The 56,515-nt window shown below is 29.5% G+C and carries 66 protein-coding genes and 1 tRNA gene (2 of these 67 cut by a window edge); 31 read left to right on the forward strand and 36 right to left on the reverse strand.

Translation table 11 applies throughout. The features are described 5' to 3' along the window. The 14 genes from FBF06_RS00550 to FBF06_RS00615 form a co-directional block, all read left to right on the forward strand. A protein-coding gene (locus FBF06_RS00550) for a MotA/TolQ/ExbB proton channel family protein (RefSeq protein ID WP_002892563.1) crosses the window boundary here: on the forward strand, positions 1-508 show its 3' portion. It extends 47 nt beyond the left edge of the window; only the last 508 of its 555 coding nucleotides appear in the window; the start codon falls outside the window, past its left edge; the stop codon is at positions 506-508. Positions 509-516: 8 nt separating this feature from the next. Then, positions 517-906, forward strand: coding sequence for an ExbD/TolR family protein (locus FBF06_RS00555; protein ID WP_002858790.1), 390 nt, complete (start codon positions 517-519; stop codon positions 904-906). A gap of 2 nt (positions 907-908) precedes the next feature. Further along, complete coding sequence (locus FBF06_RS00560) at positions 909-1,688, forward strand: TonB C-terminal domain-containing protein (protein ID WP_002859784.1); 780 nt, start codon at positions 909-911, stop codon at positions 1,686-1,688. 9 nt (positions 1,689-1,697) lie between these two features. Then, positions 1,698-2,906: a Tol-Pal system protein TolB gene (tolB, locus tag FBF06_RS00565; RefSeq protein ID WP_002858647.1), complete on the forward strand. Its 1,209-nt coding sequence runs from the start codon at positions 1,698-1,700 to the stop codon at positions 2,904-2,906. Positions 2,907-2,982: 76 nt separating this feature from the next. Further along, positions 2,983-3,480, forward strand: coding sequence for a peptidoglycan-associated lipoprotein Pal (pal, locus tag FBF06_RS00570; RefSeq protein WP_002851617.1), 498 nt, complete (start codon positions 2,983-2,985; stop codon positions 3,478-3,480). A gap of 3 nt (positions 3,481-3,483) precedes the next feature. Beyond that, positions 3,484-4,431, forward strand: a complete 948-nt coding sequence (locus FBF06_RS00575; protein ID WP_002901830.1) for a tetratricopeptide repeat protein — start codon at positions 3,484-3,486, stop codon at positions 4,429-4,431. A gap of 14 nt (positions 4,432-4,445) precedes the next feature. Continuing rightward, positions 4,446-5,015 carry a peptidylprolyl isomerase gene (locus tag FBF06_RS00580; protein WP_002851661.1) on the forward strand — a complete coding sequence of 190 codons (570 nt, stop codon included), beginning with the start codon at positions 4,446-4,448 and terminating at the stop codon, positions 5,013-5,015. A 47-nt stretch (positions 5,016-5,062) separates the two neighbouring features. Continuing rightward, positions 5,063-5,935 (forward strand): ACP S-malonyltransferase, encoded by an 873-nt coding sequence (locus FBF06_RS00585; RefSeq protein WP_248276709.1) that lies wholly within the window; start codon positions 5,063-5,065, stop codon positions 5,933-5,935. Next, a complete protein-coding gene (pfs, locus tag FBF06_RS00590) occupies positions 5,932-6,621 on the forward strand; it encodes an aminodeoxyfutalosine nucleosidase (RefSeq protein ID WP_002860591.1) in 690 nt (229 codons plus the stop codon). Before FBF06_RS00585 ends, pfs begins: the two co-directional genes overlap by 4 nt. After that, the gene (locus tag FBF06_RS00595) at positions 6,618-7,373 is read left to right on the forward strand and encodes a tRNA 2-thiocytidine(32) synthetase TtcA (RefSeq protein ID WP_002909192.1); all 756 of its coding nucleotides are present in this window, start codon (positions 6,618-6,620) and stop codon (positions 7,371-7,373) included. Before pfs ends, FBF06_RS00595 begins: the two co-directional genes overlap by 4 nt. 4 nt (positions 7,374-7,377) lie before the next feature. After that, the gene (locus FBF06_RS00600) at positions 7,378-7,899 is read left to right on the forward strand and encodes a cysteine hydrolase family protein (protein WP_002785057.1); all 522 of its coding nucleotides are present in this window, start codon (positions 7,378-7,380) and stop codon (positions 7,897-7,899) included. Further along, positions 7,899-8,513, forward strand: a complete 615-nt coding sequence (gene recO, locus FBF06_RS00605) for a recombination protein RecO (RefSeq protein ID WP_002854216.1) — start codon at positions 7,899-7,901, stop codon at positions 8,511-8,513. The genes FBF06_RS00600 and recO overlap by 1 nt, the downstream gene beginning before the upstream one ends. Continuing rightward, on the forward strand, positions 8,510-8,917 hold the full coding sequence (gene ybeY / locus FBF06_RS00610; RefSeq protein ID WP_002851664.1) for an rRNA maturation RNase YbeY: 408 nt from the start codon (positions 8,510-8,512) through the stop codon (positions 8,915-8,917). The genes recO and ybeY overlap by 4 nt, the downstream gene beginning before the upstream one ends. A gap of 123 nt (positions 8,918-9,040) precedes the next feature. Beyond that, entirely contained in the window at positions 9,041-9,730 is a 690-nt protein-coding gene (locus FBF06_RS00615) for a hypothetical protein (RefSeq protein ID WP_002851870.1), read from the forward strand. Between the two features lie 24 nt (positions 9,731-9,754). On the opposite strand, the gene FBF06_RS00620 is transcribed toward FBF06_RS00615, so the two are convergent. From FBF06_RS00620 to bamA, 7 genes are read right to left on the reverse strand one after another with little or no spacing between them, the layout of a single operon-like run. After that, entirely contained in the window at positions 9,755-10,681 is a 927-nt protein-coding gene (locus tag FBF06_RS00620) for a tRNA-dihydrouridine synthase (RefSeq protein ID WP_002860593.1), read from the reverse strand. Then, the gene (locus tag FBF06_RS00625; RefSeq protein WP_002860594.1) at positions 10,678-11,664 is read right to left on the reverse strand and encodes a hypothetical protein; all 987 of its coding nucleotides are present in this window, start codon (positions 11,662-11,664) and stop codon (positions 10,678-10,680) included. The genes FBF06_RS00620 and FBF06_RS00625 overlap by 4 nt, the downstream gene beginning before the upstream one ends. Then, on the reverse strand, positions 11,654-12,016 hold the full coding sequence (gene dksA, locus FBF06_RS00630) for a molecular chaperone DnaK suppressor DksA (protein ID WP_002860595.1): 363 nt from the start codon (positions 12,014-12,016) through the stop codon (positions 11,654-11,656). Before dksA ends, FBF06_RS00625 begins: the two co-directional genes overlap by 11 nt. An 11-nt stretch (positions 12,017-12,027) precedes the next feature. Beyond that, positions 12,028-12,477, reverse strand: coding sequence for a 23S rRNA (pseudouridine(1915)-N(3))-methyltransferase RlmH (locus tag FBF06_RS00635; RefSeq protein ID WP_002935260.1), 450 nt, complete (start codon positions 12,475-12,477; stop codon positions 12,028-12,030). Position 12,478: 1 nt separating this feature from the next. Beyond that, positions 12,479-13,321 (reverse strand): acetyl-CoA carboxylase, carboxyltransferase subunit beta, encoded by an 843-nt coding sequence (gene accD / locus FBF06_RS00640; RefSeq protein WP_002860597.1) that lies wholly within the window; start codon positions 13,319-13,321, stop codon positions 12,479-12,481. Between the two features lie 8 nt (positions 13,322-13,329). Further along, positions 13,330-14,052, reverse strand: a complete 723-nt coding sequence (locus FBF06_RS00645; RefSeq protein WP_002859348.1) for an inositol monophosphatase family protein — start codon at positions 14,050-14,052, stop codon at positions 13,330-13,332. After that, positions 14,052-16,271, reverse strand: coding sequence for an outer membrane protein assembly factor BamA (gene bamA / locus FBF06_RS00650; protein ID WP_032591613.1), 2,220 nt, complete (start codon positions 16,269-16,271; stop codon positions 14,052-14,054). Before bamA ends, FBF06_RS00645 begins: the two co-directional genes overlap by 1 nt. A gap of 76 nt (positions 16,272-16,347) precedes the next feature. On the opposite strand from bamA, the gene FBF06_RS00655 reads away from it, so the two are divergent. The 11 genes from FBF06_RS00655 (at position 16,348) to FBF06_RS00705 (ending at position 27,862) form a co-directional block, all read left to right on the forward strand. Beyond that, positions 16,348-17,175 (forward strand): prephenate dehydrogenase, encoded by an 828-nt coding sequence (locus tag FBF06_RS00655; RefSeq protein ID WP_002851653.1) that lies wholly within the window; start codon positions 16,348-16,350, stop codon positions 17,173-17,175. 79 nt (positions 17,176-17,254) lie between these two features. After that, positions 17,255-18,628, forward strand: coding sequence for a M23 family metallopeptidase (locus FBF06_RS00660; protein ID WP_002876253.1), 1,374 nt, complete (start codon positions 17,255-17,257; stop codon positions 18,626-18,628). Beyond that, a complete protein-coding gene (gene lpxC / locus FBF06_RS00665) occupies positions 18,628-19,512 on the forward strand; it encodes a UDP-3-O-acyl-N-acetylglucosamine deacetylase (RefSeq protein ID WP_002869857.1) in 885 nt (294 codons plus the stop codon). Before FBF06_RS00660 ends, lpxC begins: the two co-directional genes overlap by 1 nt. Positions 19,513-19,550: 38 nt before the next feature. Continuing rightward, complete coding sequence (locus FBF06_RS00670) at positions 19,551-19,952, forward strand: tRNA (adenosine(37)-N6)-threonylcarbamoyltransferase complex dimerization subunit type 1 TsaB (RefSeq protein ID WP_002851789.1); 402 nt, start codon at positions 19,551-19,553, stop codon at positions 19,950-19,952. 8 nt (positions 19,953-19,960) lie between these two features. Next, positions 19,961-20,839, forward strand: a complete 879-nt coding sequence (thrB, locus tag FBF06_RS00675) for a homoserine kinase (RefSeq protein ID WP_002851909.1) — start codon at positions 19,961-19,963, stop codon at positions 20,837-20,839. A gap of 24 nt (positions 20,840-20,863) precedes the next feature. Then, positions 20,864-21,121: a YlxR family protein gene (locus FBF06_RS00680; protein ID WP_002859353.1), complete on the forward strand. Its 258-nt coding sequence runs from the start codon at positions 20,864-20,866 to the stop codon at positions 21,119-21,121. After that, positions 21,108-23,723 carry a translation initiation factor IF-2 gene (gene infB, locus FBF06_RS00685; protein WP_002867809.1) on the forward strand — a complete coding sequence of 872 codons (2,616 nt, stop codon included), beginning with the start codon at positions 21,108-21,110 and terminating at the stop codon, positions 23,721-23,723. Before FBF06_RS00680 ends, infB begins: the two co-directional genes overlap by 14 nt. Then, positions 23,720-24,082: a 30S ribosome-binding factor RbfA gene (gene rbfA / locus FBF06_RS00690; protein WP_002778650.1), complete on the forward strand. Its 363-nt coding sequence runs from the start codon at positions 23,720-23,722 to the stop codon at positions 24,080-24,082. The genes infB and rbfA overlap by 4 nt, the downstream gene beginning before the upstream one ends. Continuing rightward, positions 24,072-24,494 carry a ribosome maturation factor RimP gene (gene rimP, locus FBF06_RS00695; RefSeq protein ID WP_168977490.1) on the forward strand — a complete coding sequence of 141 codons (423 nt, stop codon included), beginning with the start codon at positions 24,072-24,074 and terminating at the stop codon, positions 24,492-24,494. Before rbfA ends, rimP begins: the two co-directional genes overlap by 11 nt. 120 nt (positions 24,495-24,614) lie before the next feature. Beyond that, positions 24,615-26,534: an AAA family ATPase gene (locus tag FBF06_RS00700; RefSeq protein WP_168977491.1), complete on the forward strand. Its 1,920-nt coding sequence runs from the start codon at positions 24,615-24,617 to the stop codon at positions 26,532-26,534. Beyond that, positions 26,531-27,862 (forward strand): McrC family protein, encoded by a 1,332-nt coding sequence (locus FBF06_RS00705; protein ID WP_052781275.1) that lies wholly within the window; start codon positions 26,531-26,533, stop codon positions 27,860-27,862. The genes FBF06_RS00700 and FBF06_RS00705 overlap by 4 nt, the downstream gene beginning before the upstream one ends. Here the strand turns inward: FBF06_RS00705 and FBF06_RS00710 are convergent. The 3 genes from FBF06_RS00710 to FBF06_RS00720 are packed head-to-tail and all read right to left on the reverse strand — an operon-like array spanning position 27,851 to position 30,404. Beyond that, complete coding sequence (locus tag FBF06_RS00710; RefSeq protein WP_002867807.1) at positions 27,851-28,654, reverse strand: metal ABC transporter permease; 804 nt, start codon at positions 28,652-28,654, stop codon at positions 27,851-27,853. The two genes, FBF06_RS00705 and FBF06_RS00710, sit on opposite strands and share 12 nt — an antisense overlap. Next, positions 28,647-29,501, reverse strand: coding sequence for a metal ABC transporter ATP-binding protein (locus FBF06_RS00715; RefSeq protein WP_002867806.1), 855 nt, complete (start codon positions 29,499-29,501; stop codon positions 28,647-28,649). The genes FBF06_RS00710 and FBF06_RS00715 overlap by 8 nt, the downstream gene beginning before the upstream one ends. 12 nt (positions 29,502-29,513) lie before the next feature. Continuing rightward, positions 29,514-30,404 (reverse strand): zinc ABC transporter substrate-binding protein, encoded by an 891-nt coding sequence (locus FBF06_RS00720; RefSeq protein WP_002858739.1) that lies wholly within the window; start codon positions 30,402-30,404, stop codon positions 29,514-29,516. Between the two features lie 220 nt (positions 30,405-30,624). Here FBF06_RS00720 and FBF06_RS00725 point away from each other — a divergent pair, with 220 nt between their 5' ends. Both FBF06_RS00725 and FBF06_RS00730 read left to right on the forward strand, forming a co-directional pair. Beyond that, complete coding sequence (locus FBF06_RS00725) at positions 30,625-32,643, forward strand: methyl-accepting chemotaxis protein (RefSeq protein ID WP_079768733.1); 2,019 nt, start codon at positions 30,625-30,627, stop codon at positions 32,641-32,643. 135 nt (positions 32,644-32,778) lie between these two features. Then, positions 32,779-34,560 (forward strand): PhoX family phosphatase, encoded by a 1,782-nt coding sequence (locus tag FBF06_RS00730; RefSeq protein WP_057100299.1) that lies wholly within the window; start codon positions 32,779-32,781, stop codon positions 34,558-34,560. Between the two features lie 37 nt (positions 34,561-34,597). Here the strand turns inward: FBF06_RS00730 and trxB are convergent, their stop codons facing one another. From trxB to mqnP, 19 genes are all read right to left on the reverse strand, one after another. Further along, on the reverse strand, positions 34,598-35,536 hold the full coding sequence (gene trxB, locus FBF06_RS00735) for a thioredoxin-disulfide reductase (protein WP_002851648.1): 939 nt from the start codon (positions 35,534-35,536) through the stop codon (positions 34,598-34,600). Positions 35,537-35,669: 133 nt separating this feature from the next. Then, complete coding sequence (trxA, locus tag FBF06_RS00740; protein WP_052861994.1) at positions 35,670-35,984, reverse strand: thioredoxin; 315 nt, start codon at positions 35,982-35,984, stop codon at positions 35,670-35,672. A gap of 56 nt (positions 35,985-36,040) precedes the next feature. Continuing rightward, positions 36,041-36,379 carry a YraN family protein gene (locus FBF06_RS00745; protein WP_002851874.1) on the reverse strand — a complete coding sequence of 113 codons (339 nt, stop codon included), beginning with the start codon at positions 36,377-36,379 and terminating at the stop codon, positions 36,041-36,043. Next, complete coding sequence (locus FBF06_RS00750) at positions 36,379-37,626, reverse strand: homoserine dehydrogenase (protein ID WP_168977492.1); 1,248 nt, start codon at positions 37,624-37,626, stop codon at positions 36,379-36,381. Before FBF06_RS00750 ends, FBF06_RS00745 begins: the two co-directional genes overlap by 1 nt. 3 nt (positions 37,627-37,629) lie before the next feature. Further along, on the reverse strand, positions 37,630-38,832 hold the full coding sequence (locus FBF06_RS00755) for an LL-diaminopimelate aminotransferase (protein ID WP_002888244.1): 1,203 nt from the start codon (positions 38,830-38,832) through the stop codon (positions 37,630-37,632). A gap of 11 nt (positions 38,833-38,843) precedes the next feature. Next, positions 38,844-39,650, reverse strand: coding sequence for a hypothetical protein (locus tag FBF06_RS00760; RefSeq protein ID WP_002934851.1), 807 nt, complete (start codon positions 39,648-39,650; stop codon positions 38,844-38,846). After that, positions 39,644-40,582: a membrane protein gene (locus FBF06_RS00765; RefSeq protein ID WP_002888241.1), complete on the reverse strand. Its 939-nt coding sequence runs from the start codon at positions 40,580-40,582 to the stop codon at positions 39,644-39,646. The genes FBF06_RS00760 and FBF06_RS00765 overlap by 7 nt, the downstream gene beginning before the upstream one ends. Continuing rightward, positions 40,575-41,258, reverse strand: coding sequence for a 23S rRNA (guanosine(2251)-2'-O)-methyltransferase RlmB (rlmB, locus tag FBF06_RS00770; protein WP_002888239.1), 684 nt, complete (start codon positions 41,256-41,258; stop codon positions 40,575-40,577). Before rlmB ends, FBF06_RS00765 begins: the two co-directional genes overlap by 8 nt. A 13-nt stretch (positions 41,259-41,271) precedes the next feature. Further along, entirely contained in the window at positions 41,272-42,096 is an 825-nt protein-coding gene (gene rsmI / locus FBF06_RS00775) for a 16S rRNA (cytidine(1402)-2'-O)-methyltransferase (RefSeq protein WP_002869759.1), read from the reverse strand. 2 nt (positions 42,097-42,098) lie between these two features. Continuing rightward, entirely contained in the window at positions 42,099-42,299 is a 201-nt protein-coding gene (gene rpmE, locus FBF06_RS00780; RefSeq protein ID WP_002860655.1) for a 50S ribosomal protein L31, read from the reverse strand. 78 nt (positions 42,300-42,377) lie between these two features. Then, positions 42,378-43,034, reverse strand: coding sequence for a 16S rRNA (uracil(1498)-N(3))-methyltransferase (locus tag FBF06_RS00785; protein WP_168977493.1), 657 nt, complete (start codon positions 43,032-43,034; stop codon positions 42,378-42,380). Position 43,035: 1 nt separating this feature from the next. After that, positions 43,036-43,443 (reverse strand): membrane protein, encoded by a 408-nt coding sequence (locus FBF06_RS00790; RefSeq protein WP_002851635.1) that lies wholly within the window; start codon positions 43,441-43,443, stop codon positions 43,036-43,038. After that, positions 43,443-43,868 carry a cytochrome c gene (locus FBF06_RS00795; protein WP_002860979.1) on the reverse strand — a complete coding sequence of 142 codons (426 nt, stop codon included), beginning with the start codon at positions 43,866-43,868 and terminating at the stop codon, positions 43,443-43,445. The genes FBF06_RS00790 and FBF06_RS00795 overlap by 1 nt, the downstream gene beginning before the upstream one ends. After that, the gene (locus FBF06_RS00800; protein WP_002882151.1) at positions 43,868-44,449 is read right to left on the reverse strand and encodes a 6-carboxytetrahydropterin synthase; all 582 of its coding nucleotides are present in this window, start codon (positions 44,447-44,449) and stop codon (positions 43,868-43,870) included. The genes FBF06_RS00795 and FBF06_RS00800 overlap by 1 nt, the downstream gene beginning before the upstream one ends. Further along, a complete protein-coding gene (locus FBF06_RS00805; RefSeq protein WP_002857378.1) occupies positions 44,446-45,189 on the reverse strand; it encodes a 7-carboxy-7-deazaguanine synthase QueE in 744 nt (247 codons plus the stop codon). Before FBF06_RS00805 ends, FBF06_RS00800 begins: the two co-directional genes overlap by 4 nt. 2 nt (positions 45,190-45,191) lie before the next feature. Next, on the reverse strand, positions 45,192-46,154 hold the full coding sequence (gene moaA / locus FBF06_RS00810) for a GTP 3',8-cyclase MoaA (RefSeq protein ID WP_052796037.1): 963 nt from the start codon (positions 46,152-46,154) through the stop codon (positions 45,192-45,194). 12 nt (positions 46,155-46,166) lie between these two features. Continuing rightward, positions 46,167-46,682, reverse strand: a complete 516-nt coding sequence (locus tag FBF06_RS00815; RefSeq protein WP_002851715.1) for a hypothetical protein — start codon at positions 46,680-46,682, stop codon at positions 46,167-46,169. Then, a complete protein-coding gene (locus FBF06_RS00820; RefSeq protein ID WP_002851641.1) occupies positions 46,679-47,176 on the reverse strand; it encodes a hypothetical protein in 498 nt (165 codons plus the stop codon). The genes FBF06_RS00815 and FBF06_RS00820 overlap by 4 nt, the downstream gene beginning before the upstream one ends. After that, positions 47,167-48,051 carry a menaquinone biosynthesis prenyltransferase MqnP gene (mqnP, locus tag FBF06_RS00825; RefSeq protein ID WP_002859371.1) on the reverse strand — a complete coding sequence of 295 codons (885 nt, stop codon included), beginning with the start codon at positions 48,049-48,051 and terminating at the stop codon, positions 47,167-47,169. The genes FBF06_RS00820 and mqnP overlap by 10 nt, the downstream gene beginning before the upstream one ends. Positions 48,052-48,121: 70 nt before the next feature. Between mqnP and miaA the strand changes: the two genes are divergently transcribed. Continuing rightward, positions 48,122-48,991, forward strand: coding sequence for a tRNA (adenosine(37)-N6)-dimethylallyltransferase MiaA (gene miaA, locus FBF06_RS00830; RefSeq protein WP_002851982.1), 870 nt, complete (start codon positions 48,122-48,124; stop codon positions 48,989-48,991). Here the strand turns inward: miaA and FBF06_RS00835 are convergent. Then, positions 48,977-49,540, reverse strand: a complete 564-nt coding sequence (locus tag FBF06_RS00835) for a manganese efflux pump MntP family protein (RefSeq protein ID WP_002867928.1) — start codon at positions 49,538-49,540, stop codon at positions 48,977-48,979. The genes miaA and FBF06_RS00835 overlap by 15 nt on opposite strands. Before the next feature lie 141 nt (positions 49,541-49,681). On the opposite strand from FBF06_RS00835, the gene FBF06_RS00840 reads away from it, so the two are divergent. After that, a tRNA-Glu gene (locus FBF06_RS00840) sits at positions 49,682-49,756 on the forward strand. A gap of 135 nt (positions 49,757-49,891) precedes the next feature. Here the strand turns inward: FBF06_RS00840 and FBF06_RS00845 are convergent. Continuing rightward, positions 49,892-50,074 carry a hypothetical protein gene (locus tag FBF06_RS00845; protein WP_002888234.1) on the reverse strand — a complete coding sequence of 61 codons (183 nt, stop codon included), beginning with the start codon at positions 50,072-50,074 and terminating at the stop codon, positions 49,892-49,894. A gap of 267 nt (positions 50,075-50,341) precedes the next feature. Between FBF06_RS00845 and sodB the strand changes: the two genes are divergently transcribed. Then, positions 50,342-51,004 carry a superoxide dismutase [Fe] gene (gene sodB, locus FBF06_RS00850; protein WP_002909587.1) on the forward strand — a complete coding sequence of 221 codons (663 nt, stop codon included), beginning with the start codon at positions 50,342-50,344 and terminating at the stop codon, positions 51,002-51,004. A gap of 27 nt (positions 51,005-51,031) precedes the next feature. Here sodB and FBF06_RS00855 read toward each other — a convergent pair whose 3' ends face one another. Genes FBF06_RS00855 through FBF06_RS00875 form a run of 5 tightly spaced genes read right to left on the reverse strand, consistent with a single transcriptional unit; the run spans position 51,032 to position 55,912 of the window. Beyond that, entirely contained in the window at positions 51,032-52,237 is a 1,206-nt protein-coding gene (locus FBF06_RS00855) for a saccharopine dehydrogenase family protein (RefSeq protein WP_002859373.1), read from the reverse strand. 35 nt (positions 52,238-52,272) lie between these two features. Then, the gene (locus FBF06_RS00860; protein WP_079862481.1) at positions 52,273-53,181 is read right to left on the reverse strand and encodes an ABC transporter ATP-binding protein; all 909 of its coding nucleotides are present in this window, start codon (positions 53,179-53,181) and stop codon (positions 52,273-52,275) included. Then, positions 53,165-54,781 (reverse strand): iron ABC transporter permease, encoded by a 1,617-nt coding sequence (locus tag FBF06_RS00865; protein WP_070317231.1) that lies wholly within the window; start codon positions 54,779-54,781, stop codon positions 53,165-53,167. Before FBF06_RS00865 ends, FBF06_RS00860 begins: the two co-directional genes overlap by 17 nt. Continuing rightward, complete coding sequence (locus FBF06_RS00870; RefSeq protein WP_002873946.1) at positions 54,781-55,785, reverse strand: extracellular solute-binding protein; 1,005 nt, start codon at positions 55,783-55,785, stop codon at positions 54,781-54,783. Before FBF06_RS00870 ends, FBF06_RS00865 begins: the two co-directional genes overlap by 1 nt. A 10-nt stretch (positions 55,786-55,795) precedes the next feature. Next, positions 55,796-55,912: a hypothetical protein gene (locus FBF06_RS00875; protein ID WP_002860993.1), complete on the reverse strand. Its 117-nt coding sequence runs from the start codon at positions 55,910-55,912 to the stop codon at positions 55,796-55,798. 263 nt (positions 55,913-56,175) lie between these two features. On the opposite strand from FBF06_RS00875, the gene FBF06_RS00880 reads away from it, so the two are divergent. Then, positions 56,176-56,515 carry the 5' portion of a ChaN family lipoprotein gene (locus tag FBF06_RS00880; protein WP_168977494.1) on the forward strand. The gene runs 470 nt beyond the window's last position, so the window shows 340 of its 810 coding nt (coding positions 1-340); it begins with the start codon at positions 56,176-56,178; its stop codon lies off the right edge, out of view.

The following is a 56,515-nucleotide window of genomic DNA, read 5'->3' on the forward strand; positions in this document are numbered from 1 at the left end:
TACTTATATAGTTTTATTATGGCTTTCTTTATATTTTATTTTAGCATTTAGTATTTTGTTTGCTAGATTGACTTATTTGGCTACATGGAGAAATAAAGAAAAAGAAAGTTTAGAAACTTTGCTCTTGGGTGAGAAGGATTTAAGTCATACTGATTCGATTTTAAGAAAATGCAATGATACAACTTCAAATCATTTAGAAATCTATAAAAATTTAGCAAGTCGCCGCGCTTCTGCTGGACTTACTTGGCTTAGTATTATTGCTTCAACTTCACCTTTTATAGGTCTTTTTGGGACAGTTATTTCTATACTTGAAACTTTTGGTGGGCTTGGAACTCAAAATTCTTTAAGTATCATAGCTCCTAAAATCAGCGAGGCTTTAGTTGCTACAGGTTGTGGTATTTTAGTAGCAATTCCTGCTTATACATTTCATCTCATCATTAAAAGAAAAGCTTTTGAACTTTTAAGCATTATTGATAGCGAGATTAAAGTTATAAGTTCGAGTAAATAAGGTTAAAAATGCCATTTGATGATGAAAAACCTGAACTTAATATCACACCTTTAGTAGATATTATGCTTGTATTGCTTGCGATTTTAATGGTAACAGCTCCAAGCATTACTTATGAAGAAAAAATTAATCTTCCACAAGGTAGTCAAAAAAATACCAGCACTCCAACTGTTAAGAGTTTAATTATTAGTATTAATGCAAAAAAAGAAATTTTTTTAAATCAAGAAAAATACGATTTTATAAGTTTTGCTGACAATCTTGCTCAAAGAAAAGCACAATTTAATACCGAAGATCCGGTTTTTATACGCGCTGATAAAAGCTTAAAATATGACGATGTTATTTCAGTCTTAAGAAGTGTAAAAAATTTAGGATTTAATAAAGTTGCTTTACAGACTGAATAATCATGAAAAATTATGGTTTGAGTAATTTAAATTCGTTTTTACTTGCTTTAGCAATATATATTAGTATAGTAATTCTTGTTTTTTTTAGACTTGTAAGCGAGGTTGAACCTGCTATACAATATACTGATATAAAAGATAGTTTTGTAGATATTGAACTTGCTGAACCATCAAAACAAGTTATTACTCAAAGCAACACTCCTAAAGAAATACAAAAACCAACAGAGCAAATTGATATAGAAAAGCTTTTTGCTCAGACTACAAATAAAACAGTTAAAACTGAAGATATTGACCAAAAGGCAAGTAATTTTAATGAGCTTTTTGGAAATATTAAAGAAATACAAGAAGAAAAGACTACAAAAATTCAATCAAGTGCTAAATCAGGAATTTCTAGTGCCCCAAAACCTCAAGCTTCTGAACTTGTAAAACAACTTAATGATAGTTTACTTCAAGAAGAAAGTTCAACGCAAGGCGAAAGCACAAAGGCGCAAAAGATTGGAATTTATGATGAATTTTTAGGGAAAGTTGTGCGTATTATCACTCAAAGATGGACTCAGTATTATCCAAATAGTGAAAAAATTTCTGTTAAGGTAAAAATTTTTATTGATGAAAATGGAAAATTTGGCTATACTTCAGTTGAAAAAAGTGGGAATCCTTTATATGATGCTAAAGTGGCTGAATTTTTAGAAAGTCAAAAAGGTAAATTTATTACTTATCCTCCGCAAAATAAAAATATAAGCATTACCATGAATTTAAGAGATGAAGTAAAAGTTAAAAATGATTAGGAGAAAAAAATGAAAAAAATTGTAGCAATTTTTTTAGTCTTTTTAGGAAGTCTTTGGGCAGAAGATCCAGTGATTGATGTTGTTAATTCTGGTGTAGTTTTACCAAAGATTATTGTTAAAGACAATTCAAATTTAAGTGATGAGAATTTAAAGAAAAGCTTTTATAATATCATTGTGAACGATTTGAAAGTAAGTTCAAACTTTGAAGTTGTTGCTAATGCAACTGAGACAAGTAATTATATTTTTGAATACACTTTAAATAAAAATGGTAACACTTTGAGTTTAAATGTAAAAATAAAAGCTGGCGGTTCTGATAAGTCAGAGCAAACTTATACTTTAAATGGTTTAGAGCAATATCCATTTTTGGCACATAAAAGCGTCAAAGCTTCTGTAAATGCGTTAGGACTTGCACCTGTTGATTGGATGGATCATAAAATTTTGATCGCGAGAAATTCTAGCTCTAAAAAAAGTCAAATTATTATGGCTGATTATACTTTAACTTATCAAAAAGTTATTGTTGATGGTGGACTTAATTTATTTCCAAAATGGGGAAATAAAGAACAAACTCTATTTTATTATACAGCTTATGATCATGATAAGCCAACTTTATACCGTTATGATTTAAATACCAATAAAGCTAGTAAAATTTTATCAAGTGGCGGTATGGTTGTAGCAAGCGATGTGAATGTAGATGGAAGTAAACTACTTGTTACCATGGCTCCAAAAGATCAGCCTGATGTTTATTTATATGACTTAAATACCAAAAATCTAACACAATTAACTAATTATTCTGGTATTGATGTTAATGGAAATTTTATTGGCTCAGATGATAGTAAAGTGGTATTTGTAAGCGATCGTTTAGGATATCCTAATATTTTTATGCAAGATTTAAATAGCAATAGTGCTGAACAAGTTGTTTTTCATGGTAGAAACAATTCGGCTGTTTCGACTTATAAAGATTTTTTGGTTTATTCAAGTCGTGAACCAAATCAAGCAGGTGTTTTTAATATTTATTTGATGTCAATTAATAGTGATTATATTCGTCAACTTACAGCAAATGGAAAAAATTTATTTCCAAGATTTTCTAGTGATGGTGGAAGTATAGTATTTATCAAATATTTAGGTGCGCAAAGTGCTTTGGGTGTTATTCGTGTAAATGCAAATAAGACTTTTTATTTTCCTCTTAGGGTTGGAAAAATTCAATCAATTGATTGGTAAAAATTTCAATTTTAGGTTAAAATTAATTAAAAATTAGATATAATAATAAGAATTTATTAACTTTGAAAGGTCATAAATGAAAAAAATTCTTTTTACTTCAATCGCAGCTCTTGCAGTTGTTATTAGTGGTTGTAGCACAAAAAGCACTAGCGTAAGCGGTGATAGTAGTGTTGATTCAAATCGTGGTTCAGGTGGAAGTGATGGTTGGGATATTGATTCAAAAATTTCTCAACTTAATGATACTTTAAATAAAGTATATTTTGATTTTGATAAATTCAACATTCGTCCTGATATGCAAAATGTTGTAAGCACAAATGCTAATATTTTTAACACTGAAGTAAGCGGTGTAAGTATTACTGTTGAAGGAAACTGCGATGAGTGGGGAACCGATGAATATAACCAAGCTCTAGGTTTAAAAAGAGCAAAAGCTGTAAAAGAAGCTTTAATCGCTAAAGGTGTAAATGCTGATAGAATTGCTGTTAAAAGCTATGGAGAAACAAATCCTGTGTGTACTGAAAAAACTAAAGCTTGCGATGCGCAAAACAGACGTGCTGAATTTAAATTATCAAGATAATTAATGAAAAAAATATTCACAGTAGCTCTTCTTGGAGCTACTTTACTTTATGCAGAAAGCTCAGCTTTTGGTGCAGGAGATATAACAAGCAATTCTTCTTATGGTTTAACTTCAAATGAAAAATTATTTAAAGAAAAGTTAGATAATTTAAATAATGAAAATATACAAACAAATGCTAGAATTAATGAAATTAACGAAAGAATCGAGGGTTTACAAAGCACTTTAGAAGGTATAAATTCTCAATATGCTAAATCAAATTCTAGATTAAGTCAAGTTGAAGAGAATAATCGAAATATTGAAAATAATTTTACTAGTGAAATTCAAAAATTAAAGGCTTATGTTGAAGAAAGTAGAAAAATTCAAGAAGCTAATAATAAGCAAGTAAAAAAAGTTTTAGCCGAACTTAGTTCTTTAGTAGATGCTATTAATGCAAATTATGTTTCTAAAAACGAATTAAATGATGCAAATTTAAGCGTTAAAACTATTACACCTAGTGTTGTTGTTTCAACTACAGATTCAAATAGTACCATTGAAAACAATAATACTCAAAATACCCAAGATGATAAAGCAAAACAAATTGATGAATCTTGGAAAAAGAAAAAAAATAATGAAATTTTAGAATTAGCGATAAAAGATGTTGATAAAAATGCTTTTGAAGATTCCAAAGCAAAATTAAATTTTCTCATAACAAAGCAGTATAAACCTGCAAGAGCAAATTTTTGGTTAGGGGAGATCGAGTATAAACAAAAAAATTATAACAATGCTATTGTTTATTATAAAAAAAGTTCTTCTTTGAGTACAAAAGGAGATTATTTCCCAAAACTTTTATATCATACTGCCATTTCATTGGATAAAACAGGTGATACAAAAACAGCAAATGGTTTTTATAAAGCTTTAAAAACTAATTATCCAAATTCACCCGAAGCAAAAGCTTCACCTAATAGAAAATAAATTAAGGAGATAAAATGGCTATAGAAAAAAATAGTGTAGTTTCAATGTTTTATGAGTTAAAAGATGCAAATACAAATGAAGTTTTAGAATCAAATTTATATTCTCAACCTATTTCTTTTATTTTAGGCAAAGGTCAGATTTTAGAAAGCTTAGAAGAAGAAGTGATGAAGCTTGATTGCCCTAGCAATGCTGATGTGGTAATTAAAAAAGAAAAAGGTTTAGGCGAATACGATGAAAATGCGGTTCAAACTTTACCAAAAGAGCAATTTGCAGGTATTGATTTAAAAGTAGGTATGGAACTTTTTGGCGAAGGTGAAAATGGCGAAACCGTTCGTGTAACTGTAAAAGAAATTGGTGAAAATGATGTGACAATTGATTATAATCACCCTTATGCAGGTCGTGATTTGCTTTTTTCTTTAAATATCGTAGATGCTAGAGCTGCAAGTGAAGATGAAATTCTTACAGGTATTATCGCAGGAAGTCATAGTTGTGGTTGTGGAAGCGGACATGGGCACGATCATCATCACGGACACGGACACGGTGGCGGCGGTTGCTGTGGCGGCGGTGGTTGCGGTTGTCATTAATGAAGACTGCGTTTATATTTCCAGGTCAAGGCTCACAAAGTCTTGGCATGGGAAAAGATTTTTATGAAAACTCTATAAAAGCCAAAGAACTCCTTCAAAACGCAAGTGATTTTTGTAAGATTGATTTTAAACATTTGCTTTTTGAAGAAAACGAAAAACTCAATCAAAGTGAATTTACTCAACCCGCCATCGTTTTAAATTCCTTAATGGCTTATAGTGTTTTACTTGAAAAAAAACCTGATTTAAGTTCGAAATTTACTTTAGGGCATTCTTTGGGAGAATTTTCAGCCTTAGCTGTTAATAGTGCTTTTGATTTTTTAGAGGCTCTTTCTTTGGTCAATAAAAGAGGACTTTTTATGCAAGAAGATTGTGCAAAAGTTGAAGCAGGTATGATGGTGGTTTTGGGGCTTGATGATGAAAAGGTTGAAGAGCTTTGTCAAAAAGCACAAAAAGAAAACAAGCAAATTTTTGCTGCAAATTATAACTGCGATGGACAAATCGTTGTAGCAGGTTTAAAACCTGATTTAGCAAGTTATGAAAGTGTATTTAAAGAAGCAGGAGCTAAAAGAGCTATGCTTTTAAATATGAGCGTGGCAAGTCATTGTCCTCTTTTGGAAAATGCTTCAGCTAAGCTTTGTGTGGAGCTTGAAAAGGTATTAAAACCAAATTTTAAAGCCGTGCTTTCTAATGCAAATGCTAAAATTTATACATGTAAAGAAGAAGCCCTTGAACTTTTAAAAGCACAACTTATCTCACCTGTGCTTTATAAACAAAGCATTAAGGCATGTGAAAATGAAGTAGATTATTTCATAGAATTTGGTGCAAGCGTGCTTAAGGGTTTGAATAAAAAAATCACTTCAAAAGAAACTTATGCTTTAACAAATATGAATGATATTGATGAATTTTTAAAGGTTATATGATGAAAATAGCAATTTTAGGAGCCATGAGTGAAGAAATCACTCCTTTGCTTGAAACACTTAAAGATTATACAAAAATAGAACACGCTAATAATACTTATTATTTTGCAAAGTATAAAAATCATGAACTTGTTTTAGCGTATTCTAAAATCGGCAAGGTAAATTCTACTCTTAGTGCTAGTGTGATGATAGAAAAATTTGGCGCACAAGTGTTGCTTTTTACGGGTGTTGCAGGTGCTTTTAATCCAGAGCTTGAAATTGGTGATTTGCTTTATGCAACAAAATTAGCTCAATACGATCTTGATATTACCGCTTTTGGGCATCCTTTGGGTTTTGTTCCAGGTAATGAAATTTTTATCAAAACCGATGAGAAATTAAACAATCTTGCTTTAGAAGTTGCTAAGGAATTAAATATCAAACTGCGTGCAGGCATTATTGCAACGGGTGATGAGTTTATTTGCGATGAAGCAAAAAAAGCAAAAATCAGAGAAATTTTCAATGCTGATGCTTGTGAAATGGAAGGCGCAAGTGTGGCTTTGGTTTGTGATGCCTTAAAGGTGCCTTGTTTTATCTTAAGAGCTATGAGTGATAAAGCAGGGGAAAAGGCTGAATTTGATTTTGATGAATTTGTGATCAATTCAGCTAAAATTTCAGCCAATTTTGTGCTTAAAATGTGCGAGAAATTATGATAAATCTTAGCAAAAAACTTATACGCCAAGTTGCACAAGCTAATGCTAAATTTGGACTTATTAAAGATGGAGATAGGGTTCTTTTAGGGCTTAGTGGCGGGAAAGATTCTTTGGCTTTAGCCCATCTTTTAAATCGTATGCAAGCTCATGCTCCTTTTGAATTTGAACTTGAAGCGGTAACTTTGAGTTATGGCATGGGCGAGGATTATTCTCATCTTCATGCACATTGTGAAGAACACGGCATTAAACATAGCGTGCTTGATTCAAATATTTATGAAGTTTCAGGCGATACCATAAGAGAAAATTCAAGTTTTTGTAGTTATTTTTCGAGAATGCGTCGTGGAGCTTTATATACTTACGCTCTTGAAAAAGGTTTTAACAAGCTTGCTATAGCTCATCATTTAGATGATGCAGCAGAAAGCTTTTTTATGAATTTTATTCATAATGGAGCTTTAAGAACCTTAGCGCCTATTTATCAAAGCAAACGCGGTATAACTGTGATACGCCCTTTGATTTTTGTGCGAGAAAGACAGCTTAGGGATAATGCTACGCAAAATGAACTTAGCGTGATAGGAAATGAATTTTGTCCTGGTATGAAACTCAGCGAAAAAAATGTGAAATTTCCACACGCTAGAGAAGAAGCTAAACAGCTTTTAGCAAATTTAGAAAAAGATCATCCTAAGCTTTTTACAAGCTTAAAAACTGCTTTTACAAATTTACACACAGAAAGTTTTTGGCTTCAAAAGGCATAAAAGCATGAAAAAAGCTTTTGTTTTAGTGGATTATCAAAATGATTTTATTGATGGAAGTTTAGGTTTTGATAAGGCTTTAAAAATCAAAGAAAATATTCTTAAAGCCTTAAATCAAATCGATTTTAATAACACGCATTTGCTTTTAACCTATGATACGCATGATGAGCATTATCTACAAAGTAAAGAAGGTTTAAATTTACCTGTAAAACATTGCATTAAAGAGAGTTTGGGTTGGCAAATGCCAAAGGAATTTGAACCTTTTTTACAAAAAGCTCATAAAATTTTTTATAAAAATACTTTTGGTAGCTTAGAATTAGCTAATTTCATACAAAAAAGTGATTATGAAGAACTTCATTTTGCAGGGCTTGTTTCTCATATTTGTGTGTTTTGTAATATTATTTTAGCTTTTGGTGCTAAGCCTAATGCAAGGATAATTTTACACCAAAATTTAAGTGCAAGTTTTGATGAAAATTTAGAAAAATCCGCTTTTGATATACTTAGGGCTTATGGTATTGAAATTGTTTAATGCAAGGCTTTATACTTCATACTCAAAAAGTTAAAGATGAGGATTTGATTGTTTATATTTTAAGTCCTAAAATGCTTATTAAGGCTTATCGTTTTTATGGACTTAGACATTCTAGTATTTTAAGCGGCTATAAAATCGACTTTGCTTTAGAAGAAAATCCTAGTTTTTTACCAAGACTTAAAGATGTATTGCATTTGGGATTTTTATGGATTATGCAAAGGGATAAAATGCTTATTTGGCAAGAATTTATCCGTCTTTTATATAGGCACTTAAAAGATGTAGAAGAGCTTGATAGTTTTTATTTTGATTTACTTGATGAGTGTGTGAAAAGGTTTGAAAAACAAAATCCAAAGCGTGTTATTGTTGATGCTTATTTAAAAATTTTGGAATTTGAAGGAAGATTGCATAAAGATTTTTTTTGTTTTGCCTGTGATGAGAAAATTCAAAATTCCATTACATTGCTAAGGGCTTTTTTACCTTCGCATTCTCAATGTACTTTAGGATTTGAGTTTGAAGAGAAAAAACTAAAACAATTTTATAGTAGTAAAAATTGTGCGATTTTTGATGATGAAGAAATAGAAAATTTATATCATTTGATTAAGGAAGGTTTATGATATTAAGTGATGAAAAATGTGATTTTTTAGAATCTATAGCAAGTTTTTTAAGTCCTAAAGATGTGGAGCTTGTCTTTGTGGATAGTAAAGAAATGCAAGAAATTAACTTAGAGCAAAGAAAACAAGATAAAACCACTGATGTACTTTCTTTTCCACTTGAAAATATCGATGAGAGTTTGCCTTTGGGTTCTGTTGTGATCAATGTGGATTTGGCAAAAGAAAAGGCTAAAGAGTTAGGGCATAGCTATGAAGAAGAAATAAGCTTGCTTTTTATCCACGCTATGCTTCATTTGTTAGGTTTTGATCATGAAAATGATAATGGAGAAATGAGAGAAAAAGAGAAAGAACTTATAGAGCATTTTAATTTACCTAAAAGTTTGATTGTAAGGACTTTGGAAGATTAAGTAAGATTTTTTTCAAGGGCTAGAAGACTTGCGCTTTATATTTTAAATATATGAGTAAAAATATTAAAAAAAATCATTTTTGCCGATTTACTTTAGAATAAAATTTATTCCAAGGTGATAAAGATGATAGTATTTCCTCTAAGCTCTTTTAATAGATATTTTGGAAACAATCCTTTGCAAACACTTACCAAAATAAGAGATGAAAGTATTGAAAATGGAAATCCCGAGCTTACAAAAAAACAAAGAGAAGAATTAGGTAATGATTTGATAGATTTGTATAAGATTTCTAAAAAATTCAGCGATAAAATAGAATTAGTCGAGGGTTCAATAGAAGATAAGCTTAGAAACAATGAATTACCAGAATCAGAAGTTAAAAATTTATTTCAATGGATGGATGAAAATGCTAAACACCCTCGTTGGATGCATATTGATGGCGTGAGTTATGATGAAGCTTATGTTAAAATTTTTCACACAAGCAAAAGTATAGATGAATTTAAAGAAAAATATCTTGAGCTTCAAAAAAAATATTTTGTTGATTTTAACAATATTGATTCATCGCAGAAAAAACTGCAAGAAACTTCAGAAGAAGACAAAAAAGCTTTCAAACCTATACAAGTAGAAAGTAAAAGCGAAACCTACAAAGATGATAATAAAATGAATGAGCTTTTAAGAAAACTACTAGAAACTAAATTTGGCACAAGCGATGAGCTAGAAATTCTTTTTGGTATGAATTTTAGCAATGATAATGCAGGGGAATTTAATAAAATTCTTTCTCAAAACACTTCAGCAAAAATTATAGATATTAAGGCTTAAGATTTTTTAAATTATAAAAATCAATCAAGTTAAACTAAAAAATTCTTCTATTTTTTTTCGCATTTTTTCTGTATTGTCGATACGATTAACGGTATCTCTAAAGGCTGAAGCGTCTTTATGCCCTTTAGAATACTCGTGTAAATGCTTGCGAAATATACTTACGCCTTGATCTTTGTAGTGTTTTATCATTTCATCAAAATGAGTGAGTATGATTTCTTTTTTGAGTTTTTCATCTACACTTTTACCGCTTTTGATTTCATAAAATATCCAAGGATTTCCTACGCTTGCACGCCCTATCATGAGTCCATCACATTTTGTGATTTTATAAACTTCTTTAGCGTTTTGTGCGTTAATATCGCCATTTGCAATCACAGGAATTTTCACGCTCGCTTTAGCACTAGCAATGGATCCATAATCGGCTTTTCCGCTATAAAGCTGTTTTCTTGTACGTCCGTGGATACTTATAAAATCCACCCCCAAGCTTTCACAAATTTTAGCCATTTTTTCAGGATATTTTTCATTAAATCCTAGTCGAAATTTCACACTTGTAAGGCTTTTTTTATTGTTTTCTTTAATCACTCCTACAAGATTTTTAAAAAGCTCTAAATTTTCTAGCAAAGCACTGCCAGCACATTGTTTAACAACTTTATTTACAGGGCAACCGCAATTAAAATCGATCCCATCTACAAAATCCATTTCATTTAGCATTTGCACTGCTTTTTTTAGCACTTCTTTATCTCCACCTGCAATTTGGACTATATAGGGATTTTCTAATTCAGCTCTTTCTAGCATATGTAAAGTTTTAGAACTTTCATAAACTAAGGCATTAGAACTTATCATTTCACTTATGGTAATATCAGCACCAAATTTTTTTACTACATTACGAAAAGGCAGATCTGAAAAACCTGCCATAGGGGCTAAAAACAGGGGTTTTTTGCTAAAATCTATCATTGTATGAGTTGATTTAGATCGATTTTGATATTTTTTTCACGCAAGACTAAAAAGGCTTTAAAATCATTAAATTTTTTATCATCATTGTGAATTTGTTCTCTTAACTCATCTAAAAGTCCAAATTCAGCCAAAAGATATAAATATGCTCTTAAAGCTTCGCTTTTTTCATTTTTAATTTTGTTAAAAATTCCTAAAATAGCATCAGGATTTAAAAGTTTAGTACTTAGTTTTGCTGCGTTAAGATAGTCTTTTTCGCTTAATATGTTGTGTGAAAGTAAAACTTCATATTCTGCTACACTAAGTTCTAAATTTCCTTCTTTAAAACGCTTGATAAGTGTGAGAACTTCAGAAGGCTTTTTAGGGATTTTTACATTTTTAATTTGCTCATAACTAGCTTTTTCTATAAGAGTGTTAAAAGCAATTTCTTCAAATTCATCTTTGATTTCATTAAGGTTTTTAAGTTTGTTATAGGCATAATTTGCATCATTTTTGAGATGATTTTTTTCATTTTGCAAATATAAAACATTGTTATTTTCGAGTTTAAATTTGCTAAGGTTAAAAAATTCGTTTTTATTTAAACCATCAATAAGATCTAAAATTTCATTGATTTTATTTGAGTGTGGAATTTTTTCATGTGTTTTTATGGTTTTAAAAAGTTGTGCTACAGATCTAAATTCTTTTGTTTGAAAAGTGGTTTTAAGATCTTTTTCAAGGAGTAAATCTTGAGTATAAGCTTCAAATTTAGCTGCATCTTTAAAAAAATGCTTAAATTTTAAATAACGCAAAAATCCATGAAATGCTATGTGTAAAACGGCTAAAATCATATAAATAAATAAAGGAATAACAAGCCATATCATAATAGGTAGTTCAAAGGTATAAGTGCTGATATTTAGAGTATAGCTTCCTAATTCTAGATGCCAAGCAAAGGCAAAAATAAGTGCTATATAAATAAAACTTGCAAGTAAGAAGAGTTTAATTTTCATGTTTTTTTCCTTGTTCTGCAATTTGACGGCAAGCGATACAATATCTTGCGTGAGGTTTGACTTTTAGTCTTTGAGAGTCGATTTCATCATCGCAAGATTCGCAAATTCCATAAGTACCGTTTTTGATTTTATCTAAAGAATCTTCGATTTCTATAAGTTCTTCTTTGAGATTGGTGCTGATAGCAAAGTCAATTTGAGATCCTGTTTCTATGACAGAAAAATCCACACTATCGCTTGGGACGCTATTGTGAAGAGCTTCGATTTCATTTGAATTGCTTTGCAAATTTTCTAAGATGGCTTTTTTTCTTTCTTCTAAAATATTTTTGAAATTTTGTATTTCATTTTTTTTCATTTTAAAACTTTCTATTTGTGATAAGGGTGATTGTTGTTGATGCAAAATGCACGATAAATTTGTTCTAAAAGTAAGGTTTTAACAAATTGATGTGCTAAAGTAAGTTTGCTTAATGATAGTCTAAAATCCAAACTTTGATTAAATTCTTCTCTTAAACCATAAGCACCGCCTATAAAAAAACTTAATTCATTTTTATCTTGGATGAGTTTTGCAAATTCTATACTTGTAAGTTCTTTTCCTCTTTCATCAAGAGCGATACAATAGCCTTTTTTATAAGGCATAAAAGCTTCTTCATAGCTTTTTTTTGCTTCTATGGCATTTAAATTTTGAGCTAAGGCTATTTTTTTATTAAAAACATTTATTTCTTTTAAAGTGGCGTATTTGGAGATGAATTTAGAGTATTTCTCACTCCAAGTTTTAAATTCATCACTTTTTTGAATACAAAAGATATTAACTTGCAAATTATTTTCCACTAAAAAATTTTAGTACATCGCTAAGATATTGTTTTTGTTCTCCTCTTTCAACTATGGCATCTATAAGTCCATGTTCTAACAAGAACTCTGCTTTTTGAAAACCTTCAGGTAAATCTGCTCCTATGGTTTGTTTGATAACTCTTGCACCAGCAAAACCTACTAAAGCTTCAGGTTCAGCGATGATTAAATCTCCAAGCCAAGCAAAAGAAGCACTTACCCCACCCATAGTGGGATCAGTTAAAATGCTAATATAAGGAAGTTTTTCTTTGCTAAGAAGTTTAAGTGCGGCGCTAGTTTTGCTCATTTGCATCAAAGAATAAGTACTTTCTTGCATTCTAGCTCCACCGCTTGCACTTACGATGACAAGAGGGGTTTTGCTTGTGATGGCTCTTTGTATAGCTCTAACGATTTTTTCTCCTTCAACAGAACCTAAAGATCCGCCCATAAAAGAAAAATCAAATACAACAAGTTGGGTTTTTAAACCATTGACTTCACATTCTCCGCTGATGACAGAACTTTTTCTACCTGTTTTACTTTCACCTTCGCTAAGGCGTTTTTTATAGGATTTGCTATCAACAAATTTTAAAGGATCTATAGCTTCTAAATTTGCATCATACTCAATAAAACTGCCTTCATCGCTTAAAAGTTTAATACGTTCATCAGCTGAAATTCTCATGTGATAATTACATTTAGGACAAACATTAAAACAAGATTCTATTTCTTTATAATACATCAAAGCATGACAATTTTGGCATTTTACCCAGTGATTTGGAGCTTCTTTAATACTAGGTTGTTGTCTTCTTATTTTTGAAAAAATATCTGCAAAATTCATATATTCACCTAATTATTTTTTAAAAATTCTAAGATTATATCAAAAATTTTTTTGTCTTGGCTTAGGAGAAGGAAATTTTCATTTTTTTCTATATATAAATTTTGATGAATTGCTAAAGCAGCTGCTGTATCAAAAATTCGTGTTTTTCCAAGAATTAATACAAAACTAAAATACGAAGCATAAGCAAGACTTAAGGCTGTTGCACCCAAAGAGCGAAATTTTAATTGATTTTTTGTTAAAAAATCGAGAAGTTCTGGATAAAATGAAATTTTTTCAACTATACCTATTTTAGGAAATAGATTAGGTGTTAAGGGTGAGTATTTTGGATCGGAAAGATTAGATTTAAAAGCTTGATTGTTCTTAAAAGCAAAAATTTCTTGACTGACAAGATTGCAAACAAAAGCACTTTTTGCCTGATCTTTTTCCATAAGAGCTATAGAAGTTCCATAAAATGGTATTTTAGAAACAAAATTTGAACTTCCATCCAAAGGATCAAGAATCATTTGTTTTGGGCTAGCTTTTCCGATCAATCCGCTTTCTTCAGAAAAAATTTGTCCAAAACAACTAAGATATTTTATGAAAATTTGTTCACATTTTAAGTCAAGCTCATAGCCTTGATTTTTATCATAGCCTAATTTAGAGCAAAGTTTAAGATCATTTTGTGGGATATTGTTTAGATACTTGCGTATTTGCAAATTTGCATTCAAGCAAGCATCTAAAAATTCTTTCATTAAAAGCGTGTTCCAAGATTAAATTCAAAACTATTAGTATCATCACCTTTTTTATCATTAAGAGGTTTGGCAAATACAAGTTGTAAAGGTCCAATAGGTGTAATCCATTCAATGCCTATACCTGTACTCATTCTTTTTATTTCATCTAAATTTTTACGCCCTATCATACCATAATCAAAAAACACGCTACCACGAAGTTTGATTCTATCAATCAAAGGAAAACTAAGTTCTACGGAATTGGCAAAAGCTATGGTTCCGCCTATTTCATCTCCCCATTGATTTTTAGGACTTACTGTTCTGCTTTCAAAACCGCGTATCGATCTAATACCACCTAAATAAATTCTTTGGTTAATTGGTAAATAACCTTCATCCCATACTTTATAAAAACTCGCTTTATAGCGATAAATAAGATCATATCCTATATAGTCTTGCAAACCTTGATAAAAGTTAAATTTAGAGCTTGATGAAATAAATTCTTGATCTCCGCCAAGTCCAGCGTATTCTAAACTAGTTGAAGCAATAATACCTGATCGTGGCAGATAATAATCATCTGTATTGTTAAAGGTGATTGCTGGAGTTATAGAGCTTTTAATACTTTTGCCAAGTTCATATCCTGTTCTTAAAAGAGTTGGACTTAAGTGATATATATCGCTTTGTTCAAGATTATAAGTTAAGCTTACATTATAGTATCTTGCAAATTGGCGTCCAACTGTTATATCAAAGCCGTAATTTTTTTCTGAATAATTATCCCATTCATAGTCATTTGAATAAAGTGTTCCACCCAGACTATATTGACTATCAAGAACGCGTGGATTTACGAGACTAATCCTTCCCGATAAAGTATCATCGCTTTTATCTACGCTTACAGAGCTTTTTATTCCTGAACCAAAGATATTTGTATCCGATAAAGAAGCGTTAAGCAAAATACCATCGCTTGATCCATAGCCAATGCCTCCAGAAATAGCTCCTGTAGAAGCTTCTTTAACATCAACAATCAAATCAATATGTGTATCATCAACTTTTTCTTCTTTGATATTTACATCGTCAAAATAAGAAGTTCTTTTTAAAGCATTTTTTGACTCGCTTAAGTCTGTTCTATTGTATAAATTACCTTCTGTTATATATAATTCTCGGCGTATGACGCGATCTACGGTGCGTGAATTTCCTGAAATAATAACATTTCTTATATAAACTTTATCGTGAGGGATTACTTTAAATACAACGGTGGCTTCTTGAGTTTGATCATTTTTTTGAATATCAGGATAGACTTCTACAAACGCATAACCCAAATCAGCACTTTGTGTTTCTATGGTTTTAACATCTTTTCTAATGTCTTCGATATTGATAGTTTTGCCAGCGCTTGATCTTAAATCTTTTACGGTTTGTGCATTTTGCTTATCATCAAATAAAGGATTTTCTATGCTTATACTTTTAATTTTATAAGGCTTTCCTTCTTTGATAAAATAAGTCAAATTTGCTTGATAAGTATCTGTGTAGGTTTTAAGATAAGGGGAGGATACTTGAACATCTAAATATCCTTTTTTCATATATTCATCAGCAATTCTTGAACTATCGTTACTAAGTTCAAAAACTTTTAATTTTCCATCATTGCGTCCCCACATCCATCCCATAAATTCTTTTTCTTTGTTAACAACAGCAGGTTCTATATCAGAATATGAAAATTTCTTGGCTCCACTTAAATGAACATTATCAATAATGATATTTTCGCCACGATTTACTATAAATTCAAGCTCTAGTCCATCAGTATTTTCTAAAGTCTTTTTTTTGTATTCTACAATAGTATCAAAATAACTTTTTGCTTCATAATAAGCTTTAATGCGTTCAATAGCTTCTTTTATACTTCCTTCATCAAGTAGTGTACCTCTTTTAATCCCTAAAATACTTTCAACTTGTTTTCTATCATTGGAAGCTATACCTGTTATACTAACCTTTGCTATAGTTGGTTTTTCAGTAACTATAATTTCCAAAATTCCATTGTTGTTTTCTACTGCAATATTTTCGAAATAATTTTGTTTATAAAGATTAAGAATAGCAGTGTTGATTTTTGCAGGATTTATTTCCTCGCCTATTTTAAGCCCCGCGATATTTATAGCGCTTGTGTTCGATAAATGATTTAATCCGATAAATTTAATATTTTTAATGGTTGCTGCATTGGCCATAGCAACTAAAGCACAAATACTAATAAGATGTTTTTTCATTGATTTTTTACCTAAAGCTTTATTAAAAGCTGTATAATAGCAAAAAAAATTTAACAAAAAAACTAAGGTAGAAAGTATGAAAATAGCAATTATAGGGCTTGGGCTTATGGGTGGATCTTTAGGGCTTTGTTTGAAAGAAAATAAGCTTATTTCTTGTGTTTATGGTATGGATTTAAGCAAAGAAAATGAAAAAGATGCCCTGCAATTAGGTCTTATTCATGAGCTTATAGAATTTAAAGATTTAGCTTTATGTGATATGATTTTTGTCGCAACTCCTGTTGATGCTATTATAGAAATTTTACAAAAGTTAGTTGATTTGCCTTCTAATGTAACAATTATAGAGCTTGGAAGTACAAAAAGAAAAATTATAGAAAGTTTGCCTAAGAATTTAATCAAACAAACTCTTTTTGCTCATCCTATGACAGGAACTGAAAATTCAGGTCCAAAAGCAGCTTTTAAAGAGCTTTATAAAGATGCAGTTTGTGTTCTTTGTGATAGTGAAATAGCTGATGATTTACATCAAAAAAGAGCGGTAGAAATTTTTTCTCATTTAGGGATGAAAATTGTTTTTATGGATAGTAAAGCCCATGATCATCATGCTGCTATTATTTCTCATTTGCCTCATGTTATAAGTTTTTCTTTGGCAAATTTTGTAATGAAGGAAGAAGATAAAAGAAATATTGTTCATTTAGCCGGAGGATCTTTTAAAGGTATGAGCAGAATTGCCAAATCATCGCCACAAATGTGGGAAAGTATTTTTTTACAAAATAAAGATAACTTATTAAGTTCTATTGATTTTTTTCAACAAGAATTAGAGAGATGTAAACAAATGATACAATTAGACAAAAACGATGAATTAAGAGAATGGATGAAACAGGCTAATACCCTAAGAGAAATTTTATAAATTTGCTAGATATTTACTGAAAATATAATAGAATTTATATTAAAAGCAACAAAAACATTGAAAATTTTTAAGGAAGGTTATGGCAAAAAGAAAAGGCAAAACTTATTTATCTGTTTTAATTTTAGTTTTAATAGCAATTTTGATTTTTTTTATTTCAAGATTAAGTATTTTTGAAAAAAATCCTCCTCAAATTTTAATGCCAGATGTTGTATATACTGATCTTAAAAAACCTATTTTAGTGCATATTAAAGATGATGAAAGTTCTATCAAAAACGTACAAATTATATTGCATAAAGACGACAATACTAGTGCAATGGTTATAGCAGATGAAAAGATTTCTAATTTAAAAGATATTACCTTACAAGTTGCTTTGCCAAAATTTGGTTACAAAGAAAATGTAAAATCTTTTGTTTTGGAGGCGATAGCTAAAGATTCTAGTTTTTGGAATTTTTTTAGTGGCAATGAAGCAAGAAAACAAATTGCGGTATTAGTAGATAATACGGCTCCAAAAATCAATATCATAAGCAATTCTTACCAAATCGAGCAAGGTGGTGCTGGGGCAGTTGTTTTTAAGGCTGATGATGCTAATTTAGATAAGGTGTATATAGAAACAAATAAAGGTAAAATCTTTAAAGCCACACCTTATGTAAAAGAAGGATATTATGCGGCTTTGATTGCTTGGGATGCAAGAGATGAGGAATTTCGTGCATTTGTTATCGCTACGGATAAAGCGGGCAATATTTCAAAAGAACGTATAAGGTATTATTTTGTTAATCGTAAATATCGTGTTTCAAATATCAATCTAACGGATAAATTTTTAGATGGAAAGATTGAGAATTTAGCAAATCAGTACGCTCCAAAAGATAATAATCTCAATCGTTATGAAAAATTTAAGTTTGTCAATGAAACTTTAAGAAATAGCAATGAAAAACTTATCCATGAAATCACTTCAAAAGTACCTGAGGAAAAAATTGATAATTTTGATTTGAATTTATTTTTACCTCTTAAAAATGGTATGAAAGTAGCGGATTTTGCTGATCATAGGTATTATTCTTATAATGGGCAATTTGTGAGTGATTCTTATCATATGGGGCTTGATCTAGCAAGCGTAGCACAAGCTCCTATCATAAGTAATAACGCAGGCAAGGTTGTTTTTGCTGCTGAAAATGGAATTTATGGTTTAAATTTAATTGTTTATCATGGTTTTGGAGTATATAGTCTTTATGGGCACTGTTCTTCTAAAAATGTTGATTTAGATGAAATGATTAATAAACAAAGCATTATAGGCAAAACAGGAACAAGTGGTTTAGCCTTAGGCGATCATTTGCATTTTGGAGTTTTGGTTCAAGGGGTTGAAACGCGTCCTGAACAATGGCAAGATAAAAAATGGATAGAAAATAATATTTACAATGTTTTAAATGATGGTAAAAAGATAATTTTAGGAAAAAATTAATGAAACAATTAACTTTAGCAAAAACTGTCAAAGGCGTAGGTATAGGACTTCATAAGGGTGAACCCATAGAAATTACTTTAGAGCCTTTAGAAGCAAATAGTGGTATAGTATTTTTTAGAAGTGATCTTAATGCAAGCTATAAGGCAAGTCCTGAAAATGTGATCAATACTCAAATGGCAACTGTTTTAGGAGATGAAAGAGGGTTTATTTCTACAATAGAGCATTTAATGAGTGCGATTAATGCTTATGGAATCGATAATGTACGCATTGTTTTAAATGCAAATGAAGCTCCTGTTATGGATGGATCAAGTATTAGTTTTTGTATGATGCTTGATGAAGCAGGGGTAAAAGAACTTGATGTGCCTAAAAAAATTATGGTAATTAAAAAGCCTATAGAAGTAAGAGATGGTAATAAATTTGTGCGTTTAACTCCTACTAAAGAACCCCGTATTAATTACACAATTAAATTTGACAATGCTGTCATAGGTGAACAAAGTTACAATTTTGAATTCAGCAAAAAAAATTATATAGAAAACATAGCAAGGGCTAGAACTTTTGGTTTTTTAAAAGATGTTCAAGCTCTTAGGAGTATGAATTTAGCACTAGGTGGAAGTTTAGAAAATACTATAGTAGTAGATGAAAATCGTATTTTAAATCCTGAGGGTTTGCGTTTCAAAGATGAGTTTGTAAGACATAAAATTTTAGATGCAATTGGAGATTTAACCTTACTTGGATATCGTGTTTTTGGAGATTATACTTCATATGCTGGGAGTCATCATTTAAATCATTTACTTACTAAAGAAGTTTTAAAAGATAAAGATGCTTATGAAATTGTAAGCCTTGAAAAAACAACCCAAAAAGCTTATGAAAAGGTATTTGCATAAAAACTTCTCTTTTACTTAATACTTTATCTAAGCCTTTAATGATCGGAATTTATCAAGATGATAAACTTATAAAAACTTATAAAAGTGAAGAAAAAGCAAGCGAATTTTTACCAAAAATTTTAGATGAATTGCTTAAAGAATATGATTTTACAAGTTTAATCTATGCTAATGGTCCAGGTTCTTATATGGGGATTAAAATTTCTTATGTAAGTTTGAGTACTTTAAGTATAGTAAAAAATATTCCTTTATTTGCGGTGAGTGCTTTTGAATTAAATGGCTATAAACCCATAAGTGCAAATAAAAATTTTTGTTTTGTATATAAGGAAGGTGAAATTTGTTTAGAACAAAATATCCCAGCAGAGTTTTTTTTACCAAAAAATTTACAAGAGCTTAAACTAAATAATGATAATCTTCCCTTTTATTTTTTAGATGCAATTTAGGATGAAATTTGAAAATTTTAGTTCCAGCTACGAGTGCGAATTTAGGGCCAGGTTTTGATTGTTTAGGACTTAGTTTAAAGCTTTTTAATGAAACTCAAATCCAAAAATCAGGTGTTTTTAGCATTAGTATTGGAGGCGAGGGAAGTGATAATATTTTTCTTAAAAAAAACAATATATTTGTAAATATTTTTTATGAAATTTATGAAAAACTAAGCGGAAAAAAAGATAATTTTCGTTTTATTTTTCAAAATAACATTCCTCTTTCAAGAGGATTAGGAAGCTCTTCAGCTGTGATTGTTGGAGCTATTGCCAGTGCTTATTATATGAGTGGATTTAAGGTAGAAAAAGAACGTATTTTAGATGAAGCTTTAATTTATGAAAACCATCCAGATAATATCGCTCCAGCTACTCTTGGTGGTTTTGTGTGTTCTTTGGTTGAAAAAAATAAAGTTTATAGTATCAAAAAAGAGATTGATAAAGATTTAGCTGCTGTGGTTGTGATCCCAAATTTGGCAATGAGCACGGAACAATCACGCCAAGCTTTGGCCAAAAATTTAAGTTTTAATGATGCGGTTTTCAACCTTTCTCATGCTTCATTTTTAACCGCTTGTTTTTTGGAGAAAAAATATGAATTTTTAAAATTTGCAAGTCAAGATAAGCTCCATGAAATCAATCGTATGAAAAACTTACCCGAGCTTTTTGAAGTGCAAAAATTTGCCTTAGAAAATAAAGCTTTAATGAGCACACTTTCAGGTTCGGGATCGAGCTTTTTTTCTTTAGCTTTTAAAGATGACGCTTTAGCTTTGGCAAAGAAAATACAAACAAAATTTAAAGATTTTCGTGTGCAATATTTAGAATTTGATGATAATGGCTTTGAAATTTGCTAAAAAATATAAAAAAAAGATATAATTTTGAAAAAACATATACCAATTAGAATGTGCATAGTGTGTAAAAACCGCTTTGAGCAAAATATGTTATTTAGATTTAAAGTTGTTTTAGGAGATATTGTGCCTAAAGCAGAACATGGAAGAAGCGGATATTTATGTCAAAATTGTATTGAGAGAGAAGATAAAGTCTTACAAAAAGCATTTTCTAAAATATGTAAAAATTTAAATACTAAAATTACTCAGCAAGGACTTAAGGAGATATTTTTAAATGGCAAAGATTAGAATTCATGAAATCGCAAAAGAATTAGGTTATGATAGTAAGGAAATTATTGAAAAGGCAAATGAATTAGGACTTGGAATTAAAACAGCATCAAATGCTGTAGAACCTGAGATTGCGGCAGCTATTTATGAGTATATACAAACAAGAGAAATTCCAGAAGCTTTTAAGAAAAATATCAAAACTCCTACGGCAAAAAAGCCTAAAAAAGAAAATATAAAAGAACAAGAAAAGCTAAATGAATCTGAAAAAAAAGAACCTAAAAAAGAAGAAAAGCTTAAACAAGAAGTTAAAAAAGAAGAATTAAAAATTGAAAAAGAAAATGCAAAAGAGGAAGAAAAACAAGAAATTATTGATGCTCATAAGCCACAAAGCCTTGCTAGTGCAACTTTAGCCAAAAGACGCGGACTTGTTATTGTTAAAAAGAAAAAAGACGAAGAAGAAATTCAAGTTAAAAAAGAAGAAGTAAAAAATTCAAATGATATATCTATCAATAATGAAGAGCGCTTAAGTTTAAAAACTATGTTTTCAAATGCTGATGAGAGTTTAAAGAAAAAGAAAAAAGAAAAAAAATCTTTTGTTGCGAGTAAAAAAGAAAGTACCGAAAAAATGAATTTTTTAGATGAACATGATTTTGGTGATATTTCTTTAGATGATGAAGATGAGGTAGTATTACCTGATTTTAGTGTAAAAGAACAAGAAAAACCACAAAATATCAATAAAAAACAACCTAATTTTATAAGACAAGCTGTTGGAAATTCTGCGGGTTTTGGGCTTGAAGGTGGAATTCAAAGAAGAAGTCGTAAAAAACCATCTAAAAAGATTGAAAAAAAGGAAGTAGAAGAAGTAGGTAGCGTTGCTATTTCTAAAGAAATTCGTGTGTATGAATTCGCTGATAAGATAGGAAAAAGCACTAGTGAAGTGATTTCAAAACTTTTCATGCTTGGAATGATGACAACAAAAAATGATTTCTTAGATGAAGATGCGATTGAAATTTTGGCTGCTGAATTTGGTATAGAGATCAATATCATTAACGAGGCTGATGAGTTTGATTATGTAAAAGACTATGAAGAAGAGACTGATGAAAAAGATTTAGTGACTAGAGCACCTGTGATTACCATCATGGGGCATGTTGATCATGGTAAAACTTCTTTGTTAGATTATATTAGAAAATCACGCGTTGCAAGTGGTGAAGCAGGGGGTATTACTCAGCACGTGGGTGCTTATATGGTAGAAAAAAATGGACGTAAAATTACTTTTATTGATACTCCAGGTCACGAAGCTTTTACTGCTATGCGTGCAAGGGGTGCAAGTATCACTGATATTGTAATCATCGTTGTAGCCGCAGATGATGGGGTAAAACCACAAACTAAAGAAGCGATAAATCATGCTAAAGCAGCAGGTGTGCCTATTATTATTGCTATTAATAAAATGGATAAAGAAGCAGCAAATCCCGATATGGTAAAAACTCAACTCGCAGAAATGGAAATCATGCCAGTAGAATGGGGCGGATCTTATGAATTTGTAGGAGTTTCGGCTAAAACAGGAATGGGGATTGAAGATTTGCTTGAAATCGTGCTTTTACAAGCTGATATTTTAGAACTTAAAGCCAATCCAAAAAGTTTTGCTAAAGCAAGCATTATAGAAAGTTCTGTGCAAAAAGGGCGTGGTGCGGTAGCTACTATTATCGTGCAAAATGGAACACTTACTGTAGGAAGTACTGTGGTTGCAGGCGAGGCTTATGGAAAAGTGCGTGCGATGAGCGATGATCAAGGTAAAGCTTTAAAAGAAATCAAACCAGGTGAATGTGGGGTTATCGTAGGACTTAGTGAAGTAGCAGATGCAGGTGAAATTTTAATTGCAGTAAAAACCGATAAAGAAGCAAGAGAATACGCTAATAAACGCCACGAATACAATCGCCAAAAAGAACTTAGTAAATCTACTAAAGTTAGCATTGATGAGCTTGGAGCTAAGATTAAAGAAGGCAATCTAAAAGCCTTGCCTGTTATTTTAAAAGCTGATGTGCAAGGATCTTTAGAAGCCTTAAAGGCAAGTTTAGAAAAACTTAGAAATGATGAGATTAAAGTGAATATCATTCATAGTGGAGTAGGAGGAATCACGCAAAGTGATATAGAGCTTGCAAGTGCGAGTGAAAACTCTATAGTACTAGGTTTTAACATACGCCCAACAGGGGAAGTTAAAGAGCGTGCTAAGGATAAAGGCGTAGAAATTAAAACTTATAATGTAATTTATAATCTTTTAGACGATGTAAAAGCCTTACTTGGTGGTATGATGAGCCCGATTATTTCTGAAGAGCAATTAGGACAAGCAGAGATTAGACAAGTGATCAATGTACCAAAAATCGGACAAATTGCAGGTTGTATGGTAACTGAAGGGGTGATTAACCGTGGAGCTAAAATTCGTCTTATCCGTGATGGAGTTGTGGTTTATGAAGGCAATGTGAGTTCACTCAAACGCTTTAAAGATGATGCTAAAGAAGTGGCAAAAGGCTATGAATGTGGCGTAGGTATAGAAGGGTGTGATGATATGAGAGTGGGTGATTATATAGAAAGCTATAAAGAAGTAGAGGAACAAGCAAGTCTATGAACCCAAGTGAGATTAAAAAACTACGCACTGAAAGTATCTTAAAAGAGCTGATCCCTGAAGCTTTAGCAAATTTAGATGATGAAAATTTGAAAAATTTGTGTGTAGTGGATGTAGAGTGTAAAAAAGGCAGATACGATGCTTTTGTGTATCTTGATAAGATGTTTTTTAATGTTCATGAGCAAGAAAAAATTTTATCTTCTTTAAAAAAGGCAAGTAGAGCTTTGCAAAATTACTGCATGAGTGAGCAGGGTTGGTATAGGTGTCCGAATTTTCATTTTAAATTTGATGATAGACTTGAGTATCAAAACCATATGGATGCACTTTTTGAAAAAATAAAAAAGGATAAAAATGAATCTTGAAGCCCTTTGCAAAGAAGCAGGACTTAGTTTTTATGATGATGAGCTAGTAAGTGAAAATGGCAGAAAAATTTATAGAATTTATGTACAAAAAGAAGGCGGGGTAAATCTTGATGATTGTGCAAGGTTTAGTGAAATTTTATCGCCTATTTTTGATGTAGAGCCACCTGTAAATGGGGAGTATTTTTTAGAAGTATCTTCACCAGGACTTGAAAGAAAACTTAGCAAGATAGAACACTTTGCTAAAAGTATAGGTGAACTTGTGAAGATTGCAACCAATGAAAAAGAAAAATTCGAAGCAAAAATCATTGCTGTAGATGATGAAAATATCATCTTAGAAAATTTAGAAACTCAAGAAAAAACTACTATAAATTTTAATGATATAAAAAAAGCTAGAACTTTCATTATATGGTAAAATTTAGTTTTACTTATCTTTTTGAATTAAAGTCTAATATAAAGTAATATATATAATAGTCAGGTTTATTTTGTAATATTTGGATAATAATTTTAAATTATCAAAAATAAAGGATATATTATGATTGTATTGTCATCTGATGATAAAAAGAGGTTTAAAAAGTATTTAGTAGATTTTTTTCACAATGCTTACAATGGGAACAAATTGTCATCTAAAGATGAGGTAGTTAATTTTAATTTTTTTAAAAAATATGATTTTTACGTTGATTTGAGTTATGGAAAAGGAAATGTAGCTAAAATCCCATGGATTATATTTATAAGAATGGATACTCAAGAATATAAAGCTTCTTATGGTGTTTATGTGTATTGTGGTATAAAAAGAGAAAATAGAGAAATTGTTGTTTGTATTGGAGAAAGTGAAGATAAGACAGTCAATTATTTAGCAAGAAATAAAGTCGATGAGTATAATGCACAATTTAATCATCAAGTTTATAATTATTCAAATTTAAGCAATGATATTAATTTAATTATGGATAAAATTATTTTAAATATGCAATGGTTTAAAGAATTACCTCTAAATGAGATTCAAGATATAAATATTAATACGCTTGAAAGTAAAAGCTTAGAAGTGGAAAATAATGTGCAACAAATATCAAGTAAAATGGAAAATAAAAATATGCCTTTAAATCAAATTCTTTATGGGCCTCCAGGGACAGGAAAAACTTATCATACTATAGATAAAGCTTTAGAAATTTTAGGTGAAAATTTAGAAAACAGAGATGAGAAAAAAGCAAAATTTGATGAGTATGTAAAAAATGGACAAATAGTTTTTACCACTTTTCATCAAAGCTATGGATATGAAGAATTTGTAGAAGGCATAAAGCCTCGCATAGATAGCAAAGAAAATTCTAAGGAAGTAGAATACGAAATAAAAGACGGAATTTTTAAAGAACTTTGTAAAAAAGCTTTGGATAATTACAAAGTATCTTTATTAACACAAGAAGAATTTGTAAAGAGTGAAGATTTAGAAAACAAAATAGAAATTTTTTTAGATGAATTAGTAGATCAACAAAAATTTATAGAAAAAATTCAAAGTGGTGGATTTAAATTAGAAGAATATAATGAAAAATATAGAATTATCACAGATGATACTAATGCAAATTTGTATTTAAATTTAGAAATTTTTAAAACGCTTTTGGAAAATAAAGATAAGATTATAAACGGAAGAAGCATTAAGCAAATTTTAAATAATAAACATAGAAGACAAATCGATAGTTACTATTTTCAGCTAGTTAAATTGTTTAAAGAACGAGAACAAGATTATAAAGTAGATAATAATCCTAGTGAAAAGCCAGAATTAAAACCTTATATAATCATCATCGATGAAATCAATCGTGGTAATGTAAGTAAGATTTTTGGTGAGCTTATAACCTTGATAGAAGCTAGCAAAAGGATAGGTGAAAAAGAAGAGTTAAAAGTGACTTTGCCTTATAGTGGCAAAGAATTTGGAGTACCTAAAAATGTTTATATCATAGGTACTATGAATACAGCCGATAGAAGCATAACTTCTCTTGATACAGCTTTAAGAAGAAGATTTGAATTTATTGAGATGATGCCTGATGTGAGCAAATTATCTATGGATTGTGAAGGTATTAATTTACAAGAATTATTAAAAGCTATAAACACTCGTATAGAATATTTACTAGATAGAGAAAAAACCATAGGTCATGCATTTTTTGTAAGTGTTGAAAATTTAGAAGATTTAAAAAAAGTTTTTCAAAATAAAATTATTCCGCTTTTGCAAGAGTATTTTTATAATGATTATGCTTTGATTAATGAGGTTTTAAATGATAATGGTATGATTTTTGAAGATAAAAAAGATGATAAATATCTTCAAAAAATAAAAAATCTAGATAGTGTTAATAGCGAGAGAAGTATTTATAATATTGCTTCATTTGATGATAAAATTTGGGATAAAATAGAAATATATCAAGCAATTTATAATGATGAAATAGCAAATAAATTAAAAAAACGAAAATGAATAGCACTTTTTCCATCATCGAATACCAAGCTTTTTCTAAAGAAGATTTAAAAGAAATTTTCAAAGAAAAGGCCGAAGGGTTTTATAAAGAGCTAGAAGACTTTGCAAAAAATAATGAAAATCTTCTAGGCTTTAAAAACAAAAATTCCTTAAAAGCTAAAAATTATGTCGGCATTATACAGACTAAAAGCGGGGTTTTGGAGATTTTGCCAAAATGCACGAATTTAGATAGTTATAAAAAAGAAGATAGTTCTTCAAATCATGACAAAGAAAAACTAAGAAGATGTTATGAATTAGACAATATTTCTAAAAATAATGATTTTTATGAAAAAGATTTTAAATTTAATCCTAAAAATCTTTTGATAAATATGCTAAAAACCTTAAAAAACTCCCCCTTTAAAAAATCGCAAATTTCATCTTTGCAAAGTTCTAAAATTCCTTTATTTGAAGTGTTTATCACTATGTTTTTAGATGAATTTGATAGCGTATATAAAAAAGGCTTGATGAGATCTTATCTAAGTTGCGAAGAAAATAGGGCTTTTTTGAAGGGAAAATTACTATTTAACGAGCATATCAAGCGAAATTTGATACACAAAGAAAGATTTTTTACAAGCAATGATGAGTTTGTTTTAGATATAGCACCCAATCGTTTGATAAAATCAACGCTAAATTTTTTAAAATCAAAAACAAGTTTGAATAAATTTAGACTTATAAAAGCCATGCAAATGCTTGATGAGGTAGAATTTTCTAAAAATTATGAAAAAGATTTTAGCTATAAAATTTCAAGACATTTTGATTATTATGAAAACTTGCTTTTATGGTGTAAAATTTTCTTAAAAAATGAAGGTTTTATGCCTTATCATGGTAAAAATGAAGCTTTTGCTTTGCTTTTTCCTATGGAGAAAATTTTTGAAGATTATGTAGCTTATATGCTAAAAAAAGTAAATCCAGCTCAAGATATTAAAGTTCAAAACAATGGAAAGTATTTAATCTCAAAAAATGATGAAAATTGTTTCATGTTAAAGCCTGATTTATATATAGAAAATAAAATGATCCTAGATACCAAATGGAAAATTCCAAATGATAGTGAAGATGAGAAAAAACAGGGTATAGAACAAAGCGATTTGTATCAAATGTTTGCTTATGCTTGCAAATTTAAAATTTATGATATTAAACTTGTGTATCCTTTATGTGAAAAAACTCAAGATTTACAAAGAAAAATCGCAGAAAAATTTTTTGTTTTTAAGGCAAGCGAACATTTGTATTTTAAAGAACAAGGGCAAAAAGATATAAAAGTGCAAGTGTTTTTCGCACCCTTACCTTTTTAAAAATTTGCCTATCAAATGCACTAAAAAACCAAAACAAGCTACAGCTATGATGCAAGCACCGCTTGAGAGATTAAGATAATAGCTAAGTATAAGTCCTAAAACACAAAAAATCATACTTAAAAAACTTGCCAAAATCATGATAAAGCCAAGTCTTTTGGTAAAATTTTCAGCAATAAAGCTTGGTATACTAAGTAAAGCCATAACTAAAATAAGCCCTACAAGGCGTATGGAAATAACTATGCAAAAAGCCATAAGGGCGATTAAAAGATAATGAAAAAAACTTGTATTGATACCACGAACTTTTGCAAATTCCGCATCAAAGCTTAATGCTTCAAATTGTCTATAAAATAAAAAGATCAAAAGCACCACCATGCTATCAACCAAAGCCATAAGCCATAAATCTTGTGTTCCTACAGCCAAAATGCTCCCAAAAAGATAAGCCATTAAATCTGTGTTATAACTAGGGCTTAAATCGATTAAAATAATCCCAACAGCCATTCCAAAAGCCCATATTACAGCGATAATACTATCACTTCTGTGTTCATAGTGTTTAGCTAAAAAAGCTACTAAAAAAGCCAAAAATAAAGTAAATATTCCCGTGCTTAATAAAATAGGCAAAGAGAAATAAAAAGCTATACCTATACCACCAAAAGCCCCATGTGTTATACCTCCAGCCATAGAAAAAAGGCGATTTATCATCACCAAAGTGCCTATGATCCCACAAGCTATACTGACTAAAATCGCTCCTAGTAAAGCGTTTTGAAAAAAAGTGAAATTTAAAATTTCAAGCATTATTTTCCTTTGAAAATTTTAAACAAAAATTTTCTTTTTTAAATTCTGTTTTTTTCAAATTTCTTCTTGTAAATTCTTGTTCGCATAGTTTTTTACTATCGCAATTTTCTTCATCGCAAAAACAAGTATTTAAACTCATTTCTACATCACAAAAATGAGAGTGGTTTTCGTATAAATGTTTTAAAAATGAACTTTTTTCTTTTTCTTTAGTGTTGGTATGTAAGAAAAGTTCTTTGTTTAAATGTGCAATTTTATCGCTATAAGCTAATACAAGGTTGATATCGTGACAAATGAGTAAAATTCCCATGCCTTTTTGGTGCAAAGAGCTTAGAAGTTCAAAAATTTGTATAGCAGACTTGTTATCAACGCTTGCGGTAGGTTCATCTAAAATAAGCATCTTACATTCACTAGCTAAGGCTCTTGCGATAAAAACACGTTGTCTTTGTCCTCCGCTTAGAGAATCAATTGTTTTGTTCCAAAATTTTTCCATTCCTACACTTTTTAAAGCTTGCATAGCTTTTTCTTTATCTTTTTTCTCATAAAAACCAAAAATTTTTTTACTTACAAGTCCCATAAGAACGATTTCAAGTACTCTTGGACAAAAATTAGGATTGGCTAGAGTGTGTTGAGGAACATAGCCTATTTCTTTTCTTTGAAGAGCTTTGAAATGGATTTCATTTTTGGATTTTAAAAGTCCTAAGATAAGTTTTACGAGTGTTGATTTTCCTGCACCATTTGGACCTATGATAGAGAGAAAGTCTTTATTGTCATAGCTAAGATTGATGTTTTTTAAGATGATTTCATTATCATAAGCGTAGTTTAGATTAGAAATTTCAAAAAAAAGCATCAAAAAACCTGATTATAAATTATGAGAAAAGGCATCAGCAGTTTTTAAAAGCTCATTTTCCCAATCATAAGATAAATGATCTATTTTGTAAATTTTTGCATCACATTCTTTGGCAAGTGTTTTTGCTGCATTTTCAGGGAAACCATTTTGAACAAAAATGACTTTTAAATTTTTATCTTTCATTAGAGTGATAAGTTTTTGCAAATCTTTACTTTTTGGTTCCTTACCTAAAATTTCTACAGGAATTTGCGTAAGATTATAGCGTTTTGCAAAATATGTCCAAGAAGGATGATAAACTACAAATTCTCTATTTTTTAATTTTTCTAATTTTGAGGCAATTTGTAAATTTAAACTATCTAATTCTGCTAAAAATTTATCTAAATTTTCTTTATATAAATTTTCATTTTGTGGATATTTTTGAATCAAGGTGTCATAAATATTTAAAGCCATAGTTTGGACTAAAATAGGATCTAGCCAAGTATGAGGATCAAAATGCTCATGTTCGTGGTGTTCATGCTCATGAGAGTGTTCGTGTGTATCATGAGTTTGAATCAAAGCTATGTTTTTTTGCATATTTACAACTTGAAGTTTTGAAAAATTTTGTTTAAATTTATCCGTAAAAACTTTTTCAAATTCTAAGCCTATAGTGAAATAAATATCACTTTTTTCAAGTTTTTTCATAGTACTTGGTTTAAATTCAAAATTATGCTCATTGCTATTTGGGGGCAAAATAACATTGACATCTAGAGTATTTGCAGCTATTTTTTTAACAAAAAATGCTTGAGGCGCTATACTGACACTAACTAAATTGCTACTAGTATTTTGTTCTTGCTCTAAATTTTTAGCTTGTGTGAAAGTATAAAATATCCCTAAAGATAAAATAAATAATAGAATTTTTTTCAAAATATTTCCTTCGATATAAATTTTTTAAATTATAACGATATTAAGCTTAATACATAGAATTTTCGAAGCGATATTTATTTAAATAAAAATAATAAATATAAATTAATTTAATATTTATTAAATGAAATTTTTTATCACTTTTATATTTAAGTAAAAATTTAGATTTTTTAATTTATAATTCTTAAGAAAATTTAGCATTATTTTATATTTTATAAAATTAATGTTAAAAGTTCTTTTACAAAAATTAATTAAATTTAAAAGGAAAAATATGAATAATATCAAAATAAAACTTTCTGTTATTGCAAATTCAATTGCAATTTTTGCTTTAAGTATTTTGAGCATCATTAGCTTTTACTTTACAAAAGATTCTTTGTATCAAAGTACGCTTTATACTGAAACAGAACTTCTTAAAGCAACACAAATTTCTATAGAGGATTTTAGATCCAGAAATATATCTTTGCTTAATACTCTTGAAAAAGATATATTAAAATTACCCTATGAAGCACTAAATTCTCAAGATAACATAGTTAATAATGTAGGGGCCATATTAAAATACTACCGCAATAGTGGAAATTTGCTTGCTGTTTATATTGGTTTAGATAATGGTGAAAATATCATGAGTAGTGATCTAAGCGAGAAAAAAAATACTAATATAACTATAAATGGAAAAGCCAACAACTATAATGCAACTACTAGGGAATGGTATAAAGAAGCTAGAAATAGTAATCAAATCTATATAACCCCAGCTTATATTGATGCTGTTAGTAATGAATACTGCATTACTTACTCTAAAGCTCTTTATAAGGATGGTAAATTTATTGGTGTTTTAGGAATTGATATTTTATTAACTAGTTTACAAGATCAAATCGCTAGAACTCCAGGCAATACCTTTGTTTTTGATAATAAAGATAAAATTTTTGCAGCCACCAACGAAGCTTTATTAGATCCTTCGGTAGACCATTCTCCTGTTCTAAATGCATATAAAGCTCATGGTGATAACAACTTCTTCTCTTATAAGTTAAATAATGAAGAAAGACTTGGAGCTTGTACTAAAGTCTTTGCTTATACAGCTTGTATTACCGAAAGCGCTGATATTATAAATAAACCTATATTTAAAGCAGCATATATACAAGTTATAGCCTTAATTGTTATGATATCTATTAGCATCATCCTCCTTTATTTCATCGTATCAAAATACCTCTCCCCACTTGCAGCTATCCAAACAGGTTTAACTTCATTCTTTGATTTTATCAACTATAAAACAAAAAATGTTTCTACTATAGAAGTAAAAAGCAATGATGAATTTGGACAAATCTCAAATGCTATCAATGAAAACATTCTTGCTACTAAAAGAGGCTTAGAACAAGACAATCAAGCCGTTAAAGAATCAGTTCAAACCGTATCAGTTGTAGAAGGTGGTAATTTAACAGCAAGAATTACTGCTAATCCAAGAAACCCACAACTTATTGAACTTAAAAATGTTCTAAATAAACTTCTTGATGTTTTACAAGCTAGAGTAGGTTCTGATATGAATGCTATTCATAAAATTTTTGAAGAATACAAAAGCTTAGACTTTAGAAATAAATTAGAAAATGCTAGCGGTAGTGTAGAATTAACTACTAATGCTTTAGGTGATGAAATAGTTAAAATGCTAAAACAAAGTTCAGACTTTGCTAATGCTTTAGCTAATGAAAGTGGAAAATTACAAACTGCTGTTCAAAGCTTAACCACTTCTTCAAATTCTCAAGCTCAATCTTTAGAAGAAACTGCAGCAGCTTTAGAAGAGATCACTTCTTCTATGCAAAATGTTTCAGTTAAAACTAGTGATGTTATCACTCAATCTGAAGAGATTAAAAATGTTACAGGTATTATAGGTGATATTGCAGATCAAATCAATCTTTTAGCTTTAAATGCAGCTATTGAAGCAGCTCGTGCTGGAGAACATGGTAGAGGCTTTGCAGTGGTAGCTGATGAAGTTAGAAAGTTAGCTGAAAGAACTCAAAAGTCTTTATCAGAAATTGAAGCTAATACTAATTTACTTGTTCAATCTATCAATGATATGGCAGAAAGTATTAAAGAACAAACTGCAGGTATCACTCAAATCAATGATAGCGTAGCTCAAATTGATCAAACTACTAAAGATAATGTTGAAATTGCTAATGAATCAGCTATTATTTCTAGTACAGTAAGTGATATAGCTAATAATATCTTAGAAGATGTTAAGAAGAAAAGGTTTTAATTAATCATTTATACCTAGTAAAAAACTAGGTATAAATTTTTTCCTTCAATTTAAATTTTTCATCAAAGTTTCTAAAAAGTTTCCAAATATTTTTATACTTCCATTGTTTTAAATTTCAATATGGGGTAAAAACAAATGGAAAGAAGATTGTTTTTAAAAGGTTCAGCTTTAGGTTCTATGGTGGCTTTTTTTGCAAGTTCAAATTTAAGTGCTGTTATGCTTAAGGATAAGGATTTGTTAGGTTTTAAAGCTGTTAGTGCAAGCACACAAGATAAAGTTATAGTACCGCAAGGTTATGAAGCAAAGGTTTTAATTTCTTGGGGTGATCCACTTTTTAGTAAAGCAAAACCTTATGATGAAAATAAAATCATCGATATGAATGCAGTTAAAAATGCTCATTTGGTTTTTGGAGATAACGATGATGGTATGAGTTTTTTTCCACTTTCAAAAAACAGAGGAATTTTAGCCGTTAATAATGAATATATAAATCCTGAAATCATGTTTAATCATCATGGTAAAAATTTAAGCAAAGAAGATGTTTTATACGAGCAAGCTAGTGTGGGTGTGAGTATCTTAGAAATCGAAAAAAAGGGTGATGATTGGACTGTGGTTTTAGACTCTAAGTATAACCGCAGAATCGATGCAAACACTAAAATGCAAGTAAGTGGAGCAGCTAAAAAAGAAGTTTTAAAAAATGAAAAATTTGTTCATGGAACTTTTGCAAATTGTGCAAATGGACAAACACCTTGGGGAACTTATATCACCTGTGAAGAAAATTTTGACGATTTTTTTGGAAGTTCAGATGAAAATCTAGAATTTAATGATGCCTTTAAGCGTTATGGATTTAACAAAACTAGTCTTTATGGATGGGAAAAATTTGATGAAAGATTCGATTTAGCTAAAAATATCAATGAAGCCAATCGTTTTGGTTGGATAGTGGAAATCAATCCTTTTGATGCAAAAAGCACACCTGTTAAAAGAACTTCTTTAGGGCGTTTTAAACATGAAAACGCAGAAATTATCGTAGAAAAAGATGGTTCTGTTATAGTTTATATGGGTGATGATGAGATGAATGAATTTATTTATAAATTTGTTAGCAAACATAAATACAAAAAAGATGCTGATACAAGTAAAATTTTAGATGAAGGTATTTTGTATGTAGGACAGTTTAATGGCAAGGTGGGAGATTTTAAAGGACAGGGAAAATGGATAGCTTTAGAATATGGCAAAAACAGCTTAGATGAAAAAAATGGTTTTAAGTCTCAAGCTCAAGTACTCATCAATACGCGTCTTGCTGCAAGCATTGTAGGTGCAACTCCTATGGATAGATGTGAATGGATAGCAAGCCATAAACAAAGTGGTTCTAAAGAGGTATTTGCAACACTAACGAACAACAAAAATCGCCAAGAACCTAATGCAGCAAATCCAAGGACTAAAAATGTTTATGGACAAATTTTAAAATGGATGCCAAAAAATTCTCATAAAGACGATGATTTTACTTGGGAAATTTTTGCTCTTGCTGGAAATCCTGATAACCAACAAGGCTTATATAAAGGCTCAAATAATATTACAAGTGAAAATAAATTCAATTCTCCTGATGGACTTAAATTTGATAGAGATGGAAGACTTTGGATACAAACAGATGGATCTTATTCTAATAAAGATGAATACGAAGGTATGGGAAATAACTGCATGCTAGCAGCAAATCCAAAAACAGGGGAAATCAGACGCTTTTTAACAGGGCCTATTGCTTGTGAATTAACAGGGATTGCTTTTAGTGAGGATTATACTACAATGTTTGTAGGCATACAACATCCAGGAGAAGGTTTAAAAGGTAGTACTTTTCCTTATGGAAAAACACCAAGATCGAGTGTAATAATGATAAGAAAACTTGATGGTGGAGTGATAGGAAGCTAAATAAAAATAAAGTTGCTTTTAGCAACTTTATAAAATCTTAATGCAAGCTTTCTATATAAGCCATAGCACTTAATGCAGCTACAGCTCCATCACCTGCAGCACAAATAACTTGCTTAGGCGCATCTTTTCTAAGGTCCCCTGCGGCAAAAAGTCCAGCAACGCTAGTTTGCATTTTAAGATCAACACTTACTTGCCCACCTTCTTCCATATTGCATAAAAACTTACTATCGTCTTGTTTTAAAATTTCATTTCTTACGTTAAGACCAACAAAAGTAAAAATTCCTGGAACATTTAAATCTCTAATACTACCATCTTTTAATTTTACTTTTACTCCAGCAACACCCATTTTATCGCCATATACTTCATCTACACTTGCGCTAGTAATGAGTTCTATTTTTTCGTTTTTCTTAACTTTTTCTACTGTAGATGGAGCTGCTCTAAACTCATCTCTGCGGTGGATAAGATAAATCTTAGAACAAATATTTGCTAGATATAAAGCTTCTTCTAAAGCCGTATCTCCACCACCTAAAACTGCAACTTCTTTATTTTTATAAAAAAATCCATCACAAGTTGCACAAGTGCTTACACCTTTTCCAAAAAATTCATCTTCGCCCTTAAAACCTGCTTTTTTTGGAGCTGAGCCTGTACAAACTATCACAGCTTTAGCAAGTTCTGTTTTACCACCTTCTAATTTGATGGTAAAACTTCCATCACTATTTTTTAAAATTTGTTCTACTCCAACCATTTCATGTTTTAAACCAAAACGCATACATTGTTCACTCCAAGGAGCCATAAAAGAAATTCCATCCATAACTTGGGCTACACCTGGATAATTTTCTATCTCAGAACTTGAGGTAATTTGTCCACCAGGCATACCTTTTTCAAACATTACTACATTTTTAAGTCCACCTCTAGTTGCATAAAGTCCGGCACTAAGTCCAGCAGGACCTCCACCTATGATTGCTACATCTAACATTTATATTTCCTTTATATTGAATTTTATTATTAATAATGATATAAAAATTATTCTTAATAGTAGTTAATAAAAATTATTATTTAGTATAAATTTGAAATTTTTAAGAAGAAGGCTAGTTATACTAGCCTTTAGTTTATAGTAAAGAGTTTAGTTTATCACTAATTGCTTGTTTAGATTGTGCACCAACGAGTTGATCTACAACTTCACCATTTTTAAAGAAAATAAGCGTAGGAATAGAGCGAACACCAAATTCAGCTGCTAAATCACCTTGTTCATCTGTATTTACTTTGCAAATTTTAGCTTTACCATCGAAGTCATTTGCAAGTTCATCAATAACTGGAGCAAGCATTCTACAAGGTCCGCACCATGGAGCCCAAAAATCAACTAAAGTTACACCTTCTTTTGCTTGAGCAAAATTATCACTTGTTAATTCAATATATTTTCCCATAATTTTTCCTTTCTTTAATTTTTGTCTAATTGTATTTTATTTTTTTAAATATCAGCTTAAAAACTTATATTTTCGCAAAATTGTATCACATCATTTTTAATGCAAATCAGATCAATCTGAAAATCCGATGAAATTCCATTTTTAAGATGATAAAATTCTATAGTTTTTAAAATTTTTTCAAGTTTTTTTCTATCCAAACGCTCGGAAACTTCATAATCATTTTGAGTAAATTTAACCTCTATAAAATGTAAAATTTCATCTTTTTTGGCTATTATATCGATTTCTCCAAATTTAGAATGGAAATTTCTTTTTAAAATTTCAAAGCCTTGTTTTTTTAAAAATTTACAAGCCTTATCTTCCCCTAAAATTCCATCTAAATAAGCTTTTACACCCATTATTCTATACGCATCATAAAAGGCTTGGTTTTTATAAAATCTTGTTTGCGTAAAATTTCAAGCAAATTTTGTATGCTTTTTTCATAAGTTAAATGTGTAGTAAAAAACAAAGTACTGTAATTTTCATCATTTTTTTTAGGTTTTTGTAAAAAACTATCGATAGAAATATTATTTTCACTCATCAATTGTGTGATTTTAGATAAAATCCCTATTTTATCTTCAACTTTCACCCTTAAATAATATTTTGTATAAATTTCATCTTTGCTTAAAAGCTTGTATTCTAAAGTATTCACAAAACCAAGCATTGGTGCTTTTACCTGATCTCTTACTATATCCATAAGATCTGAAATCACAGCACTTGCAGTGGCCTCTCCTCCTGCTCCTGCTCCATAATACAAACTTTCACCCAACAAATCTCCATTAATGCTTATAGCATTCATCACTCCATCAACTTTTGCAAGCATTTTTTCTTTATCTATCATAGTAGGATGCACCCTTAATTCTACTTTATTTTCACGCACCTTAGCTATACCTAAAAGTTTTATGGTAAATTCAAACTCATTAGCAAAATACATATCTTCAGGTGCAATTTCACTAATACCCTCGATCAAAATATCTTCAGGTTTAGCTTTAAGATTATAAGCGATACTTGATAAAACAAGCAGTTTATGTGCTGCATCTTGCCCTTCTATGTCAAAAGTTGGATCAGCCTCTGCATAACCTAAATTTTGAGCTATTTGCAAAGCTTGTTTAAAACTCATATTTTTTTGACTCATAGAACTTAAAATATAATTACTCGTACCATTTAAAATCCCTTTTATAGCCAAAATATTATTTGCACTTAAACCTTCTTTTAAAACCTTGATAATAGGAATTCCTCCAGCCACACTTGCTTCATAACCAAAAGCTAAATTTTTAGCCAAATTTTCAAGTTCATAACGATGATAAGCAAGCATAGCTTTATTTGCAGTAACAACAGCTTTTTTCTTTTTTAAAATTTCACTCACTATTTTAAAAGCTTCATCCACCCCACCCATTAATTCTACAAAAACATCTACATCAGCATTTAAAATTTCTGCAACGCTATGAGTAATTGGAATTAAAGCATTTTTTTTAGGACTTCTAGCAAGAGCGATCACAGGAGTTATGCTTTGCCCACATCTTGCACGAATAAGTTTATCATTTTCTAAAAGAAATTTAACCACCGCACTTCCAACAGTGCCATAACCAAGAATCGCTACTTTCATAACTTACTCTTTTAAATATTTTTTGATATTACGTGCAGCTTGGCGTATGCGATTTTCATTTTCAATTAAAGCAATTCTTACATACTCATCACCTGCTTCGCCAAAACCTACCCCAGGACTTACTGCAACACTAGCACGCTGTAAAAGTTGCTTTGAAAATTCTAAACTTTTTAAATGTCTTTTGCTTTCAGGGAGTTTTGCCCAAACAAACATACTTGCTCTTGGTTTTTGAAGTTTCCAGCCTGCATTTTCAAAAGCTTCAAGTAAAATGTGCATTCTTTTATCATAAGTTGCACGGATTTCATCTACACAAGTTTGATCTCCATCTAAAGCTATGGTAGCTGCTACTTGAATAGGTGTGTACATACCATAATCAAACCAAGATTTTATTTTTTTAAGCGCACTGACTAAGCGTTTATTTCCTACTACAAAACCCACGCGCCAGCCTGCCATATTGTAAGATTTTGAAAGAGTGTAAGTTTCTACCGCTATATCTTTTGCGCCTTCAATTTCCAAAATAGAAGGAGTTTTATAGTCATCATAAGTTAAATCTGCATAAGCAATATCTGAAATAATATAAAATCTTTCTTTTTTTGCCGTTGCTATCAATCTTTCATAAAAACTTTTCTCACAAGTTACTGTTGTTGGATTATGCGGGAAATTAACAACGACATATTTTGGACGCGGGATGCTTTCATTTAAAGTTTTATGTAAATTTTCAAAAAATTGATTTTCATCAAGCTCAAATTTTTCATTATAAGCTAAAGGCATTTTTGCTACATTACCTCCTGCTATAATAAAAGCTTGAGTATGTATAGGATAAGCAGGAGTTGGCACAATAGCAACATCTCCAGGATTTATAATCGCTCTTGCAAGATTTACAAAACCCTCTTTTGAACCCATAGTAGCTACAACTTCATTTTCAGGATCTAGGTTGACATTATATTTTCTTTTATACCAATTACAAATTGCTAAGCGAAGTTTATAAATCCCCATGGATGTAGAATATCCCGAGGTTTTATCTTTGTTAGCACTTTCACAAAGTTTATCTATAATGTGTTGTGGAGTTTTACCATCGGGATTTCCCATTGAAAAGTCGATGATATCCTCTCCAGCACGTCTTGCTGCCATTTTTATCGCATTTACTTCTGCGAAAACATAATTTGGAAGTCTTTCTATGGTATTAAAACGGATTTCATCAAACATTTCTTAATCCTTTATTTTTTAAGTGTGATTTTTAAACCCCTGCGTATATTATCTAAACTATACATATCGCTTACAATAGCATATATAGCACCATTTGGAATAAGTTCTGAAAAATGATTATTTTTATTTTCGCTTTTTACTGCTTTAATTAGATTCAGATTTTTATCTAAAAAGAAGATTTTAGGAAACCAATTGTCTAAATCATTTGCATCAATAATCAAATTTGTAGCATTTTTTAAATCAAACACATAGTCTTTAAGGGGTTTTTCTAATGATTTTGGAGTATTTAAATTAACATTTGTATTGGTTTTTAATACAGCATTGGAAAAATTTAAATCATATTCATAGTCATATGCTCCAATGCGCTTAATATTATCTATATAGACAGAATTTTCTTTTAAGAGATTGTAAAGCGTTCCAGGATCTAAAACATATTGAGATTCTACTTGTATGGTATAGTCAATATTTCCTTCTCTTAAAATCAAATCTGTAGGGATAAAATATATATATCCAGCATCTGTTAAAACATCGGATAAAATTTTAAAAAACATAACTTCATCAGCTTTTGCTTTAAAATTTAGTTTTAGACTTTGAGGATTTGATAGTGTTAAGGCAATTAAAGAATTGGTTTTTAATATTTGAGATATTTTTGCAATATCACAATTTCCATTATTATCTATGTAAGAATTATTTGAGAATAATAATTCTAGTTGAGAATTTTTACTAGGATTGTTTACTAAATTTTTTGCTAATTCAAGGCTTGAGATTGCAAAAGATATATTAACCCAAAGAGTAAGAATAATAATTTTTTTTACCATTCTTTACCTTTATTTAATTTTACAAATTCAGCAGCTGAAATACTTGTAATTTTTCCATCTTTAATCAAGAAACGTTTTGAAATTCCTGCAGGAAATTTTTGTTCTTTATTTTCTTGATCAAACATTGTTAAAGCTGCAGCCCCTGTTAAAATTAACTGATCTTTATCTAAAGAAATATTAAAATCTTTTTCTTTAACAAAGCTTGTTTTTTTAAGACTTTTTAAATCTATTAAACCTATCCAAATCTTGGTAGAGGTTTTAAAATGTGCTTCTTTTAAAGAATCAGTTTTTGGTGTATTTGTGTCTTCTTGAATTTGGGTATTTTTTTCTTCATCGAGCAGGGTTGTGTTATTTTCACTGATATTATTTTCTATGCTTATGTTTTTATCATTTTCTTGTAATGAGATGTTTTGGCTTGGTAAAACGCTCTCTGTTTGATTTGTTTCTTGTGCTTTATTGTTGTCTATAACAACAACATTGTTTCCACCTAAAGATTTTAAATTTTCTTGTGCTTGTCCTATGATATCTATAACTGTTGCACTAGTATTATTTTGTTCATCTTTGAAAAAAGTTTTAAGTGTATCAAAATAATAAATTCCACTTCCTATAATCACTAAAACAATAAGAACAATCAAAAAAGGCCAAGTGTTAGAGGATTTTTGACTATAAGCATCTAGTTTTGGGGTTATCATTTTTGATTTTGTTTGTGGAGTAGGATTGTTTTCGTTAAGATAAGCTTCATACTCTTCGTTAAAATCACTAAAGTCGAGTTCGTATTCTCTGCTCAAAATTTTAACAAAACCTTTAACATTAAAACGACTTAAAACAGCAAAATTCTTTTCTACTAAAGCTTCAAGAAAATCAAGTTCAATTTGCGTTTTTGCTGCAACTTCTTTTAAATTTAATTCTTGTATTTTTTTCCAATTAAGCATTTAACATCCTATCACAAAGTATTGCAAAAGCAGCGCTGACATTAAGACTATCAAAATTATTTTTCATCGCAATGCCCACACATTCATCGCATTTTTTTACAATTTTAGAGCTTAAACCAAAACCCTCACTACCCAAAACTAAAACTTTTTTACCATTGCTTATTTTTACACTGTGAATTTCTTTTCCCGAGCCATCACTCGCATAAAAATAAAAACCTACTTGTTTTAGTTCATTTATTACACTTAAAGCATCGTTGCTTATTGCAATAGGTAAATCAAGAGCCGCTCCGCTGCTTGTGCGAATTACTCCTTCCATGGCTAATTTTTCACCAATAAAAATTAAAGCCCCAACCCCTAAAGCATAAGCTGTACGCGTGATAGCCCCTATATTTCCTACATCACTAATTCCATAAAGCATAACAATAAAATCATTTTTTTTGATCTCATTTAAATTTGCAAAAGAACTTTCTTTAATATCTAGCAAAAAACCTTGATGATTTCCACCTTTCGCATAAGCTTGAGCAGTTTTAAAATCAAGTTTTTTGATTTTAAAACCTGATTTTGCGATTTTGGAAAAAGTAATTTTATCACATTCTTTTGCTAAATAAAGCTCATTGATACAGTCTTTATGATATTCTAAAATATAAAAAAATATTTGCTTCCCATAAACTATCATATTAAAATTTTACCTAATCTTGACTTAAAAGCAGTTTTTGATAAATTTCTTTTGCATTTTTTCCATTGATCTTTGATAATAATTTTGCTTTTGCTTTTAAAGACAGCTCTAAATCCATAATATCTTTTTCACAAAGAGTATTTTGCAAAAAATTTTGCTCTTTTGATTGCAGTACTACAACCCATTCACCGTTTAAATTAGACTTTTTTAAAATTTCAGAAAGCTCTTTAGCATTGCCTTTAAATTTTTTTTCAAATTTTTTACTGATTTCTTTAATCAAAAAAATTTCTCTTTGGCTGTCTAGAATCATAATCTGTTCTACTAAAGATAAAATACGCTTGGGGGATTCGTAAATAATACTTGGATAAGGAAAGTTTAAAATTTTTTCTATATCTTTTTGTCTTTCTTTGCCTTTATTTGCTAAAAAACCAATAAAGATAAATTCTTTTTGACAAAATGCTGAGCTTACAAGAGCAACTAAGGCTGCATTTGCACCTGGTAAAATTTCATAGGTGATATTATTTTCTTGTGCAAATTCTACCAAAGCCTTGCCAGGATCACTAATCCCTGGCATTCCTGCATCGCTTAAATAAGCTACATTTTTTTCAAATATCTTTAAATCAATACTTGCTAAAACTTCTTTTTCATTATGGGAGTGTAAGGCTATAAATTTAGAAATATGTATATCAGTGTGAAATTTGGTATTTAATAACGAAATCAAAGACTTACTTACTCTTGTATCTTCGCAAAACACAAGATCGCAAGTCTTTAAAAGTTCTAAGGCTCTAAAAGAAATATCGCTTAAATTTCCTATGGGAGTAGGAATAAAATAAAGCATAATTATTGCATTGCGTATTTTTTCTTAAATTTCTCTACACGACCTGCAGCATCTACAATTTTTTCACTGCCTGTAAAAAAAGGATGGCAATTTGAACAAATATCTACTCTTAATTCTGCTTTGTTTGACTTTGTTGTAAAAGTATTTCCACAAGCACAACTTACTTTGCATTCTATATATTCTGGGTGAATTTCTTTTTTCATTAGTTTTCCTTAAAAATTAAAACAATAAGCCGTGATTATAAATTATTTAACATAAAAAAGAGATTAATTTAAGAAAAGTTAAAGCAAAATTTTTGAAGCTATAGCTATAATAGCTGTTTGACTTTTTAGAATATTAGAGCTTTTAAGAGAGATTTTCCGGTTAAACAATAATCTCTCATCATTGTTAAATCCACCTTCAGGACCTATAAAATATAATTCTTTTTCATCGAAATGATTTTGTTGTTCTCCTTGAAAATCAACCATAATTGCATTTGGAAATTTTTGAACAAATTCTTGAGTGCTTTGGTGGATAATTAAATCCATTTTAGTATTTCTACCGCATTGTTCACAAGAAGAAATAATGATTTTTTCAAATCTTTCTAAATCGATTTTAAAATTTCTTTGTGAAAAATTTGTAAAAACCAAATGTAACTTTTTTACTCCAAGTTCATTTAAGAAAGGTAGAGTTTTTTCTAAAATTTTAATATCTATAATGGCTAAGGCTAAGTTTAATTCACTTTGTTTTATATTTTGTGATTTTTTGTTTAAAAATTTTAAAGTGCAAGAATTTCTTGTTAAATTTGTGATTGTATAGTTGTAAAGAAAATTATCTTGTAAATTTCTAAGATTTAGCTCCGAATTTTCCTTTACTCTTCTTACTTTTAAATGGTTAAAGTTTTCACCTTGAAGTTGTATAAACTCTTCTCCAGCTTGCTTGTTATACAAAAATTGCATTTTATAGATATCTTTCTATTAAAAAAGGCAAAAACAATAAAAAAATTTCAAAAGGTAAAATCAAACAACTAATCCATCTAAAAGTGGCATATTTTCTAAATCTTCTTGCTTTTTTAAAACAAACAAAGTGAAAAATTGCTAAGGCAAAAATTAAGATCCAAGAAAAAATCATTACCCAGATATTGACATTCATTTGAAATTGTTTCATTGCTGATAACAAACAACCTGTAAAAATAATCAAAGCTAAAAATAAATAATAAATTGGTAAAAATAATCGTATTCTGCGAATAAAAATGAATTCGGTTTTAAAATTTCCTTGTGTTAGTATAAGATAAAAAAGCATTAAAAAACCGCTCGCATAAAGACTATAAAGATGTAAAGCTAAAAAGAATTCGTAACTTTGATCCATTATTTTCCTTTGTTTATAAAATCAGCTAAATTTTGAATTTGTTCATCGCTTAAAAAACTATGGTTTTTATCTTTTATCGTTTTTATTTTTTGTATAAAAATTTTATTGCCCAAGGTTTTAATGGCTGTGCTGTTTTTGGGTTTTAATTCTCCTTTTTCTCCATGACAAGTGGCGCATTTTTGTTTATATAAAGAGTTGATAATAGTAGGATTGGCTTCATGTTCATCATCTGAACTTTGTGCTTCATCATCTACAGGTAAAGGCAGGTTGGAGTCACTTAATTCTGTTTTTTCATCGTTTTGTTCTATTTGAACTACTTCTTGATCTGTATTTTGAGTCTTGGAAATATTTTTTTCATCATTAGAACAGGCAGATAAAACTAATAAAAAAAAACTTAAGGCAATTAAAATTTTAGCTTTTTGCATTAAATCTCCTTTGGATTTATAAAAATTTCTTCATTTTTTAATTTGTTATAAAAATCTATATCATTCCATTCTGCTTTAATGCCATTGGAAAATTCTATGTCTTGAAGTGAAATTTTTGGCATTAGCTCACTATAGGCATCTTCTCTAAAACCTTGTGCATAGCCTGTTCTTGTTTCATGAACAATGATGCTTTGTAAAGTCACTCCTTGTTCTCCATTTATCATTTTTGTTTGTTGTAATAAAGCATCTATAAGTATGAAAAATACACGACAAAAATTTTCAGCACTTACATTAACAGGCAGGCAAATCCAACGACTTGAATATTTTTTCATTTCTTCTAAATATTTTGCGTCATCATATTTAAAAAGAGTGATAGCATGATCAAAACTATCAATAATTTGGCGTATATAGGTTTTTAAAAGTCCAAAATCATAGACCATTCCAGCATTATCTAAATATTTGCTTTCAAGTAAAACTTCAACTTTGTAAGAATGTCCATGAATGCTACTTTTACAACGTTTAGAAGAACAAAATCTAACAATGTGTGCGTTTTCAAATTCAAATAATTTTCTTATAATCATACACCCTCTTTATCGTTCCAAAGACGAATATGAATTCTATCAGAATAATTATAACCATTCTTAATACAAAATTCAGCAATTTTTTGAGCATTTTTTTTAAGGTTTTGTTCATTTTCACCCATAGGCATACAAAAAATTTGATTTGGAGCTTCTTTTAGAATTTCATTGATTTCTAAAAATGAATTATCAAGGGTATTAGCATCTAAAACAAATTTATAAAAACTATCTTTTGCGTAATTTTTAAATGCTTTTAAAGCTTTAAAATTTAATCGTTTATCTTTTTTTATCCCACTATTTTGGAGTTTAACGCTTAAAGCAAAAATACATTCTTTGTAAAAAGGATATCTATCAAAATCAATTTCTATACTTCCATTGCTTTCAAAGTGTATTTCAAATTTATTTTTTAATAACATTTGGATAAATTTTATAAATTCAGGATTTTCATAATGGATTAATGGCTCTCCACCTGTGATAACAACTATAGGATTAAAGTCTTGTTTTAATTTTATCACTCTTTTTAAAAGTTCATTAGCATTTAAAGTTTCATAACTTTCTTTAAAATCTTTTGTGAAAACAGCTCTTATCGTGTCACATCCAATGAGAGTTTTATCGTTTTTTGATATTTTTACATTAAAACCTAAACAGTTGAAATTACAACCAGCAAAACGCATAAAAATAGCTAATTTTCCATTATATTTGCCTTCTCCTTGAATGCTTAAGAAACTTTCAACAAGTTGCAAAATTAACCTCCAGTTTGATAAAAAGCACGAGATGAGGTTTCATTATCAACAACACTCCATTTATTTTTTTCTGGTTTATTTCTTAATACTTCTTGTAATATTTCTACAGCGGCTTTAATATCACCTTTTCGAACCGCTTCTTTTATGCTTAATGCTTCATCAAAATAAAGGCAAGGTATTAACAAGCCTTCAGCACTTAAGCGTATGCGATTGCAAGAATCGCAAAATTCATGGCTATGAGGATCTATAATTCCAAATTCATAATCATCTGCCTTGTAAATACTCACAGGTGCTTTTTCATCTTTTTTTATAAGTTGAATTTGATATTTTTGATTCAAAATTTGTATAATTTCATCTCTTTTTAATCCTTGTAATTTACCATAAGCATGAGTATTTTCCATAAATTCTATAAAGCGAATTTGAGCTTTTTTTGATTTTGCAAATTCCAAAAGAGATATCAGTTCATCATCGTTTAAATTTTTAAGAGCTACAGTATTAAGTTTTACTTTCAAATCTAGATTTAAAGCTTCATCAATTCCAGATAAAACACTATCTAATATATCTTTTTGCGCAAGAGTTTTTGCTTTTTTGTGATCTAGGGTATCAAGTGAAATATTAAGTCGTTTAAGTCCAGCATTTTTTAGGTCTTTAGCAAAGTCTTTTAGTAAAAATCCATTTGTAGTTATAGCAAGGTCAATATCGCTTTTATAATCGTTAATCATTTTTATAAAAATACTTAAATCTTTTCTTAATAAAGGTTCCCCACCTGTTATACGGATTTTTTCAATTCCTTCGTCTATAGCTGCTTTAACAAATAAAAAAAGTTCTTCGAAGCTTAATAAATTTTCTTTTGGCTGATAATCGAAAGGAATTTTTGGCATACAATAAAGGCAGCGAAAGTTACATCTTTGTGTAACTGAAATTCTAAGATAATTTATCTTTCTACCGAATTGATCTATAAGCATTTATTTTCCATTCTATTTTATTAATTTCTTAAATTTTAAGACAAGTTCTACATTTCCAGTGCCAATGCGTAAATCTTTAGCGATTTGTTCTATGCTTTTTCCTTCTTTGAAAAGATTTTCTATTTTTTGTTCTTCTGTATCGTAATTTGGTGTAAGTTTAGCCATGCTTTGTGCTTTTTGTTCCAAATTTAAAAGACGATTTTGTTGTTCATTTTGAAAATCTTCTATGATATGTTCCATAGTTTTTAGTGTTCTTAAAACAGGAGTGATTTTTGAACTGATTTGTTTATCAAGTTCAATCATAATTTCTTCTTTTAAAAGAGAGGTTTTATAGTCTTCATCCTCTTCGCTATCATCTTTAACTCCTAATTCTTTACGAAAATAATGAAGTTCTTTGGTAATATCTTCTATCACATTTTGAAGTTTTGCTATTTTTGCATTATTTTCTCTTTCTTTGATATTCATGTAGGCTAGCATTGCAATTAAAAGCACAATTATAAAAACTAAATAAAGTACATCATCACTCATTCTTGGCCTTTCTTATTTCTTATCATATTTCTTTGGATTTCAACAACAAAAGCATCAAAAGCCATTTTGTCTTCAGGCTTAATTTTGATAATTTTTGCCAATGTTTGACTTTGAGCTTTGATAAAAATAGCTATTTTTTGATTATTTAAATCAAATCTTAAATAATATTCTTTATCTTCTTCTAAAATAGTATCCAAAAAATTTAGATACTCAAAATTTAAAGATTCTATTACCCCTTTTTGCTTAAGTGGTATAAGTTCTTTATTTTTATCTAAAGAATTTTCAAGCCTTAAAATATCTTCTTTTAGACTTAAAAGAAGATCAAAAATAATTTTTTCACCCTCGTCAAAATCAATGCGTAAAGCAAGTTTTTTCCATTTTAAAATTTGAGAAATTGCTCCAAGTTTTAGGTATTCTCCAAGAAAACGGTTATTTTCTATTTCACAACATTCTAAATGAGCTTCAAATCCTGCTTTAAAAAGTGCTAATTCCATAATAAATCAATCCAAATAAAAATAAAAAAGATAATACTTAAATAACCATTTAGAGTAAAAAATGCTCTATCAATATGAGCAAAATTCTTGTGAACAATTTTATGTTCCAAGGCTAAAATAATACCGCTTATAATTACCCCAATAAGTGCTATTTTTCCAAGTGCTACACCCCAAACTTCCCACACAAAAAGAAGCCAAAATAATACCGCTAAAATATGGCAAAAAGCTGATATAAATAAAGTAGCCTTTGAACCAAATTTAGCAGGAATAGAGTGAAGTCCTATTTTTTTATCATACTCCATATCTTGTAAAGAATAAAGCAGATCAAACCCAGCTGTCCAAAAAGTTACACCTAAACATAAAATAACGCTATAAATGTGAATTTCACCCATAATTATAACACTTCCTGCAATAGGCGCAAGTCCTAAACAAAATCCTAAAACTAAATGTGCTAAAGAACTAAAGCGCTTAAAAGCTGAATAAATAGCCAATACCAAAAGCACAGGAAAAGACAAATAAAAGGCCAAAGTATTAATAAAATAAGAACATGATATAAAAATAAGTGCATTAATAATGATAAAAATCCATACGCTTTTTCTACCTATTTTTCCACTGACATTAGGGCGATTTGCACAACGAGGATTATCCTTATCTATATCTTCATCCATTAAACGATTTGTAGCCATGGCAAAATTTCTTGCACTTACCGCACAAATAATGCCTAAAATCAACGCCTTAAAACCAAACCAAGCAGTGTCATTTGCAAGTTTTGATGCTACAATCATAGAGGAAAATAAAAAAGGCAAAGCAAAAATAGAATGCTTAAATACTACAAGTTCTAAAATATCTTTAAATTTTATCCAGAATGTGTTCATTTTTCTACTTTAAAATATTTTTTGCTATGATTTTACTAAAATTTTTATAAATTTTAGGATAAATATTAAAATGTTTTTTGAAATAGCATTAATAGGAACAACTGCGAGTGGAAAAACATACATAGCCAATACTTTAGCAAGAGAATTTAATGCTGTTGTTTTAAGTCTTGATAGTCTTTGCGTTTATAAAGAGATTAATATAGCAAGTGCCAAGCCTTCACAAGATGATCTTGCGAGTATAAAATACTTTGGGGTAAATTTATTGAGCGTGAATGAACATTTTAATGTTGAGTTATTCATAAGAGAATATCAAAAAGCAAAAGAATTTGCTTTAGCTAGAAATTTACCTCTAATTATAGTAGGTGGAACTGGATTTTATTTAAAAACTATGATAGATGGTTTAAGTGAAAAAACCTTAGAGTCAAAGAGTTCTTTAAATAACGATGAAATTTATGCTCTTTTATTAAATATTGATCCAAACTATAAAATAGAAAAAAATGATACTTATAGATTAAAAAAATGGCTGGGTATTTATGAACAAACAAGAGAAATTCCTAGTGAATTTTTAAAAAGAACACAAAAAACTGGGGTGCTTAAAGATATAGAAATTTATGAGCTTGCGTGGGATAAAGAAATTTTAAAAAAACGTATTAAAACTAGAACAAAAGAAATGCTTGATAATGGACTTTTGGATGAAGCAAAAATTCTTTTTTCTAAATTTGATCATAAACTTAAAGCATTAAATTCTATAGGTTTGAAAGAGTGTAAAGAATATTTAGATGGAGAAATTTCCTTTAAAGAGCTTGAAAATTTAATCACGATACATACTACACAACTTGCCAAAAGACAAAGAACTTTTAATAAAAAATTTCAAAGTAAAGCCTTGGAATTTGATAAAGCTTTAGCTACTTTAAGAATGAAATTTTCAATCGAAAAATAAATGTTCTATTAGAATTTTTACTCCTAGTATAATTAAAACCAATCCGCCTAAAAGTTCAGCTTTATTTTTAAGATAAATTCCAAATTTATTCCCTATTTTTAGAGCAATGATACATAAAATGAAGGTGATAATACCTATTAAAAATATAGCTAATAATAAATTTATATTTAAAAATGCAAAACTCACACCAACTGCTAGTGCATCGATACTCGTAGCAATTGCTAAAGCTAGCATGGTTTTAAAGCCAAATTGATTGGCATTACTATCGCAATTTTCATTTTCCAATGACTCTTTGATCATTTTTAATCCTATTAAAGAAAGTAAAATAAAAGCTATCCAATGATCAATACTCGCAATAAAAGATGCAAAAGTTATGCCTATAAAATAACCAATAGTTGGCATCAAAGCTTGAAATCCACCAAAATAAATTCCAACAATAAGATAATGTTTTAAATGTAGTTTTTTAACACTAAAACCTTTGCATAGTGATACAGCAAAAGCATCCATTCCTAAAGCACAGGATAAAAAAATAAGACTATAAAAATCCATAATAAATCCTAAAATTTTATAAAAAATTGAAGATGAAATTATAATTAAACAAAGATAAAAATCACATAATTTTGATATATTTAATTAAATTTTAAGAAATAAATATATATAATTCATTTTTATTTTTTACTCCTTAAAAGTGGCCCATTCGTCTAGCGGTTAGGACATCGCCCTTTCACGGCGGTAACACGAGTTCGAGTCTCGTATGGGTCACCACTTTTTAATTTTTCTTTTAAAATAACAATTTTTTCATTTTTTCTATTGAAATTTAATAAATATTAATAATTTATTTTGTAGAATACGAATAGCTTTTGATATAAGTCTATTATAGACTTATATCAAGGCTGGGCATTATTGAGCTGGTGTTTGCTCTTTTGTTTTTTTGTGAGTTTTAGCTTCATGTTTTTTATCAGCTTTAGCTTTTGAATGATGAGCTTTTGTATGTGTTTGATTTACATCGCTTGGAGTATCAGCTGCAAAAACATTAGCTGCGAAAGCACCTAGTAATGCTGAGATTAGTACAACTTTTTTCATATTTTCCTCCTTATGAATAATTTTTAGTTGCAAATTAATTGTAATTATTAAAAATCAACAAATAGATATTTTTTGTAAAAATATTTCAAAAAAATATAATTTTTTATATATATTTAAATTATTATTAAAATATATTATAAATGTATCTTATTTTATTTAGGTTAAATAAATAGAAATTTTACCCACTAAGCTTTTAAGATATTTTTACTCTTTTTAATATTATTATGGTAATATTTTCAATATCAAACTAAAAATAAAGGAGAAATTATGTTTGAATTAAGAAAATTACCTTATGATACCAATGCTTTTGGTGATTTTTTGAGTGCTGAAACTTTTAGCTATCATCATGGAAAACATCACAATACTTATGTTACAAATCTAAATAATCTTATTAAAGATACTGAATTTGCAGGTAAAGATCTTGTAAGTATTATCAAAACTTCAAATGGGGGCGTATTTAATAACGCAGCTCAAGTTTATAATCATGATTTTTATTTTGATTGCATTAAGCCAAGTACAGGCTGTGGCTGTGGCGGTTCATGTCAAAGTATAGATGCTAATTTACAAGTGGCACTAGAAAAAGAATTTGGGTCTTTAGAAAATTTCAAAGCTGAATTCATCAAAGGTGCTACAGGAGTTTTTGGTTCAGGATGGTTTTGGTTAGTTTATAATACTAAAAATCAAAAACTAGAATTTGTAGGTACTTCAAACGCAGCTACACCAATTACTGAAGATAAAGTTCCTTTACTTGTTGTAGATGTTTGGGAACATGCTTATTATGTAGATCATCGTAATGCACGCCCTGCTTATTTAGAAAAATTCTATGCTCATATTAACTGGGAATTTGTTGCAAAAGCTTACGAATGGGCTTTAAAAGAAGGCATGGGATCAGTTAGCTTTTATGCAAATGAACTTCACCCTGTAAAATAATTTAAAGGCATCAAAACGATGCCTTTTTTACTCTCCTAAGCTTGGAGTCATTTCGATAATCTTCCAAGGAAGTCCTTGAGAATTCAGCTCTTCCATAAAAGGCTTAGCGTCAAATTCTTCCATATTAAACACGCCTTTTCCTTGCCAAATTCCTTTAGCGATTAATTTCGTACCTATCATAGCAGGAACACCTGTAGTATAACTCACAGCTTGCGCGCCAGTTTCTTTGTAACATTCTTCATGATTGCAAACATTATAAATATAAACTTGTTTGTCTTTTCCATCTTTTTTACCACGAATCACACAACCTATATTGGTATAACCTTTAGTGCGTGGTCCTAAACTTGCAGGATCAGGAAGCAAGGTTTTTAAAAATTCTATAGGAATGATTTCTTTACCTTGGTGTATCACAGGTTTAATCCCTAGCATTCCAACATTTTCAAGACATTTCATGTGGGTTAAATAACTTTGTCCAAAAGTCATAAAAAAGCGTATTCTTTTTAAACCTTTGATATTTTTTACCAAGCTTTCAAGTTCTTCATGATAAAGCAAATAGCTATCTTTCACTCCTACTTCTGGATAATCCCACTCCATTTTTATTTCCATAGGCTGCGTTTCTATCCACTTGCCATTTTCCCAATAACGCCCTTTAGCAGAAACCTCACGCAGATTGATTTCAGGGTTAAAATTCGTCGCAAAAGCATAGCCATGATCACCTGCATTGCAATCTAAAATATCTATATAAGAAATTTCATCAAATAAATTTTGCTGTGCATAAGCACAAAAAACATTAGTTACACCAGGATCAAATCCACTTCCTAAAAGTCCTAAAATTCCTGCTTGTTTAAACTCATCATTTCTCGCCCATTGCTCTTTGTATTCAAATTTAGCTAAATCAGGATGTTCATAATTTGCCGTATCTATATAATCAATCCCTGCTTTTATACAAGCATCCATTAAACTCAAATCTTGATAAGGCAAAGCAACATTGAGTAAAATTTGCGCTCCTGTTTTCTTGATAAGTTCTACAACCGCATTGCTATCATCAGCATCAATTTGCGCTGTTTCAATTTGAACCCCTAAACGCTCTTTGATAAAAGTAGCGATTTCATCACATTTGCTTTTTGTTCTACTAGCTAAAGTGATTTTGCTAAAAGTATCAGAATTCATTGCACATTTTACAGTAGCCACACGACTTACTCCACCTGCGCCTATGATTAAAAGATTTTTCATGAAATTTGTCCTTAAAAGATTTTTAGGAATTTTAACTAAAAATTGATAATATCAAAATTTATTTTTTCTTCTAGGTTATAATTTGAGCTTAATAACATAAAAAATTCTATATTTTTATATCTTAACTTAAGTCTATAAAAAGCCCCTAAAAATTCTTTTTGTAAAATTTTAGCCTCAAAGCGATTTCCTATTTTAAGTTCTGCATAACCAAAAATATAATTTTTTGAAGCTATCCAAGCAAAAAATTCATCTTCTAAATCAAGTTTTTCTTCTATGATATTTAAATCAGGTAAAATTTGCGCACTTTTAAAATCGGGCTTAAAATAAAGCTCTTTAGGATTTGCATGAGCTAAAATTTTTCCTTTTTCTAAAAAAGCGATTTGATCAGACATACAATAAGCATCTTCAATATCATGAGTTACCATAATAGCCGTAATGCCTTGATTTTCTATCATTTTTTTCAATTCTCTTCTTAAATCCTGTTTTAAATTTTGATCCAAATTAGAAAAAGGTTCATCTAAAAGCAAAAGCTTACATCCTCTTGCCATAGCTCTAGCAAAAGCCACTCTTTGCGCTTGTCCTCCTGAAATTTCATCGATTTTTTTATATCTTAAATCTTCAATTTCAAAAGTTTTAAGCAAATGATTTAAAATTTGATTTTTATCTTTTTTATCGTAAAGTGCAAAAAGTATGTTTTTCTCAACATTTAAATGAGGAAATAAAGCATAATTTTGAAACATCAAAGCCACTTCACCTTTGCAAGAAAACAAATCATAAGAACTAGCTTGTTCAAGCTTAGCAATAATCCTTAAAAGCGTGCTTTTTCCACTTCCACTACCTCCTAAAATGCTTAAAAATTCTCCTTCTTTGACATGAAGATTGATATTTTCTAAAGCTTGTATTTTTTCAAAATTTTTAGATAAATTTTTAATTTCTAACATCATCTTTCCTTGTGATTTTATCCATCCAAACAACAACCATTAAAGAAAGAAAAACGATAAACAAGGAAGGCAAAGCTGCATCATAAATTCTTTCATCACTTGCAAACCAGAAAGCTTTAACACTTAAAGTTTCAAAGCCAAAAGGCGCTAAAATTCTACTTAAAGGAAGTTCTTTAATCGTATCAATAAAAACAATAATAAAAGCCAAAAATAAAAAATGTTTCATTAAAGGTGTGTGAATTTTAAAAAATAAAATAAAATAACTCGCTCTTAAATTTAAACTTGCTTCATCAATATTTAGATGAATTTTACTATATCCTCCTTCTAAAGAATAAATTGCACTCGCTAAAAAACGAATTATATAAGCAAAAATAAGAACAAATAAAGAATTTCCTAATAAACTCATGTGAAAAATTTTATCCAAAAATACAAAAAGCACTATAATGCTAATCCCTAAAGCAGCAGCAGGTATAGAATAACCCAAAGAACTTATTTTTAAAATAAATAAATTAAAAAAATGATTTTTAACTATCCTAGAACTAAACATCAAAAAATAAGCTAAAAAAGTGGTAATTAAAGCAGTGACTAAAGCTAAGATTATAGTTTGAAAACTGATAATATAAAATTGTGATTCAAAAAGCTTATGATCTTTTAACCCCCAATAAACTAGCCAAATAAAAGGTAAAATAAAACCTACAAAAGCAATCATAAAACAATAAATACAGGATAGAATTTGTTTAATAGGATTTAATTTTCTTTTTTTGATAAAAAGAGCTAAATTTTGATTAAAACTATAATGATGTTTATTTTTATAATAATAATCCACATACATAATCAAAAATACAAAAAGCATTAAAATACCCGATAAAACACTAGAAGAATAAGAATCATTCAAATCATACCAGAGTTTAAAAATTCCAGCCGAAAAAGTATCCACTCCCAAATAAGCACTTGCGCCATAATCACTTAAAGTTTCCATTAAAACCAATAAAGCTCCAGAAAAAATGGCAGGCCTTGCGCTCAAAAGTGCCACGCGTGTAAAAATTCTAAATTCAGAATATTTCATGATTTTAGCTACTTCATAAGCCTCTTTGGCTTCACTTTTAAAAGCTGTTTTAGCAAATAAATAAATATAAGGATATAAAGAAATAGCCAAAACAAAAATAACACCATAATGATTGAAAAAATCCATCCTAAAGCCAAAATTTTCATGAAAAAATCCTTGAAAATCCATAATTCCAACATAAACAAAGGCTAAAATATAAGCAGGTATGGCCAAGGGTAAAATGAGTAATTTTTCTAAAATTTTACAGAAATAAAAATCATAATTTGCGATCAAATAAGCAGAACTCACACCCAAAATCAAGCTTAAACACAATACTCCCATGCTAATTATAAAAGTATCTTTGATGAATTTTAAAAATAAATAATCAAAAAAATGACTCAAATTTTCTTTAATAGATGAAAATTGGGTTAAATCACTTGTATTAAAATTTTGAAATAAAATATAAAAAAGTTCAGCAAAAATACCAAAAATAGGTAAAGCAAGAAAAAGGGCAAGTAAAATTGCCCCGAGTTTATAGTATTTTAAGGTTTTATACATTATCTAAAACCGACTTCATCGTAAATTTTAACCGCTTCTTTAATATTTTCTGCTATCTTACTCACAGGGATTTGATCTTCTTTGAAAGTTCCAAAATCTTTTACCGTTTGGCTTAATTCTACATCATTTCTTATAGGAAATTCATAATTACTATCAGTAAGAATTTTTTGAATTTCAGGACTTAACATAAATTCCATAAATTTTTTAGCCGCATCTTGATTTTTACTTGATTTTGTCATAGCAATACCGCTAATGTTAATATGCGTTCCTCTATTGTCTTGATTAGGAAAAATAATACCCAAAGAATTCCCCACTTCTACATCTTTTGGATTTTTAGAATTCTTTAAAAGCCCTATATAATAAGTATTCATAACTGCAAATTTAGCTTCGCCTGCAAATACTTGTCTGGCTTGATCTCTATCTCCACCCTTTGGATTTGTCGCAAGATTTTCAAGCACACCTTTAGCCCATGCTTTAGCCTCTTTATTTCCATCATTAGCTATAATAGATGCTAAAAGAGTTTTGCTATAAGGAGCTGTAGCACTTCTCATAACAATTTCTCCTTTAAATTCAGCTTTTGCTAAATCTTCATAATTTTTCATTTTGCTAATATCGATATTTGCGTTTTTGTTGTAAGCAATAATTCTTGCTCTTTTTGTAATCGCAAACCACTCTTTATCCTTATCTCTTAAATGAGCAGGTATAAATTCTTCTAAATATTTTGATGAAACAGGGGATAAAAGTCCTAAATTTTTAGCTTCTGTAAGATTTGAAATATCAGCTGTGATGAAAATATCAGCAGGGGAATTACTTCCTTCAAGAGAAAGTCTTTTGATGAGTTCTGAAGCTTTAGCTTGAGTATGATTGACCTTAATACCTGTTTTTTCTTCGAATTTTTTTATGATTTCAAAATCAGCATCATAATGTCTTGCTGAGTAAATATTAAGCTCACTAGCACCTAAAAATGAAAAAGCCGTTAAAAACATAAGAAAGATTTTTTTCATATTTTATCCTTTATTGAGAATTATACTCGGTTTTATTAAGATCTTTAAAATCGGTATGAGAATGTTCAGAGCAAGCAAAAGCAAAGCCAAAGCATAGTAAAAATAAAATTATTTTTTTCATAGGCATTAATTCCTTTTTATATATTTTGATAAGAAATATTAATATTAAAAAGTAAATATAAAGTAACTTAATAATTTTATAACTGATAAATATTTTCATTTTATTATAATAAATTTTGATAATAATTATAAATAATTAAATTTTAATATAAATATTTAAGAGTATTTTTATATATAAAATATTAATATTCAATATCAAAAATAAACCACTAAGAAAGTAACAATAATAATGAATTTTATACTATTTTAAGCATTCTATTTATAAGCTTTATGTTGAGCGCTTGTGCTGTTTTGCAAAAATCATCTCCACTTCAAGAAAATAAAGATTTTTATATACTTGATACGCATACTCAAAAAAAGATTTCTTTTGAAGATATGATTTTAGAATTGCTAAAAGCAGATGTGATACTGCTTGGCGAAAAACACGATGAGGTTAAACATAAGATAAGTCAAGTTATGATTTTTAATGCCTTAGAAGGAAATTTAAGTTCTCAAAATATAAACTTTGATGTAGCTTTAGAAATGTTAGCAAGCACAGAGCAAAATCACTTAGATAAAGCTTTTAAAAATAAAAAAACCATTAAAGCCAATGAACTTACTAATGTATTAA

The organism is Campylobacter sp. CFSAN093227 (genome assembly GCF_012897855.1).
GTDB lineage: Bacteria > Campylobacterota > Campylobacteria > Campylobacterales > Campylobacteraceae > Campylobacter_D > Campylobacter_D jejuni.

Bases quoted from the DNA above. Each gene is read 5' to 3' on its own strand.
- FBF06_RS00555 (WP_002858790.1), top strand. From the start codon at position 517: ATGCCATTTGATGATGAAAAACCTGAACTTAATATCACACCTTTAGTA.
- FBF06_RS00560 (WP_002859784.1), top strand. From the start codon at position 909: ATGAAAAATTATGGTTTGAGTAATTTAAATTCGTTTTTACTTGCTTTA.
- tolB (WP_002858647.1), top strand. From the start codon at position 1,698: ATGAAAAAAATTGTAGCAATTTTTTTAGTCTTTTTAGGAAGTCTTTGG.
- pal (WP_002851617.1), top strand. From the start codon at position 2,983: ATGAAAAAAATTCTTTTTACTTCAATCGCAGCTCTTGCAGTTGTTATT.
- FBF06_RS00575 (WP_002901830.1), top strand. From the start codon at position 3,484: ATGAAAAAAATATTCACAGTAGCTCTTCTTGGAGCTACTTTACTTTAT.
- FBF06_RS00580 (WP_002851661.1), top strand. From the start codon at position 4,446: ATGGCTATAGAAAAAAATAGTGTAGTTTCAATGTTTTATGAGTTAAAA.
- FBF06_RS00585 (WP_248276709.1), top strand. From the start codon at position 5,063: ATGGGAAAAGATTTTTATGAAAACTCTATAAAAGCCAAAGAACTCCTT.
- pfs (WP_002860591.1), top strand. From the start codon at position 5,932: ATGATGAAAATAGCAATTTTAGGAGCCATGAGTGAAGAAATCACTCCT.
- FBF06_RS00595 (WP_002909192.1), top strand. From the start codon at position 6,618: ATGATAAATCTTAGCAAAAAACTTATACGCCAAGTTGCACAAGCTAAT.
- FBF06_RS00600 (WP_002785057.1), top strand. From the start codon at position 7,378: ATGAAAAAAGCTTTTGTTTTAGTGGATTATCAAAATGATTTTATTGAT.
- recO (WP_002854216.1), top strand. From the start codon at position 7,899: ATGCAAGGCTTTATACTTCATACTCAAAAAGTTAAAGATGAGGATTTG.
- ybeY (WP_002851664.1), top strand. From the start codon at position 8,510: ATGATATTAAGTGATGAAAAATGTGATTTTTTAGAATCTATAGCAAGT.
- FBF06_RS00615 (WP_002851870.1), top strand. From the start codon at position 9,041: ATGATAGTATTTCCTCTAAGCTCTTTTAATAGATATTTTGGAAACAAT.
- FBF06_RS00620 (WP_002860593.1), bottom strand. From the start codon at position 10,681: ATGATAGATTTTAGCAAAAAACCCCTGTTTTTAGCCCCTATGGCAGGT.
- FBF06_RS00625 (WP_002860594.1), bottom strand. From the start codon at position 11,664: ATGAAAATTAAACTCTTCTTACTTGCAAGTTTTATTTATATAGCACTT.
- dksA (WP_002860595.1), bottom strand. From the start codon at position 12,016: ATGAAAAAAAATGAAATACAAAATTTCAAAAATATTTTAGAAGAAAGA.
- accD (WP_002860597.1), bottom strand. From the start codon at position 13,321: ATGAATTTTGCAGATATTTTTTCAAAAATAAGAAGACAACAACCTAGT.
- FBF06_RS00645 (WP_002859348.1), bottom strand. From the start codon at position 14,052: ATGAAAGAATTTTTAGATGCTTGCTTGAATGCAAATTTGCAAATACGC.
- bamA (WP_032591613.1), bottom strand. From the start codon at position 16,271: ATGAAAAAACATCTTATTAGTATTTGTGCTTTAGTTGCTATGGCCAAT.
- FBF06_RS00655 (WP_002851653.1), top strand. From the start codon at position 16,348: ATGAAAATAGCAATTATAGGGCTTGGGCTTATGGGTGGATCTTTAGGG.
- FBF06_RS00660 (WP_002876253.1), top strand. From the start codon at position 17,255: ATGGCAAAAAGAAAAGGCAAAACTTATTTATCTGTTTTAATTTTAGTT.
- lpxC (WP_002869857.1), top strand. From the start codon at position 18,628: ATGAAACAATTAACTTTAGCAAAAACTGTCAAAGGCGTAGGTATAGGA.
- FBF06_RS00670 (WP_002851789.1), top strand. From the start codon at position 19,551: ATGATCGGAATTTATCAAGATGATAAACTTATAAAAACTTATAAAAGT.
- infB (WP_002867809.1), top strand. From the start codon at position 21,108: ATGGCAAAGATTAGAATTCATGAAATCGCAAAAGAATTAGGTTATGAT.
- rbfA (WP_002778650.1), top strand. From the start codon at position 23,720: ATGAACCCAAGTGAGATTAAAAAACTACGCACTGAAAGTATCTTAAAA.
- rimP (WP_168977490.1), top strand. From the start codon at position 24,072: ATGAATCTTGAAGCCCTTTGCAAAGAAGCAGGACTTAGTTTTTATGAT.
- FBF06_RS00700 (WP_168977491.1), top strand. From the start codon at position 24,615: ATGATTGTATTGTCATCTGATGATAAAAAGAGGTTTAAAAAGTATTTA.
- FBF06_RS00705 (WP_052781275.1), top strand. From the start codon at position 26,531: ATGAATAGCACTTTTTCCATCATCGAATACCAAGCTTTTTCTAAAGAA.
- FBF06_RS00710 (WP_002867807.1), bottom strand. From the start codon at position 28,654: ATGCTTGAAATTTTAAATTTCACTTTTTTTCAAAACGCTTTACTAGGA.
- FBF06_RS00715 (WP_002867806.1), bottom strand. From the start codon at position 29,501: ATGCTTTTTTTTGAAATTTCTAATCTAAACTACGCTTATGATAATGAA.
- FBF06_RS00725 (WP_079768733.1), top strand. From the start codon at position 30,625: ATGTTAAAAGTTCTTTTACAAAAATTAATTAAATTTAAAAGGAAAAAT.
- FBF06_RS00730 (WP_057100299.1), top strand. From the start codon at position 32,779: ATGGAAAGAAGATTGTTTTTAAAAGGTTCAGCTTTAGGTTCTATGGTG.
- trxB (WP_002851648.1), bottom strand. From the start codon at position 35,536: ATGTTAGATGTAGCAATCATAGGTGGAGGTCCTGCTGGACTTAGTGCC.
- trxA (WP_052861994.1), bottom strand. From the start codon at position 35,984: ATGGGAAAATATATTGAATTAACAAGTGATAATTTTGCTCAAGCAAAA.
- FBF06_RS00745 (WP_002851874.1), bottom strand. From the start codon at position 36,379: ATGGGTGTAAAAGCTTATTTAGATGGAATTTTAGGGGAAGATAAGGCT.
- FBF06_RS00750 (WP_168977492.1), bottom strand. From the start codon at position 37,626: ATGAAAGTAGCGATTCTTGGTTATGGCACTGTTGGAAGTGCGGTGGTT.
- FBF06_RS00755 (WP_002888244.1), bottom strand. From the start codon at position 38,832: ATGTTTGATGAAATCCGTTTTAATACCATAGAAAGACTTCCAAATTAT.
- FBF06_RS00760 (WP_002934851.1), bottom strand. From the start codon at position 39,650: ATGGTAAAAAAAATTATTATTCTTACTCTTTGGGTTAATATATCTTTT.
- FBF06_RS00765 (WP_002888241.1), bottom strand. From the start codon at position 40,582: ATGCTTAATTGGAAAAAAATACAAGAATTAAATTTAAAAGAAGTTGCA.
- rlmB (WP_002888239.1), bottom strand. From the start codon at position 41,258: ATGATAGTTTATGGGAAGCAAATATTTTTTTATATTTTAGAATATCAT.
- rsmI (WP_002869759.1), bottom strand. From the start codon at position 42,096: ATGCTTTATTTTATTCCTACTCCCATAGGAAATTTAAGCGATATTTCT.
- rpmE (WP_002860655.1), bottom strand. From the start codon at position 42,299: ATGAAAAAAGAAATTCACCCAGAATATATAGAATGCAAAGTAAGTTGT.
- FBF06_RS00785 (WP_168977493.1), bottom strand. From the start codon at position 43,034: ATGCAATTTTTGTATAACAAGCAAGCTGGAGAAGAGTTTATACAACTT.
- FBF06_RS00790 (WP_002851635.1), bottom strand. From the start codon at position 43,443: ATGGATCAAAGTTACGAATTCTTTTTAGCTTTACATCTTTATAGTCTT.
- FBF06_RS00795 (WP_002860979.1), bottom strand. From the start codon at position 43,868: ATGCAAAAAGCTAAAATTTTAATTGCCTTAAGTTTTTTTTTATTAGTT.
- FBF06_RS00800 (WP_002882151.1), bottom strand. From the start codon at position 44,449: ATGATTATAAGAAAATTATTTGAATTTGAAAACGCACACATTGTTAGA.
- moaA (WP_052796037.1), bottom strand. From the start codon at position 46,154: ATGCTTATAGATCAATTCGGTAGAAAGATAAATTATCTTAGAATTTCA.
- FBF06_RS00815 (WP_002851715.1), bottom strand. From the start codon at position 46,682: ATGAGTGATGATGTACTTTATTTAGTTTTTATAATTGTGCTTTTAATT.
- FBF06_RS00820 (WP_002851641.1), bottom strand. From the start codon at position 47,176: ATGGAATTAGCACTTTTTAAAGCAGGATTTGAAGCTCATTTAGAATGT.
- mqnP (WP_002859371.1), bottom strand. From the start codon at position 48,051: ATGAACACATTCTGGATAAAATTTAAAGATATTTTAGAACTTGTAGTA.
- miaA (WP_002851982.1), top strand. From the start codon at position 48,122: ATGTTTTTTGAAATAGCATTAATAGGAACAACTGCGAGTGGAAAAACA.
- FBF06_RS00835 (WP_002867928.1), bottom strand. From the start codon at position 49,540: ATGGATTTTTATAGTCTTATTTTTTTATCCTGTGCTTTAGGAATGGAT.
- FBF06_RS00845 (WP_002888234.1), bottom strand. From the start codon at position 50,074: ATGAAAAAAGTTGTACTAATCTCAGCATTACTAGGTGCTTTCGCAGCT.
- sodB (WP_002909587.1), top strand. From the start codon at position 50,342: ATGTTTGAATTAAGAAAATTACCTTATGATACCAATGCTTTTGGTGAT.
- FBF06_RS00855 (WP_002859373.1), bottom strand. From the start codon at position 52,237: ATGAAAAATCTTTTAATCATAGGCGCAGGTGGAGTAAGTCGTGTGGCT.
- FBF06_RS00860 (WP_079862481.1), bottom strand. From the start codon at position 53,181: ATGATGTTAGAAATTAAAAATTTATCTAAAAATTTTGAAAAAATACAA.
- FBF06_RS00865 (WP_070317231.1), bottom strand. From the start codon at position 54,781: ATGTATAAAACCTTAAAATACTATAAACTCGGGGCAATTTTACTTGCC.
- FBF06_RS00870 (WP_002873946.1), bottom strand. From the start codon at position 55,785: ATGAAAAAAATCTTTCTTATGTTTTTAACGGCTTTTTCATTTTTAGGT.
- FBF06_RS00875 (WP_002860993.1), bottom strand. From the start codon at position 55,912: ATGCCTATGAAAAAAATAATTTTATTTTTACTATGCTTTGGCTTTGCT.